The 56,922-nt window shown below is 64.8% G+C and carries 53 protein-coding genes and 1 pseudogene (1 of these 54 only partly in view); 35 read left to right on the top strand and 19 right to left on the bottom strand.

Annotated elements, in window-relative coordinates; all coding sequences use genetic code 11:
• The first annotated feature begins 37 nt into the window (after positions 1–37).
• Positions 38–2,302: an NADP-dependent malic enzyme gene (locus tag GVL61_RS11505; RefSeq protein WP_159980052.1), complete on the top strand. Its 2,265-nt coding sequence runs from the start codon at positions 38–40 to the stop codon at positions 2,300–2,302.
• A gap of 159 nt (positions 2,303–2,461) precedes the next feature.
• On the opposite strand, the gene GVL61_RS11500 is transcribed toward GVL61_RS11505, so the two are convergent.
• The gene (locus GVL61_RS11500) at positions 2,462–3,178 is read right to left on the bottom strand and encodes a tRNA (guanosine(46)-N(7))-methyltransferase TrmB (protein ID WP_159980050.1); all 717 of its coding nucleotides are present in this window, start codon (positions 3,176–3,178) and stop codon (positions 2,462–2,464) included.
• Positions 3,179–3,322: 144 nt separating this feature from the next.
• Between GVL61_RS11500 and GVL61_RS11495 the strand changes: the two genes are divergently transcribed.
• Positions 3,323–3,679, top strand: a complete 357-nt coding sequence (locus tag GVL61_RS11495; protein ID WP_159980104.1) for a CidA/LrgA family protein — start codon at positions 3,323–3,325, stop codon at positions 3,677–3,679.
• Entirely contained in the window at positions 3,676–4,374 is a 699-nt protein-coding gene (locus GVL61_RS11490; RefSeq protein WP_159980048.1) for an LrgB family protein, read from the top strand. Before GVL61_RS11495 ends, GVL61_RS11490 begins: the two co-directional genes overlap by 4 nt.
• 77 nt (positions 4,375–4,451) lie before the next feature.
• Here the strand turns inward: GVL61_RS11490 and ctrA are convergent, their stop codons facing one another.
• Both ctrA and GVL61_RS11480 read right to left on the bottom strand, forming a co-directional pair.
• On the bottom strand, positions 4,452–5,147 hold the full coding sequence (ctrA, locus tag GVL61_RS11485; RefSeq protein WP_008832472.1) for a response regulator transcription factor CtrA: 696 nt from the start codon (positions 5,145–5,147) through the stop codon (positions 4,452–4,454).
• A 254-nt stretch (positions 5,148–5,401) separates the two neighbouring features.
• A complete protein-coding gene (locus GVL61_RS11480; RefSeq protein ID WP_159980046.1) occupies positions 5,402–6,769 on the bottom strand; it encodes a putative O-glycosylation ligase, exosortase A system-associated in 1,368 nt (455 codons plus the stop codon).
• Positions 6,770–7,055: 286 nt separating this feature from the next.
• Here GVL61_RS11480 and GVL61_RS11470 point away from each other — a divergent pair, with 286 nt between their 5' ends.
• From GVL61_RS11470 to GVL61_RS11450, 5 genes are all read left to right on the top strand, one after another.
• Positions 7,056–8,309, top strand: coding sequence for a TIGR04063 family PEP-CTERM/XrtA system glycosyltransferase (locus GVL61_RS11470; protein ID WP_159980042.1), 1,254 nt, complete (start codon positions 7,056–7,058; stop codon positions 8,307–8,309).
• Between the two features lie 58 nt (positions 8,310–8,367).
• Positions 8,368–10,575 (top strand): hypothetical protein, encoded by a 2,208-nt coding sequence (locus GVL61_RS11465; protein WP_159980040.1) that lies wholly within the window; start codon positions 8,368–8,370, stop codon positions 10,573–10,575.
• A 311-nt stretch (positions 10,576–10,886) separates the two neighbouring features.
• Positions 10,887–15,524, top strand: a complete 4,638-nt coding sequence (gene gltB, locus GVL61_RS11460; protein ID WP_159980038.1) for a glutamate synthase large subunit — start codon at positions 10,887–10,889, stop codon at positions 15,522–15,524.
• 16 nt (positions 15,525–15,540) lie between these two features.
• Positions 15,541–16,974: a glutamate synthase subunit beta gene (locus GVL61_RS11455; RefSeq protein ID WP_159980036.1), complete on the top strand. Its 1,434-nt coding sequence runs from the start codon at positions 15,541–15,543 to the stop codon at positions 16,972–16,974.
• A 172-nt stretch (positions 16,975–17,146) separates the two neighbouring features.
• Positions 17,147–17,455: a putative quinol monooxygenase gene (locus tag GVL61_RS11450; RefSeq protein WP_159980034.1), complete on the top strand. Its 309-nt coding sequence runs from the start codon at positions 17,147–17,149 to the stop codon at positions 17,453–17,455.
• Between the two features lie 3 nt (positions 17,456–17,458).
• Here the strand turns inward: GVL61_RS11450 and ung are convergent, their stop codons facing one another.
• On the bottom strand, positions 17,459–18,142 hold the full coding sequence (gene ung / locus GVL61_RS11445; RefSeq protein WP_159980032.1) for a uracil-DNA glycosylase: 684 nt from the start codon (positions 18,140–18,142) through the stop codon (positions 17,459–17,461).
• Between the two features lie 96 nt (positions 18,143–18,238).
• On the opposite strand from ung, the gene GVL61_RS11440 reads away from it, so the two are divergent.
• The 5 genes from GVL61_RS11440 to GVL61_RS11420 all read left to right on the top strand — a co-directional run bounded on the left by GVL61_RS11440 (position 18,239) and on the right by GVL61_RS11420 (position 22,194).
• Positions 18,239–18,862 (top strand): ribonuclease D, encoded by a 624-nt coding sequence (locus GVL61_RS11440; protein WP_059152782.1) that lies wholly within the window; start codon positions 18,239–18,241, stop codon positions 18,860–18,862.
• Between the two features lie 28 nt (positions 18,863–18,890).
• Positions 18,891–19,538: an LPS export ABC transporter periplasmic protein LptC gene (gene lptC / locus GVL61_RS11435; RefSeq protein WP_159980030.1), complete on the top strand. Its 648-nt coding sequence runs from the start codon at positions 18,891–18,893 to the stop codon at positions 19,536–19,538.
• Positions 19,535–20,062 carry an LptA/OstA family protein gene (locus GVL61_RS11430; protein ID WP_159980028.1) on the top strand — a complete coding sequence of 176 codons (528 nt, stop codon included), beginning with the start codon at positions 19,535–19,537 and terminating at the stop codon, positions 20,060–20,062. Before lptC ends, GVL61_RS11430 begins: the two co-directional genes overlap by 4 nt.
• 103 nt (positions 20,063–20,165) lie before the next feature.
• Positions 20,166–20,597, top strand: coding sequence for a hypothetical protein (locus tag GVL61_RS11425; protein ID WP_159980026.1), 432 nt, complete (start codon positions 20,166–20,168; stop codon positions 20,595–20,597).
• Positions 20,598–20,664: 67 nt separating this feature from the next.
• Positions 20,665–22,194, top strand: coding sequence for a glycosyl hydrolase family 28-related protein (locus GVL61_RS11420; RefSeq protein WP_159980024.1), 1,530 nt, complete (start codon positions 20,665–20,667; stop codon positions 22,192–22,194).
• 37 nt (positions 22,195–22,231) lie between these two features.
• Here the strand turns inward: GVL61_RS11420 and GVL61_RS11415 are convergent, their stop codons facing one another.
• From GVL61_RS11415 to GVL61_RS11395, 5 genes are all read right to left on the bottom strand, one after another.
• Complete coding sequence (locus GVL61_RS11415; RefSeq protein ID WP_159980022.1) at positions 22,232–23,632, bottom strand: sugar transferase; 1,401 nt, start codon at positions 23,630–23,632, stop codon at positions 22,232–22,234.
• Positions 23,633–23,793: 161 nt separating this feature from the next.
• Positions 23,794–24,828 (bottom strand): DNA polymerase III subunit delta, encoded by a 1,035-nt coding sequence (gene holA, locus GVL61_RS11410; RefSeq protein ID WP_159980020.1) that lies wholly within the window; start codon positions 24,826–24,828, stop codon positions 23,794–23,796.
• Between the two features lie 6 nt (positions 24,829–24,834).
• The gene (lptE, locus tag GVL61_RS11405) at positions 24,835–25,329 is read right to left on the bottom strand and encodes an LPS assembly lipoprotein LptE (protein ID WP_235037641.1); all 495 of its coding nucleotides are present in this window, start codon (positions 25,327–25,329) and stop codon (positions 24,835–24,837) included.
• A complete protein-coding gene (gene leuS / locus GVL61_RS11400) occupies positions 25,326–27,845 on the bottom strand; it encodes a leucine--tRNA ligase (RefSeq protein WP_159980018.1) in 2,520 nt (839 codons plus the stop codon). The genes lptE and leuS overlap by 4 nt, the downstream gene beginning before the upstream one ends.
• A 153-nt stretch (positions 27,846–27,998) precedes the next feature.
• On the bottom strand, positions 27,999–28,466 hold the full coding sequence (locus tag GVL61_RS11395; RefSeq protein ID WP_200844753.1) for a DUF3576 domain-containing protein: 468 nt from the start codon (positions 28,464–28,466) through the stop codon (positions 27,999–28,001).
• Between the two features lie 362 nt (positions 28,467–28,828).
• Here GVL61_RS11395 and GVL61_RS11390 point away from each other — a divergent pair, with 362 nt between their 5' ends.
• Positions 28,829–29,548 carry a hypothetical protein gene (locus tag GVL61_RS11390; protein WP_235037640.1) on the top strand — a complete coding sequence of 240 codons (720 nt, stop codon included), beginning with the start codon at positions 28,829–28,831 and terminating at the stop codon, positions 29,546–29,548.
• Between the two features lie 140 nt (positions 29,549–29,688).
• A complete protein-coding gene (gene phbB, locus GVL61_RS11385; protein ID WP_159980014.1) occupies positions 29,689–30,411 on the top strand; it encodes an acetoacetyl-CoA reductase in 723 nt (240 codons plus the stop codon).
• A 162-nt stretch (positions 30,412–30,573) separates the two neighbouring features.
• On the opposite strand, the gene GVL61_RS11380 is transcribed toward phbB, so the two are convergent.
• Positions 30,574–31,488 (bottom strand): DMT family transporter, encoded by a 915-nt coding sequence (locus GVL61_RS11380; protein ID WP_159980012.1) that lies wholly within the window; start codon positions 31,486–31,488, stop codon positions 30,574–30,576.
• Between the two features lie 89 nt (positions 31,489–31,577).
• On the opposite strand from GVL61_RS11380, the gene GVL61_RS11375 reads away from it, so the two are divergent.
• Entirely contained in the window at positions 31,578–32,057 is a 480-nt protein-coding gene (locus GVL61_RS11375) for an Lrp/AsnC family transcriptional regulator (protein WP_159980010.1), read from the top strand.
• Between the two features lie 87 nt (positions 32,058–32,144).
• Here the strand turns inward: GVL61_RS11375 and rpsI are convergent, their stop codons facing one another.
• The 3 genes from rpsI to GVL61_RS11360 all read right to left on the bottom strand — a co-directional run bounded on the left by rpsI (position 32,145) and on the right by GVL61_RS11360 (position 34,371).
• The gene (gene rpsI / locus GVL61_RS11370) at positions 32,145–32,660 is read right to left on the bottom strand and encodes a 30S ribosomal protein S9 (RefSeq protein ID WP_043974064.1); all 516 of its coding nucleotides are present in this window, start codon (positions 32,658–32,660) and stop codon (positions 32,145–32,147) included.
• Positions 32,660–33,139 (bottom strand): 50S ribosomal protein L13, encoded by a 480-nt coding sequence (rplM, locus tag GVL61_RS11365; RefSeq protein WP_043974066.1) that lies wholly within the window; start codon positions 33,137–33,139, stop codon positions 32,660–32,662. The genes rpsI and rplM overlap by 1 nt, the downstream gene beginning before the upstream one ends.
• A 161-nt stretch (positions 33,140–33,300) precedes the next feature.
• On the bottom strand, positions 33,301–34,371 hold the full coding sequence (locus GVL61_RS11360) for a COX15/CtaA family protein (RefSeq protein ID WP_159980008.1): 1,071 nt from the start codon (positions 34,369–34,371) through the stop codon (positions 33,301–33,303).
• 192 nt (positions 34,372–34,563) lie between these two features.
• Here GVL61_RS11360 and GVL61_RS11355 point away from each other — a divergent pair, with 192 nt between their 5' ends.
• The 4 genes and pseudogenes from GVL61_RS11355 (at position 34,564) to GVL61_RS11340 (ending at position 36,704) form a co-directional block, all read left to right on the top strand.
• On the top strand, positions 34,564–34,935 hold the full coding sequence (locus GVL61_RS11355) for a MerC domain-containing protein (RefSeq protein ID WP_159980006.1): 372 nt from the start codon (positions 34,564–34,566) through the stop codon (positions 34,933–34,935).
• Between the two features lie 16 nt (positions 34,936–34,951).
• Positions 34,952–35,164 (top strand): sulfur carrier protein ThiS, encoded by a 213-nt coding sequence (thiS, locus tag GVL61_RS11350; RefSeq protein ID WP_159980004.1) that lies wholly within the window; start codon positions 34,952–34,954, stop codon positions 35,162–35,164.
• 52 nt (positions 35,165–35,216) lie between these two features.
• A complete protein-coding gene (locus GVL61_RS11345; protein ID WP_159980002.1) occupies positions 35,217–36,014 on the top strand; it encodes a thiazole synthase in 798 nt (265 codons plus the stop codon).
• Positions 36,015–36,176: 162 nt separating this feature from the next.
• A pseudogene (locus GVL61_RS11340) lies at positions 36,177–36,704 on the top strand (hypothetical protein).
• Positions 36,705–36,714: 10 nt separating this feature from the next.
• Here the strand turns inward: GVL61_RS11340 and GVL61_RS11335 are convergent.
• A complete protein-coding gene (locus GVL61_RS11335; protein WP_159980000.1) occupies positions 36,715–37,821 on the bottom strand; it encodes a putative zinc-binding metallopeptidase in 1,107 nt (368 codons plus the stop codon).
• A gap of 201 nt (positions 37,822–38,022) precedes the next feature.
• On the opposite strand from GVL61_RS11335, the gene GVL61_RS11330 reads away from it, so the two are divergent.
• Positions 38,023–39,204: a calcium:proton antiporter gene (locus GVL61_RS11330; protein WP_159979998.1), complete on the top strand. Its 1,182-nt coding sequence runs from the start codon at positions 38,023–38,025 to the stop codon at positions 39,202–39,204.
• A gap of 14 nt (positions 39,205–39,218) precedes the next feature.
• Here GVL61_RS11330 and GVL61_RS11325 read toward each other — a convergent pair whose 3' ends face one another.
• The 3 genes from GVL61_RS11325 to GVL61_RS11315 all read right to left on the bottom strand — a co-directional run bounded on the left by GVL61_RS11325 (position 39,219) and on the right by GVL61_RS11315 (position 43,915).
• Complete coding sequence (locus tag GVL61_RS11325; protein WP_159979996.1) at positions 39,219–41,033, bottom strand: long-chain fatty acid--CoA ligase; 1,815 nt, start codon at positions 41,031–41,033, stop codon at positions 39,219–39,221.
• A gap of 87 nt (positions 41,034–41,120) precedes the next feature.
• Positions 41,121–42,857: a gamma-glutamyltransferase gene (ggt, locus tag GVL61_RS11320; protein ID WP_159979994.1), complete on the bottom strand. Its 1,737-nt coding sequence runs from the start codon at positions 42,855–42,857 to the stop codon at positions 41,121–41,123.
• An 11-nt stretch (positions 42,858–42,868) separates the two neighbouring features.
• The gene (locus GVL61_RS11315; RefSeq protein ID WP_159979992.1) at positions 42,869–43,915 is read right to left on the bottom strand and encodes a quinone-dependent dihydroorotate dehydrogenase; all 1,047 of its coding nucleotides are present in this window, start codon (positions 43,913–43,915) and stop codon (positions 42,869–42,871) included.
• A gap of 438 nt (positions 43,916–44,353) precedes the next feature.
• Between GVL61_RS11315 and GVL61_RS11310 the strand changes: the two genes are divergently transcribed.
• Genes GVL61_RS11310 through GVL61_RS11270 form a run of 9 tightly spaced genes read left to right on the top strand, consistent with a single transcriptional unit; the run spans position 44,354 to position 50,907 of the window.
• Positions 44,354–44,794 carry an SUF system Fe-S cluster assembly regulator gene (locus GVL61_RS11310; RefSeq protein WP_159979990.1) on the top strand — a complete coding sequence of 147 codons (441 nt, stop codon included), beginning with the start codon at positions 44,354–44,356 and terminating at the stop codon, positions 44,792–44,794.
• A gap of 1 nt (position 44,795) precedes the next feature.
• Positions 44,796–46,301 carry a Fe-S cluster assembly protein SufB gene (gene sufB / locus GVL61_RS11305; RefSeq protein WP_159979988.1) on the top strand — a complete coding sequence of 502 codons (1,506 nt, stop codon included), beginning with the start codon at positions 44,796–44,798 and terminating at the stop codon, positions 46,299–46,301.
• A 43-nt stretch (positions 46,302–46,344) separates the two neighbouring features.
• A complete protein-coding gene (locus GVL61_RS11300; RefSeq protein WP_159979986.1) occupies positions 46,345–46,854 on the top strand; it encodes an endonuclease domain-containing protein in 510 nt (169 codons plus the stop codon).
• Positions 46,855–46,856: 2 nt separating this feature from the next.
• Positions 46,857–47,612, top strand: coding sequence for a Fe-S cluster assembly ATPase SufC (gene sufC, locus GVL61_RS11295; protein ID WP_159979984.1), 756 nt, complete (start codon positions 46,857–46,859; stop codon positions 47,610–47,612).
• On the top strand, positions 47,609–48,346 hold the full coding sequence (locus GVL61_RS11290; protein WP_159979982.1) for a SufD family Fe-S cluster assembly protein: 738 nt from the start codon (positions 47,609–47,611) through the stop codon (positions 48,344–48,346). Before sufC ends, GVL61_RS11290 begins: the two co-directional genes overlap by 4 nt.
• Positions 48,347–48,399: 53 nt before the next feature.
• A complete protein-coding gene (locus GVL61_RS11285; RefSeq protein ID WP_235037644.1) occupies positions 48,400–49,557 on the top strand; it encodes a cysteine desulfurase in 1,158 nt (385 codons plus the stop codon).
• Positions 49,554–50,042, top strand: a complete 489-nt coding sequence (locus GVL61_RS11280; protein WP_159979978.1) for an SUF system Fe-S cluster assembly protein — start codon at positions 49,554–49,556, stop codon at positions 50,040–50,042. The genes GVL61_RS11285 and GVL61_RS11280 overlap by 4 nt, the downstream gene beginning before the upstream one ends.
• Positions 50,043–50,089: 47 nt before the next feature.
• Entirely contained in the window at positions 50,090–50,554 is a 465-nt protein-coding gene (locus GVL61_RS11275) for a GNAT family N-acetyltransferase (RefSeq protein ID WP_235037639.1), read from the top strand.
• The gene (locus GVL61_RS11270; protein WP_159979976.1) at positions 50,551–50,907 is read left to right on the top strand and encodes an iron-sulfur cluster assembly accessory protein; all 357 of its coding nucleotides are present in this window, start codon (positions 50,551–50,553) and stop codon (positions 50,905–50,907) included. The genes GVL61_RS11275 and GVL61_RS11270 overlap by 4 nt, the downstream gene beginning before the upstream one ends.
• A gap of 43 nt (positions 50,908–50,950) precedes the next feature.
• Here the strand turns inward: GVL61_RS11270 and GVL61_RS11265 are convergent, their stop codons facing one another.
• Complete coding sequence (locus tag GVL61_RS11265) at positions 50,951–52,108, bottom strand: serine hydrolase (RefSeq protein ID WP_159980096.1); 1,158 nt, start codon at positions 52,106–52,108, stop codon at positions 50,951–50,953.
• Positions 52,109–52,140: 32 nt separating this feature from the next.
• Between GVL61_RS11265 and GVL61_RS11260 the strand changes: the two genes are divergently transcribed.
• Complete coding sequence (locus GVL61_RS11260; RefSeq protein WP_200844751.1) at positions 52,141–52,551, top strand: hypothetical protein; 411 nt, start codon at positions 52,141–52,143, stop codon at positions 52,549–52,551.
• Between the two features lie 35 nt (positions 52,552–52,586).
• On the opposite strand, the gene mnmA is transcribed toward GVL61_RS11260, so the two are convergent.
• Positions 52,587–53,759: a tRNA 2-thiouridine(34) synthase MnmA gene (gene mnmA, locus GVL61_RS11255; protein WP_159979974.1), complete on the bottom strand. Its 1,173-nt coding sequence runs from the start codon at positions 53,757–53,759 to the stop codon at positions 52,587–52,589.
• A gap of 144 nt (positions 53,760–53,903) precedes the next feature.
• Between mnmA and GVL61_RS11250 the strand changes: the two genes are divergently transcribed.
• From GVL61_RS11250 to GVL61_RS11235, 4 genes are all read left to right on the top strand, one after another.
• Positions 53,904–54,251 (top strand): hypothetical protein, encoded by a 348-nt coding sequence (locus GVL61_RS11250; RefSeq protein ID WP_159979973.1) that lies wholly within the window; start codon positions 53,904–53,906, stop codon positions 54,249–54,251.
• Between the two features lies 1 nt (position 54,252).
• Complete coding sequence (locus GVL61_RS11245; protein ID WP_159979971.1) at positions 54,253–54,552, top strand: DUF1153 domain-containing protein; 300 nt, start codon at positions 54,253–54,255, stop codon at positions 54,550–54,552.
• A 295-nt stretch (positions 54,553–54,847) separates the two neighbouring features.
• On the top strand, positions 54,848–56,068 hold the full coding sequence (locus tag GVL61_RS11240) for an efflux RND transporter periplasmic adaptor subunit (protein WP_159979969.1): 1,221 nt from the start codon (positions 54,848–54,850) through the stop codon (positions 56,066–56,068).
• A gap of 17 nt (positions 56,069–56,085) precedes the next feature.
• A protein-coding gene (locus GVL61_RS11235; protein ID WP_159979967.1) for an efflux RND transporter permease subunit crosses the window boundary here: on the top strand, positions 56,086–56,922 show its start. It continues 2,607 nt past the right edge of the window; the window shows 837 of its 3,444 coding nt (coding positions 1–837); it begins with the start codon at positions 56,086–56,088; the stop codon falls past the right edge of the window.

The following is a 56,922-nucleotide window of genomic DNA, read 5'->3' as shown; positions in this document are numbered from 1 at the left end:
TTCGTTAGGGCCCCAGGCGAAGCCGGGGAGATTACACTTGTCCGATAAGTCCAAGGTCCAATTCACCGAGCGCGAGGCGCTGTTCTACCACCAGACGATCCGTCCGGGTAAGATCGAGATTATCGCCTCTAAACCGATGGCGACGCAACGCGACCTCAGCCTGGCCTATTCGCCGGGCGTCGCCGTACCGGTGCAGGCCATCGCCGACGATCCCGCCACCGCCTACGACTATACCGCCAAGGGCAACCTCGTGGCCGTCATCTCGAACGGCACCGCGATTCTGGGCATGGGCAATCTGGGCGCACTGGCATCCAAGCCCGTGATGGAAGGCAAGGCCGTCCTGTTCAAGCGCTTCGCCGACGTCGATTCGATCGATATCGAGTTGGCCAGCGAAGACACCGAGGCCCTGATCGAAGCCATCGCGATGATGGAGCCGAGCTTCGGCGGCATCAATCTGGAAGACATCAAGGCGCCTGAGTGCTTCATCATCGAGCAGGCCCTGCGCGAACGCATGAAGATCCCGGTCATGCACGACGACCAGCACGGCACGGCGATCATCGCCGCCGCCGGCCTGATCAATGCCTGCCTCATCACCGGCCGCAAGCTGGATGAGGTCAAGGTCGTGGTGAACGGTGCCGGCGCTTCGGCGCTGGCGTGCACCTCGCTCATCAAGTCCATGGGTGTGAAGCACGAGAACGTCCTCGTCTGCGACACCAAGGGCGTGATCTATCCGGGCCGCGAGCGCGTCGACCAGTTCAAGTCGACCCACGCCGTCATGACCGACCGCCGCACTCTGGCCGAAGCCGTCGTCGGTGCCGACGTGATCCTTGGCCTTTCTGCCAAGGGCGCGGTCACCGCCGACATGGTCAAGTCGATGGCGCCCGAGCCGATCATCTTCGCAATGGCCAACCCGGACCCGGAAATCACTCCGCCGGAAGCCAAGGCAGTGCGCCCCGACGCCATCGTCGCCACCGGCCGGTCGGACTATCCCAACCAGGTCAACAACGTGCTTGGCTTCCCCTTCATCTTCCGCGGCGCGCTCGACGTGCGGGCCACCGCGATCAATGAAGAGATGAAAATCGCCGCCGCCACCGCCATCGCCGAACTGGCGCGCGAGCAGGTCCACGAAGACGTTGCCGCTGCCTACGGCGGCGAGACCCAGGTGTTCGGGCGCGACTACATCATCCCGGCGCCGTTCGATCCGCGCCTTATGGAAGTCGTCCCCATGGCCGTTGCCAGGGCGGCAATGGATTCGGGCGTGGCCCAGAAGCCGATCGAGGACTTCGAAGCCTATCGCCACCAGCTGAAGGCCCGCCTCAACCCTACCACCTCGGTGCTCACACGCGTCTACGAGCAGGTGAAGGCCAACCCCAAGCGGGTGATCTTCGCCGAAGCCGACAACGAAGTCGTCCTGCGCGCCGCCGTGCAGTACCGCGATTTCGGCTATGGCGAACCGGTGCTGGTCGGCCGCACCCAGACCATCCTCGACCGCATGGCCGAACTGGGCGTGCCCAACCCGGAGAGCTTCCACATCGAGAACTCGATGGTCTCCGAACATGTGACGCCGATGGTCGAGATGCTCTACGAGCGCCTCAAGCGCCGCGGCTTCCTGAAGCGCGACGTCCAGCGCATGGTCAATACCGACCGCAACATCTTCGCCTCCGGCCTGCTCAAGCTGGGCGTGGGCGATTCGATGATCACCGGCGTGACCCGTCCCTTTGCGCAGTCCATGAAGGAAGTGCGCCGCGTGCTGGACCCGGCTGAGGGCAAGCTGCCCTTCGGCATCCACATGCTGGTCGGCAAGAACCACACGGTTTTCATGGCCGATACCACCATCAACGAGCGTCCCAGCGCCGAGGAACTGGCCGTCATCGCCACCGAAACGGCAGCCGTGGCCCGCAAGCTCGGCCACGAACCGCGCGTCGCGTTCCTCAGCTACTCCACCTTCGGCAACCCCGCAGGCAAGTGGCTGGATGCAACGCGTGAGGCGATCCACATCCTCGACGAGCAGCAGCCCGACTTCGAATATGAGGGCGAACTAGCTCCCGATGCGGCGCTGAACCCGAAGGTGATGGCGCTCTATCCATTCAGCCGCCTGACGGCTCCGGCGAACGTGCTGATCATGCCGGGCCTGCAGTCGGCCAATATCTCGGCCAAGCTGCTGCGCGAAATCGGCGGTACGACCACCATCGGGCCGATGCTGCTGGGTATGGAAAAGCCAGTGCAGATCGCACCGATGACCGCCATCGCACCGGATGTGCTGACGCTGGCAGTGTTGGCGGCGGCAGGGATCGCCGGCTGACGTCCAGCCTAACGGTTGAAGGGGAGAAATGCAGGGGCCAACGCCCCTGCACCCCAACCCCGGCATTACCGCGCGCGTACTAGCGCCGGGCTATTCACGCAGAGATGCTCCTCTACGACGACATTCACGGGGTCTGGGGTAATGACCCCAGGACTTCCCCTATTTCCGCTTGTACCGGAAGTACCAGACCTCATGCCCGTAGACGGTCCGAGCCTTGTTCTCGTAGCGCGTTTCGGGCCAGCCGCTGGGCCGGACCTGGAAATCGCCGGGCTTTTCGCAGAGCCAATCGAACTGGTCGGTATGCCTCTGCATGACCATCAGCGCGTGGCGAACGTAGACCGCGTGATCGGTGCCGAACCTAAACTCCCCGCCGGGCTTGAGCTTCGCGGCAAACATGTTCACCGGGCCATCGTTCATCATCCGGCGCTTGGCGTGACGTGCCTTGGGCCAGGGGTCCGGGTGCAGCAGATAAAGGAACGACAGCGATCCGTCGGGGATACGCGCCAGCACTTCCAGCGCGTCGCCATGGTGGATGCGCACGTTGCCGATCGGCGGGTGTGCGCCGTTGTCTCCGCTGACGTGAGTGAGGGCCTGGGCCACGCCGTTGAGGAACGGTTCGGCGCCGAGGAAGCCGTGGTCGGGCAGCATGTCGGCGCGGGCAGCCATGTGTTCGCCGCCGCCAAATCCGATCTCGAAGTGGAACGGGCGGTCCGTGCCGAACAGGGCAGTCGACGTGACCGGGCCTTCTTCGGGTACGGAGATGCGCGGGAGAAGGTCGTCGACCAGGCCCTGTTGCGCGGCGCGCAGGGGCTTGCCCTTGGCGCGGCCATAGAGGCGGTTGAGCGTGGTCGGATCGCCGGATTTGTGTGCCGTCATGGCGCGCGCCACTGGCACTCATGGGCGCATCAGTCAATAAAGAGGGGCGATATGCCGCGTGAGGGCGACGAAGTTGCGCGGCGCAACTCCGTTTGACCAAATTGCCGATTGCCAGCGCAGGCGATGCCCTGCTTAACCGCAGGAATGCTGCGTGCGATCTTCCTGCTTCTTGCCTGCCAACTTGCCGGTGAAGCGATTCACAGACTGACCGGGCTTGCCCTGCCAGGGTCGGTGATCGGGATGGTGCTGCTCGTCGGCTGGCTGGCGCTCGTCCCGCTTGAACGCCCGGGACTGGTTGCCGTGGCTGGCTGGCTCACCGCACATCTTGCCGTCATGTTCGTGCCGGCGGCGGTTGGGCTGATTGATGAAGGCGCGGCGCTTTCCGCCTATGGCATCGGGCTGGTGGCAGCGACCATCGTTTCGACCGTGCTGACGCTGGTGGTCACCGCGCTGGTGTTTCGCTGGGCGCTGGCCCGTTTCGTGACCGAGGACAGTGCATGAATGACGCCGCGCTACTGGCCGCGCCCCTGTTCTGGCTGACCGTGACTTTGGGGGTGTTCGAGTTTTTCGACACCGCCTCGAAGCGCAGCGGCCGTCATCCGCTGTGCCATCCGGTGCTGTGGTCCACACCGGTGCTGATCGGCGTGCTGCTGGCAACGGGCACACCCTATACGGCGTACAAGGCCGCAACGATGCCGTTGAGCTTCCTGCTCGGTCCGGCGGTCGTTGGTCTTGCGGTGCCGATCTGGGCGGAGCGGGTGCGCATCCGACGCCTTGCCGTGCCGATTTCTCTGGCGCTTCTGGCAGGAGCAGTGACTTCGATCGTGAGCGCGGTGGGCATCCTCGCACTATTCGGGGCGCCGCGCGAAATCCTCGCCTCGATCGCTCCGCGCGCGACGACGACGCCGGTAGCCATGGCGGTTGCCGGACATCTGGGCGGTATTCCGGCCTTGGCGGCGGTGATCGTGCTGTTCGCAGGCGTGGTCGGCGCGATGATTGCAACGCCGCTGCTCAATGCGCTGGGACTGCGGGACTACCGCGCACGGGGATTCGCCATTGGCGTGGCAGCACATGGCATAGGCGCAGCGCGGGCGTTTCAGGTCGATGCTACCGCGGGGGCGCTCGCCAGCCTGGGCATGGCGCTCAACGCAGTGGTGACGGCTGCCCTGCTTTCAATCGCGGCGCTATTGCTCTGACACAAAGAGAAACGGCCCGCCCCTCGTGAGGGCAGGCCGCCGTTTCCTGCAAGGGGTGCAGGGTAGTTTCGTATCGGTCAGGCCGCTTCGGCAGCCTCGTCGGGATCACGCAGCACGTAGCCGCGGCCCCATACCGTCTCGATGTAATTGGCGCCGCCGCAGGCGTGGGCCAGCTTCTTGCGCAGCTTGCAGATGAAGACGTCGATGATCTTCAGTTCGGGTTCGTCCATGCCGCCGTAAAGGTGGTTGAGGAACATTTCCTTGGTCAGCGTGGTGCCCTTGCGCAAGCTGAGCAGTTCCAGCATCGCGTATTCCTTGCCGGTCAGGTGCACGCGGGCGCCATCGACTTCGACCGTCTTGGCGTCGAGGTTGGTGACCAGCTTGCCGGTACGGATAACCGACTGCGAGTGGCCCTTCGAACGGCGGACCACGGCGTGGATGCGGGCAATCAGTTCTTCGCGGTGGAATGGCTTGGTCACGTAGTCGTCCGCGCCGAAGCCGAACGAGCGCACCTTGCTGTCCATTTCCGAGATGCCCGACAGGATCAGGACCGGCGTCTGCACCTTGGCGACACGCAGTTTCTTGAGCACGTCATAGCCGTGCATGTCGGGCAGGTTCAGGTCGAGCAGAATGATATCGTAGTCATACAGCTTGCCCAGATCGAGACCTTCTTCGCCAAGATCGGTCGAGTAGACATTGAAACCCTCCGCCGTCAGCATGAGCTCGATAGCCCGGGCCGTGGTCGGTTCATCCTCGATCAGCAGCACTCGCATGGGTCAGTGTCCTTCTTGCCCCGATGTCCCGGCGCTCTCGCGACCTTTAAGGACATTGCCGTGTATTAACCATATGACCAATGATCATTAAAGGTTAATTTGCCGTAAACGCAGGATTGTCCCTTAAGCCTTTGTACGGAACGAAACTGCGTCATGCCGCGCGAACCGCGCCATTGCAGACGATAACGGCCGATGCTGGTTAATGTTAAGGATGGCAGGGAATAAAGCGCAAACGTTTTGAGGCGAGCCGAGTCCTATCCCGCAGCGGGAACCCGTACCTGCATCTTGCGGGCGCCCGGGCGCTGGGCACGTTCCGGCCCCGATATCCGCTTAAGGTAGCTCCACAGCCCGCACTGAAGCCCGATCAGCATCAGGATGAAAGGCTGGAAGGCGATACCCACGAACAGCGAGCCGATCAGGTAGACCACCTGGGCCAGTTGCAGCGCGACGGCGAGCGGAGCGGCCCAGGCTTCGTCCGGGTCGGTGCGGTCCTTCCAGCGGCGGCGGATCATCTCCATCTGGACGAGGCCCGATATCTGCAGCGTCAGCCACAGCGCGAGCCCGGGGAAGCCCTGTTCGCCCAGCATCTCGAAGTAGCTTGAGTGGAAGGCCCGGCCTTCCTCGACCACGCGGGTGCGCGAAATCGTCACGTTGCTGCCGCTCGTCTGGCTGGAGACGGTGTCGTATTCGACCTTGCTCGACATGTAGACTTCAAAGCCGCCGCCCAGCGGATGGTCCTTGGCGTAGCCCATGGTCCACTTCCACACGCCGATTCGCGTCCCCGCCGACTGATCGGACTGGTGATTTTCGATCGTGTTCATGCGGGCGAGGTAGGATGCGGGGAGAAACGGAACCGCCAGCATCGGCGCCAGCGTCATGCCGGCCATGATGACGAACCGATGCTTCGAGGTCCTGAGGTAAAGGACGCAAAGGATGCCCAGACAGACAAGGCCGGTACGCGCCTGCGTCCCCACCGGGATCAGCGAACAGGCGAAGATCAACGCGATGGTGAAGGTCCAGACCCGCCAGTCGGCCGGGAAGATCGTGCCGTATTTCGCCAGCCAGATCGCGATCGGGATGATGGCAATGGCCACGCAGGAGATGATCGAGCCTTCGTAAAGCCCGGTGTTGTTCTCGATGAAGATGATGAGCGAGCCATAGCCGCCGCCGCCCATCGCGGTCTTCAGCCCGCCGTCGATGATCAGCGCGCTGGCCGAGAGCACCATGGCAAGCGCCACCGCCTCGATTCGCAGGCGTGTGCGCAGGGTCAGCGGCAGGAACATCGCGAAGACCAGCGCCTTCCACACCCACGACCACTTGGTCAGCGCCTCCACCGGATAATCGGCGGTGAGGGTGCTTATGCCGCAATAGACCAGCAGCGCGGCCAGCAGGCCCTGCCGCCAGGTAAACCGCGAATCGCGTTTGTCGTCGAAGATCAGCCAGCCGAGGAATGCCGCCGCAAAAGCGATCAGCGATGTCGGCATCTGCGTGAGGAAACCCCACGAGATGAGCTGCGGCGCAACGATATCGACGTAGAGGTAACACAGCACCCACAGGAACGGCCGCTTGAAGCCGAGCAGGATCATGGCGCCGAAAAACGCGGTCAGGCCGAGGTTAAGCATCGCGGCCCCCCGATTCCCCGCCAGCCGATTCGCTATCGGCAGGCCGTCCAGTGCGCATGACCCGGGGGGCCCCGCGAATCGGAGTGCGCCCGGTCGGCTCGGGCGCCTCGCCTTGCGTTTCCCCCCGCACTTCGACATCGAGATCCGGCCGCCATACCAGCCGCCAGGCGGCAAGCAGCAGCAATCCATGAGACAGGGCAAGGGCAAGGATGTCGACCATCTGGGCGGTGCGATAGCAAACTCGAGTTGACGGCGCGTTAAGCGTTCGCAAGCTAGGAATTACGCCATGACCCGCATTCTCCATGTACTCGACCATTCGCTGCCGATCCACAGCGGCTATACCTTCCGCACCCGCGCGATCCTCAGAGCCCAGCAGGCACTGGGGCTTGAGGTGCGCAGCGTCACCGGCCCGCGCTACAACAAAGTGGAAGCCGCCGACGAAGGCGCAGTCGATGAGCATGACGGTCTCCTCTTTCACCGCACCGGCGGCAGCGCCTCTGGCCTGCCCGGCCTTCTGGAATGGCGCGAGATCGCTCTTTTCGCGCGGGCGATAGAGCGCGTCGTGAAGGAATGGCGCCCGGACGTGATCCACGCCCACTCCCCGGTCCTGTGCGGTCAGGCGGCCCTGCGCGTGGCGCGGAAATACGGAATTCCACTGGTCTACGAGATTCGCGCCTTCTGGGAAGATGCGGCGGTCGGAAACGGCACCGGCAGCGAAGGTTCGCTGAAATACCGCCTGACCCGGATGCTCGAAAGCCATGTGGTGCGCAGCGCCGATGCGGTGGTGACGATCTGCGAGGGCCTGCGCCGTGATCTCGCGCTGCGCGGCACGCCGGAAAGCAAGATCACCGTCATGCCCAACGGGGTGGACCTCGAACTGTTCGGCAGCCCCCTGCCGCGCGACCCTCAGCTTGCCCGCGAACTGGGCTTCGACGGCCCGAACGGTCCCTGCCCGGTGATTGGCTTCATTGGCAGCTTCTACGATTACGAGGGGCTCGACGACCTGATCGAGGCGATGCCCCATCTCGTCGCCCGTCAGCCCGATGCCCGGCTGCTGCTGGTCGGCGGCGGTCCGCGCGAAGAGGACCTGCGCGCGCAGGCGGCGGCGTCTCCGGCGGCGGCGGCGATTCGCTTCGTCGGCCGGGTGCCCCATCATGAGGTGGACCGCTACTATGCGCTGTGCGACGTCATGGCCTACCCACGCAAACGAAGCCGGCTGACCGACCTTGTGACCCCGCTAAAGCCGCTCGAGGCGATGGCTCAGGGCAAGTTGGTGGCGGCAAGCGACGTAGGCGGCCACCGTGAACTGGTGACCGACGGCAAGACCGGTGTACTCTTCACCCCGGACGATCCGAAAGCCTGCGCCGATTCGCTGGCGCGGCTGCTGGAAGAGCGCAGCGATTGGGACGCCTACCGCCGCGCGGGCCGAGAACATGTCGAAACCCGCCACGATTGGGCCTACAATGCCCGTCGTTATCCTCTCGTTTACCAAATGCTGGCACCACAGTCCGCTCAAAGTGGGCTCGAAGCCGCCGCCTGACGAAAGCGACGGCACTAGCGAGCGGGTCCATCGAAAAAGACATCACGAGGTAAGATCAGTGGGCGAGCAAAAACGCAGGAACGCAGGCGCAGAGCCGATCAGCCGTCACCCGCTGTTCCCGGCGATCGTGGCACTCTGGTGCGGGGCCCTGCTGGGCCTTGGCAGCATCATGGTCAGCCCCGCAGCGATAGAGGGTCTGGTGCTGGCCACCGGCATCCACAAGGTGATCCCGATGGCGGCGCCGCCACTCGGCACCACCACGCGCATCCTGCTGGCCCTCGCAGCCACCGGTCTCGGCGCTGCGATCGGCGCTGTCATCGCCCGCCGGATCGCCCGCCCCAAGGCTGCACACGAACGCACCCGCCCGGCGCAGCAGCTGGCTTCGCACGGCTCCGAAGCCGCTGAAGCCACCCCGGCAGACGCCGCCGTCGAGATGGCCGAGGCCGCCCCGGCTGAAGCCACCCCGGTCGAAACACAGCTGGCGGAAGCCGTCCGCCCGGGCCGCATCCCCGGCCGCCGCCGCGCGCTGGCGCTCAACACCGAGGACGACGTCAGCACTTACGAGGACCGCGCACCGATCCCCGGCCGCGATACCCCGATACTGGACGCGCAAATCCTGAACGTCGCCGAATTCGACCTCGACGGGTTCGATCACGACGCGTCCGCCGACCCCGCTTTCCGGGCTACTCCGCGCGCGCCGAGCCTCGAAGTCGCGGACGACGGCGCCGACCTGCCCGCCTGGCTGGATGCCGAATCGGCATGGCACGAACCCGAGCAGGACGACCGCGCCAACTTCGCGCCCTTCATCCCAGCGGACGCGCAGATCTTCCAGCAAGGGTTCCAGGCTCAGCTCAACCGCGAGGCCGACGATATCGAGGGCGCCATCGAGACGACCGACGTCGGACTGCCCAGCGGCCATCCCTTCGCACCGGTGACCAACCGCCTGTTCGAAGCCTACTCACGCGAAGTCTCCAGCATCACCGCAGATCCTGCCAGCGCCGAGCCCGGTTTCAAGCTGCTGCCGCGCCTGCATTCGGGCGCCTGGGGCAAGGAAGAGGCCCCGCTGGTCGCCCCCTTCTCCGCCGAGGCCGAAGCTGACGAGACCAGGTCTGGCGAGCCGGAAAATGTGACCGAAATCGGCACCTGGACGGAAAACGCCTTCGATGCGCCGACGATCGCGTCCGGAATCGAGGATGCGCCCGCAGCGTTCGAGGTAAACATTGCCGCGCCGCAGGCCTTCTCACCGATCTTCGCCGAAACGTCCCTCGCTGAAGAGGCCTTCGAGTCCGAAGAGACGTTCGAAGAAGCGAACCCTGCGCAGGCAGTCGCAGTTTCGCCCGAGCAGCAGGCATCCGCCCGAATCGCCGAGGCCAACCTCGACACTCTGTCGCATGTCGAACTGCTCGAGCGCCTCGCCCTCGCCATGGCCGGCCGCCGCCAGCAGATACGTCGCGCTGCCGAAATCGCCGCCGCGCCCATTGCTGTCGAATTCGCACCCTTGCGCGAAGTGCCCCCTGCCGACGCCGCTTCGGACGAGTTCACGCCGCCGGCGTTCGAAAACCTCGCCCCCGAACCGTTCGCCGATGTCGCCTCGTTCGACCCGCCGGTGATCGAGAGCGAAGCGGCTTTCGAGGAAACCATCGACACGCCAATCGCGCCGGTGCCGGATGCCCCGTCCGCCGAGGCATTCGATGCCGGGTTCGACCCGTATCAGTCGATTCCCGCCGCGCTGCGCCCCGTCACCTTCGAGGACTATGCCGAGGACTATGGCGCGGACGAAGCCCTGCCCAGCTACATCCCGCCGCGCCATATCGGTCTGACCCCTCTCGACACCCATTTCGACAACCGCTTCGAACAGGATGGCCAGCACGATGTGGAGGCCTCATTCGCCCCCGCATCCTTCCCCGCCAGCCCGTTCACGGCGGAAGAGGAAGGAGAGAGCGACGAGGAAGTCGTGCTGCAGCAGGGCTATTCCTCGCTCCTCAACCTGTCGCGCCACGCCGCCGCCCCGCGGCGCCAGTTCGCCGAAATCGAGACATTCGAGGAAGAAACCGAAGAACGCGGCACGGTCCATGACCTGCTCGGCCAGGAAGCTCGCGAAGCCGTACCCTTCTCGCGCCCCACGCTGGCCCCTGCCCCGATAAACGATGCCGCGCCCGCGGAACGCCTGTTCGACAGCCCCGGTGCCCGTCCCGACCAGGAAGCCACCGAGCAGGCCCTGCGCGCCGCCCTCGCCACGCTTCAGCGCATGAGCGGCGCGGCCTGATCCAACCTGCGGGCCCGCTCGACCGGCCCGCTCTCAACCGGCGTCATCCTACCCCAACCCCGCTCAGGCCCTTTGAAGCAGAGCCCGGGCGGGGTTGTTTGCATAATAAAATGCCGTGAATTCTGCCGATCAGGCATGCAATCCTGCGCAAGCGATGCGTTCGCAGTTGCAAAACCGTCCTTCAATCGTCATGGGGACGGTGGGGTCATGTGCCGCGTGAGACTACGTGAGGTCGTCGCACGATTCGTGCGCGACTGCGGGCAAGCGCGGTGACCCCATTTGAAAAAATGTGACAGGATGGGTTTATATCGATGGGATTTCCTAAGCCCCAGGGCCTCTATGACGCGCGTAACGAACACGATGCATGCGGTGTGGGCTTCGTCGCCCATATCAAAGGCCAGAAAAACCACGCGATCATTACCCAGGCCCTGGAGATTCTGAAAAACATCGACCACCGCGGTGCGGTGGGCGCAGACCCTCTGCTCGGTGACGGCGCCGGTATCCTGACCCAGCTTCCCGACCAGCTGTTTCGCAGCTGGGCGGCCGGCGAAGGTCTCGAACTGCCGCAGGCCGGCGACTATGCCGTCGCCATGTGCTTCCTGCCGCAGGACAAGGCCGCGCACGATTTCATCACCGCCGCCTTTGAGAAGTTCATCAAAAAGGAAGGCCAGACCCTGATCGGCTGGCGCGACGTCCCCGTCACGCTCGACGGCCTCGGCAAGACCGTGCTCGAATCGATGCCGGTGATCCGCCAGTGCTTCGTTGCACGCGGTGAAAACTGCGCCGACCAGGACGCGTTCGAGCGCAAGATCCTCGCGATCCGCAAGCAGACCCAGAACCCGCTCAAGGCGCTGGCCGTCAAGCACGACATGCCCGGCCTGACCGAGCTGTACATGCCCAGCTTCTCCAGCCGTACGATCGTCTACAAGGGCCTGCTGCTGGCGACCCAGGTCGGCTCTTTCTACGACGACCTGCGCAACCCCGAGTTCGTCTCGGCGCTGGGCCTTGTGCACCAGCGCTTCAGCACCAACACCTTCCCCAGCTGGAAGCTGGCCCACCCGTTCCGCTTCATGGCGCACAACGGCGAGATCAACACGGTTCGCGGCAACGTGAACTGGATGAACGCACGCCGCCGCACCATGGAAAGCGAGCTGCTCGGCGCCGATCTCGACAAGATGTGGCCGCTGATCCCGCACGGCCAGTCTGACACCGCCTGCCTCGACAACGCTTTCGAACTGCTGCTCGCCGGCGGCTACAGCCTTGCCCACGCGATGATGATCCTCATCCCAGAGGCATGGTCGGGCAACCCGCTGATGACCGCAGAACGCCGCGCGTTCTACGAATACCACGCCGCCCTGATGGAGCCGTGGGACGGCCCCGCCGCCGTCGCCTTCACCGACGGCCGCCAGATCGGTGCCACCCTCGACCGCAACGGCCTGCGCCCGGCGCGCTTCCTCGTCACCGACGACGATATCTGCGTAATGGCCTCCGAAAGCGGCGTTCTTCCGATCAAGGAAGACAACATCGTGCGCAAGTGGCGTCTCCAGCCCGGCCGCATGCTGCTGATCGACTTCGAGGAAGGTCGCATCATCGAGGACGAGGAGATCAAGACCAAGCTGGCCGAGGCCGAGCCTTATGAAAAGTGGCTCGACCAGGCGCAGTACAAGCTGGCCGACCTCGACGTGATCGAGCCGGAACTGGCCGAACTGCCCAAGGCCACCGGCACGCTGCTCGATCGCCAGCAGGCCTTCGGCTACACGCAGGAAGACGTCACCCGTTTCCTCGAACCGATGGCCGTCAACGCCGACGATCCGCTCGGCTCCATGGGCACCGATACGCCGATTCCGGTGCTGTCGTCGAAGTCGCGCCTGCTGTACGATTACTTCAAGCAGAACTTCGCACAGGTCACCAACCCGCCGATCGACCCGATCCGCGAGGAACTGGTGATGAGCCTTGTCACCATGATCGGCCCGCGCCCGAACCTGCTGGGTCACGATGCCGGCACGCACAAGCGTCTGGAAGCCAGCCAGCCGATCCTGACCGACCTTGGCCTTGCCAAGATCCGTTCCGTGGAGGCCGCGCTCGACGGCGCTTTCCGCACCGGCACGATCGACATGACCTGGGACGCCAAGAGCGGGGCCGCCGGCCTTGAGCAGGCGATCAAGGAAATGTGCTGGGCCGCGACCGAAGCCGTGCTGGCGGACAAGAACATCCTTGTCCTGTCCGACCGTGCGCAGGGCCCGGACCGCGTACCGATGCCGGCGCTGCTGGCGACGGCGGCGGTGCACCACCACCTCGTCCGTCAGGGCCTGCGCATGCAGACCGGTCTTGTCGTGGAAACCGGCGAAGCGCGCGAAGTGCACCACTTCTGCGCTCTGGCCGGCTACGGCGCCGAAGCGATCAACCCCTATCTCGCGCTTGAAACGATCGAATCGATCCGCGTGCGCAAGAACCTGCCGGTAACGGCCGAGCAGGCGGCGAAGAACTACGTCTATGCCGTGGGCAAGGGCATCCGCAAGGTCATGTCCAAGATGGGCATTTCGACCTACCAGTCTTACTGCGGGGCGCAGATCTTCGACGCGGTTGGCCTCTCCACCGCCTTCGTCGACAAGTACTTCAACGGCACCGCCACCACCATCGAAGGTGCCGGTCTGGCCGAGATCGCGGAAGAGACCGTGCGCCGCCACTCGGCAGCCTACGGCGACGATCCGATCTACAAGTCGATGCTCGACGTGGGCGGCATCTACGGCGCGCGCGTGCGCGGCGAGGAACACGCCTGGACGAGCGAGAACATCGGCCTGCTCCAGCACGCCGTGCGCGGCAACGTGCCCGAAAAGTACCGCCAGTTCGCGCAGACCATCAACGACCAGTCGGAGCGCATGCTCACGATCCGGGGCCTGATGGAATTCAAGGCCGGCCAGGCGATCGACATCGATGAGGTCGAACCGGCCGCCGAGATCGTCAAGCGCTTCGCCACCGGCGCGATGAGCTACGGCTCGATCAGCTGGGAAGCGCACACCACGCTGGCCGTGGCGATGAACCGCATCGGCGGCAAATCGAACACCGGCGAAGGTGGCGAAGATCCCAGCCGCTTCAAGCCGATGGCCAACGGCGACACCATGCGCTCGTCGATCAAGCAGGTTGCCTCGGGCCGCTTCGGCGTCACCACCGAGTATCTGGTCAACGCCGACGACATCCAGATCAAGATGGCCCAGGGCGCCAAGCCCGGCGAAGGCGGCCAGCTGCCGGGTGACAAGGTCAACAAGACCATCGGCGCCACCCGTCACTCGACGCCGGGCGTCGGCCTGATCTCGCCGCCGCCGCACCATGACATCTACTCGATCGAAGACATCGCGCAGCTCATTCACGATCTCAAGAACGTGAACCCGACTTCGCGCGTCTCGGTGAAGCTGGTGTCCGAAGTCGGCGTGGGCACGGTTGCGGCGGGCGTCTCCAAGGCGCGCGCCGATCACATCACGATCTCGGGTTATGAAGGCGGCACCGGCGCTTCGCCGCTGACCTCGCTGACCCACGCGGGTAGCCCCTGGGAAATCGGCCTTGCCGAAACCCAGCAGACACTGCTGCTCAACAACCTGCGCAGCCGCGTGGTCGTGCAGGCCGATGGCGGCCTGCGCACCGGCCGCGACGTTGCCGTGGCCGCGCTTCTGGGCGCGGACGAGTTCGGCTTCGCCACTGCTCCGCTGATCGCGGCGGGCTGCATCATGATGCGCAAGTGCCACCTCAACACCTGCCCGGTGGGTGTGGCGACGCAGGATCCGATCCTGCGCGGCCGCTTCACCGGCCAGCCCGAGCATGTGATCAACTACTTCTTCTTCGTCGCCGAAGAACTGCGCGCGATCATGGCCGAGCTAGGCTTCCGCACCATCCCCGAGATGGTCGGCCGCGTGGACATGCTCGACATGAAGAAGGCGGTCACGCACTGGAAGGCCAAGGGCGTCGACCTGTCGAAGCTGCTCTACCAGGCGCCGCTGGGTGACGGTCCGTCGCTCAACTGGTCGCAGACGCAGGATCACGGGCTTGAGCACGCGCTCGACAACCAGCTGATCGAAGCGGCCACCGACGCTCTGGAAAACCGCGCCGCCGTGCGCATCGAAAAGTCCATCATCAACGTCAACCGCACGGTCGGCGCGATGCTTTCGGGCGAAGTCGCCAAGCGGTACGGCCATGCCGGCCTGCCCGACAACACGATCAACGTGAAGCTCACCGGCGTCGCCGGCCAGAGCTTCGCCGCCTGGCTTTCCCACGGCGTCACGCTCGACCTGACCGGCGATGCCAACGACTATGTCGGCAAGGGCCTTTCGGGTGGCCGCGTGATCGTGCGCCAGCCCGGCCACGTCGACCGTGATCCGCTCAAGAACATCATCGTTGGCAACACCGTGCTTTACGGCGCGATTTCCGGTGAGGCGTTCTTCAACGGCGTCGGCGGTGAGCGTTTCGCGGTCCGCAACTCGGGCGCGATCACCGTGGTCGAAGGCTGCGGCGATCATGGCTGCGAGTACATGACCGGCGGCGTCGTCACCGTTCTGGGCAAGACCGGCCGCAACTTCGCGGCAGGCATGTCTGGCGGCATCGCCTACGTCTACGACGAGGATGGCCAGTTCGAACAACTGGTCAACGGCTCGATGGTCGACCTGCTTCCGATCTCGGCCGACGCCGACGAAGATGAGGGCACCGGCCGCCCGCAGCAGCGCACCGTCTCGGTCAACGACCTGGGCATGGGCGATCCGCTGCGCCACGATGCGGAGCGCCTGCGCATCCTGCTCGAACGCCACCACCTGCACACCGGCTCGAAACGCGCCCGCGCCTTGCTCGACGATTGGAGCAACGCACTGGGCAAGTTCGTCAAGGTGATGCCGCGCGACTACGCGAAGGCACTCAGGCTGCTTGAGGCTGAACGCCTCGAAGCCGCCTCGGTCGCAGCAGAATAATTGGGATACGCATACGATGGGTAAGGAAACCGGCTTTCTCGAGCTTGACCGCCACGACCGCAAGTACGGTCCGGTTGACGCACGACTGAAGAACTACAACGAGTTCGTCATCCCGCTTAAGCCGCAGGCGCTCAAGGACCAGGCGTCGCGCTGCATGAACTGCGGCGTGCCGCACTGCCATACCGGCTGCCCGGTCAACAACATCATCCCGGACTGGAACCACCTGGTCTACGAGGACGACTTCCGCAACGCGCTGGAAGTCCTCCACTCGACCAACAACTTCCCGGAATTCACCGGCCGCATCTGCCCCGCTCCGTGCGAGGCGGCCTGCACGCTCAACATCATCGACGAGCCGGTGACCATCAAGTCGATCGAATGCGCGATCGTCGACAAGGGATGGGCCGAAGGCTGGATCACGCCGCAGGTTCCGGCCAGGCGCACCGGCAAGTCGGTCGCGGTCGTGGGTTCGGGCCCGGCGGGCCTCGCCTGCGCCCAGCAATTGGCGCGCGCCGGCCACTCCGTCACGGTGTTCGAGAAGAACGACCGGGTCGGGGGGCTGATGCGCTACGGCATCCCCGACTTCAAGATGGAGAAGCACCTCATCAACCGCCGTGCGGCGCAGATGGAAGCCGAAGGCGTGGTGTTCAAGACCTCCACTGAAGTGGGCGTGACCGTGTCGGTCGCCTCGCTGAAGGAGAACTTCGACGCCGTGGTATTCGCCGGCGGCGCCGAGGAAGCCCGCCGTCTGGACATCCCCGGCGCAGAACTGCCGGGCGTGCGTCCGGCGATGGAATTCCTGACCCAGCAGAACAAGCGCAACGCCGGCGACGACGAACTGCGCGCAGCCCCGCGCGGCACCATCTCCGCCACCGGCAAGCACATCATCGTCATCGGCGGCGGTGATACCGGGTCGGACTGCGTGGGCACCTCCAATCGCCAGGGCGCGGCTTCGGTCACCCAGCTGGAAATCATGCCCAAGCCGCCGGTCATGGAAGACAAGGCAATGTCGTGGCCGTTCTGGCCGCTCAAGCTGCGGACGTCCTCCAGCCACGAAGAAGGCGCGGAGCGCGACTGGTCGATCCTGACCAAGCGCGTGGTCGGCAGCAACGACGTCACCGGCCTGGAATGCGTCCGCGTCGAGTGGGCTGGCGGCAAGATGACCGAAGTGCCCGGCAGCGAGTTCACGCTGCAGGCGGACCTGATCTTCCTCGCCATGGGCTTCACCGGCCCGCGCAAGACCGGCATGATCGACCAGTCGGGCGTCGAGCTGGACCCGCGCGGCAACGTCAAGGCCAACATGCTCAAGTACCAGACCAGCGATGAGCAGATCTTCGCCTGCGGCGACATGCGCCGCGGCCAGTCGCTGGTCGTCTGGGCGATCCGCGAGGGCCGCCAGTGCGCCCGCTCGGTCGACGAAGTGCTGATGGGCGCCAGCCTGCTGCCGCGCTGAACTTCAGCCAGATCGAACAAGAAAGGGGCGCGCCGCGAGGTGCGCCCCTTTTTGTTTGTTGAGCCACAGCCTGAACCCGTCAAATGCCCCACCCGCCGAGGCGATCACTTGGCCCCGCAACTTGACCATCCCCTTCGCCGCCGGTTCACTACCTGCGAGAGGGAGATCAGGAATGCTGCTGGAAATCGCCGAAATCGAAGTGCGCCCGGGCGCGGAAGATCAGTTCGCCGCCGCCATGCGCGAAACCGGCGTCGCCCACCTTGCCGCCTGCGACGGTGTGGTCACGGCCAGTTTCGGGCGCGGCGTCGAAAACCCCTCGAAATTCACCTTCAACGTCGTGTGGACATCGATGGAAGCCCATCAAGCCGCCCGCACGCTCGAAGCCTTCGGCAAATTCCGCGCATGCTTCGGCGACATGTCGATTGGCGGCGCGATGAGTCACTACCAGATGGACGCAGCGCTCACCGGCCCTGCGGCCTGACCGTCACCAGTCGATCGTCCCGCGTCCGTTCTTGCTGAGGAACTCGTTCGCGCGGCTGAAATGCCTGCAACCGAAAAAGCCGGTATAAGCCGAAAGCGGGCTCGGATGCGGGGCCATCAGCACGAGGTGGTGGCTTTCCGCCAGCCCAGCCATGCGCATCGCCTTCTTCTTCGCGTGGTTGCCCCATAGCATGAAGACGCAAGGCTCCGTCTTGGCGGCAACGGCAGCGACGGCCGCATCGGTGATCGCTTCCCAGCCCCGGTTCTGATGCGATCCGGCCCGCCCCTCCTCGACGGTAAGGGCATTGTTGAGCAGCAGTACGCCTTGGCGCGCCCAATGCTCCAGATTCCCGTGCCCCGGCGCAGCGACGCCGCAGTCGGTGGCCAATTCCTTGTAGATGTTCGCGAGCGAAGGCGGCACCCGCACGCCTTCTGGCACCGAAAACGAAAGCCCATGGGCCTGCCCGGCCCTGTGGTAAGGGTCCTGTCCCAGGATCACCACGCGCACTTCGTCCAGCGGCGTCAGCTCGAAAGCGCGCAGCCGATTGGCGCGCGTCGGAAAGATCTGCTTGCCGACCGCCTCTTCGGCAGCGAGCCAATCACCGAGGCCGCGCGCCTCTGGCGTGGCCAGTGCGGGACCAAGCGCCGCGGTCCAGCCGGGCGGCGCGCTCAGGTGCTGTGTTGCCATGATGCCCTCACCCTCCCGAAAAACCTGCGCACCGGCGCATGGCAGGGCTTGCGGCCATTGCGAAACACCGGCCCAGTCCCTAAGCATTTCCGGCATATGGCTGTCTATCTCCACGAAGAAGATCTCCCCGAAGGCGTGCTCGCGCCGGGGCCCGTCGCTGTCGACACCGAAACGATGGGTCTCATCACCCCTCGCGACCGGCTCTGCCTTGTGCAGATTTCGGATGGCAAGGGGGACGAACACCTCGTCCGTTTCGCTCCCGGCAGCGCTTACGATGCGCCCAACCTGAAGGCCGTTCTGGCCGATCCGGCGCGCCTCAAGCTTTATCATTTCGCGCGCTTCGATCTGGCTGCCGTGGAACACTACATGGGGGTCACCGCCGCGCCGGTGTTCTGCACCAAGATCGCCAGCAAGCTGGTGCGTACGTACACGGATCGCCACGGCCTCAAGGACCTCGTGCGCGAACTGCTCGGCAAGGAAGTGTCCAAGCAGCAGCAGTCGAGCGACTGGGGCGCCCCGGAACTGACCGACGCGCAGAAGGACTATGCCGCATCGGACGTGCGTTACCTGCACGCCATGCACACCATCCTGGTGACGCGTCTCGCCCGCGAAAACCGCACAGAGATCGCTCAGGCCTGTTTCGATTTCCTGCCCGCCCGCGCCCGGCTCGACCTGGCAGGCTGGCCCGACCACGACATCTTCAGCCACGAAGCAGCCTGATCGCTCCAAGAGAGTTGCGTAACCAGACATGTCCGTAGAAGCCGTAGAGATCCGCAACCGCCGTCGGCACTTTGCCGCGCCCGGTGGCTCGCATGATCGACTTGTCGGCTTCCTCGCCAAGGCGCTCCCCGCAGGGATCGGTCTGGTGGCAGCGGTAATGATCCTGGTGCCGCTCTCTCCGCGCGGCGAAATCAGCTTCCTGCTGGATCGCAACAAGGTGGCCATCACTAACGAGCGCCTCGTGGTGAATGACGCCGCCTATCGCGGCAAGGACGACAAGAATCGCGGCTTCGTGGTCACTGCCGGTACTGCCGTGCAGCGCGCCGCCGCCATTCCGGTGGTCCAGATGCAGAAGCTCAGGGCCCTGCTCAGCCTTAACGACGGCCCGGCTGAAATCGTCGCGCCGAAAGGCGCCTACAACTACGACACCGACAAGATCGCGGTGGCCGGCCCGGTGAACTTCGCCGCGCCTGACGGCTACAAGATGACCACCAGCAGGGTCGACATCGACGTGAAGAGCAAGGTCGCCGTCGGTTCAGGCGGGGTGGACGGGACGGTGCCCACCGGCACGTTCCGCTCCGATTCGATGAGGGCTGACCTTGAAAGCCGCACCGTGACCCTTGAAGGCAGTGCCCGGCTGCGCATGACGCCCGGCAAGCTGAGGATTCCCCAATGACCCCCGCCCGCAAAAAGCTCTTCCGCGTAGCGCTGGCCGTGCCGGTACTGGGGCTGGCTGCCCTTGGCGCATCGCCCCAAATCGACGCCCAGGTCCTTTCGGGCCATAACTCCGACGCTCCGGTGGACTATGCCGCCGACCGTATCGAGCTTCAGGACAAGCAGAACCGCGTAGTCCTGACCGGCAACGTCGACGTGAAGCAGGCCGAACTGCGCCTGCGCGCCGCGCGCACGGTGGTAAACTTTACCAACGCCGGCTCGATGCAGATCCAACGCATTACCGCATCGGGCGGCGTCGTCGTCACCCGCGCCGACGAAGTGGCGACGGGCGACGTAGGCATCTACGACTTCAACCAGAAGATCATCACGATGACCGGCAATGCCACGATCAAGCGCGGCAACGGCGACACCCTGCGCGGCGGCCGTCTGGTCGTCGACCTCAAGAGCGGCGTCTCTTCCGCCTCCGGCGGCCAGCGCGGCCGCGTTTCGGGCACTTTCAGCGTACCCAAGCAGAACGGCAACTGAAACCGGGGCACGCCCCCGATTAAAGCAAGTTAACTAAAAGGCATTTTCCTACACGCACCGACGTGCGTATCTGGATTCGGGTCTCACCCAATGAGGAGCCCCCATGTCCAACAACCCTATTTCCTTGCCCGGCGGATATGCTCCGGCGTTTGCAATTGGGTTCGCCGATGCTCAAAGCGGTATGCTGTCCCTCGTCGATGGTGCGCGGCCGCTTCCCGTTCAAACCGTCACGCCAGCTGTGGCCCAGAGCCTTGAAGGAACCGCTTCCGTCAACGGCTCTGTAGGCCCGTTCGTACCGGCACCAGGAAGGCCGGTCTACATCACTTTGGCGGGTAACTGGCAAGGCACCGTCACCGTCCAGCGTTCAACCGACGTAGGTGCCACTCGCTATCCCCTGACGGTAGGCGGCCAAGCCTGGGGAATCTACCAAGCCAACGCCTGCGAGCCGATCTGGGAAGAGTACGAGAACGGCGCCGCGCTCTACCTCTCCATCGTCATGACCGCAGGCTCGCTGCGTTATCGGTTCGCGCAGTAGCAAGCACGCTGCTCCTGCCCTGCTGGCAGGCCGCGTTCATTCTCTCTCCACATTTTTGGAGGCAATCATGGCCAACGATTTCACCGCACGCGGCATGACTATGACTCAGCGACGCGATCTCGCCTCTGCAAGCACCGGCAAGGGTGCCGCGCTTGTCGGTGTGGAGGGGGGCGGGACGATTGCTGATACACTCCCCCCCGCCCAGAAACACACCCCGACCGCGACCGGCTCCGTATCGATCTTCGTGAAGGACATTCTGGAAAAATACCTTTTTCCAGAACAATTCGGCGCTACCGGGAATGGCATAAGTGACGACACCGCTGCCTGGCAGGATGCGATCAATGCCGCATCAATGCTCAAAAAGCCGATCATGTTTCCTTCGGGCACCTGCGTGGCGGATGGCCTTGCGCTCGCCAACCGAGTTCAGATCAGGGGGATGGGTCGCGCGCAATCGCTTTTCAAGGCAAAAGCGGGTTCGGCAAACCCGATGTTTAAACTTCCCATGGGCCAGGTACAGGGCTTCGCTCTTCGCGACGTCGACTTTCAGGGTCTTGGCGCGCAGAATGCAGGGCAGCCGTGCTGGTCCTTCACTTCACAAATGGACGCTGGCGGAAATGGCGGAATGTGGACCTGCAATTTCGAAAATATTGAAATTCGCGGATTTGACGGCGATTCGATAGCATTTCGCGGCGGTCATGATAATTTCATCCGCCCACACCAATGGGTAACGCTAAGCAAGATCCAGGTCGAACGTCCGCGCAAGGAAAGTGGGTACGCGCTCTATATGTCCGGACAGTGCGAAGCATTCACCTTCAATACATGCCGGTTCGACGGTAACGGCAGCGGAACATATGTGGCAGGGGCGAGCGATCAAGGTATCAACGTCTACCTTGGACGCGAGTTTGGCGGCACTTCTGCCGCACTTGGCGACAACGCCCCCGACATGATAAAATTTATCAACGGTGTGTGCCAACAGGCAACCGTAGGGATGGTGATCGACCGCTGTGAAAACATCGACATCGACACTTGCCGCTTCGAAGACCTCGGCAATGCCATCCGGGTCGGCAGCAGCGCGATCGCCCGCATTCACGGATGCAGATTCGGCGATGCTGCAAATGTAGTGAGCAGCGGAACGGCACTTTCAGTAACCGGTGATGCGCGGGTCGTCTTCGGCCCTGGCAATCGTTTTCTGGGGGTCACGACTAAGTCGGTGACCACTGACGGGGCCGGGTCTGTCTACATGTCTGGACCGACATGGGGCGGGTTGGGCGCAGAAGCGAACGTCATCCCCACTCGAACCGTCAGTGCGGGCAGCACTCAGCTACTAATGAGGTCGGCGCGCGGAGTGTACCTGTCCGCGAATGCCGAGGGGATCATCCTGAACAACCTTGCCTCGGACCTGTCTCCGGGCGAGGATTTCTTCATCCAGATGAATCCTGGATCGAACACCGTGACCCTTAGCAATAGTGGCGGCAGCTACCCCAATACCATCAATCTCGGCGCTGGAATCCAAAGCTTACCGATGTTGGGCGGCGAAACGCATTATTTCCAGCGATCCAACGTGACACGCGGCTGGAATTACAAGGGAAAGACCTGACGATCAAAGAGTTCTATCGGCGCATTGCCGAGAACGATCAAAACGCTCGGTCGTGGACCAGCACGCGCATGGTTAGCAGGATGATCTGGATGTCGCGCATGATTGTCCAACCCTCCAGGTACTCGAGGTCGGCCTGGAGGCGGTTGACGAGATCCGATTCGTGGTCGGTAGCGCCGCGGAAACCGCGGACCTGGGCCAGCCCGGAAAGCCCCGGCTTGAGCGAGTGACGCTGCCAGTAGCGAAGGTCGATTTCCCAGAACAGCTTGTCGCCCGCAAGCGAGCCCGTCGCGTGCGGGCGCGGGCCGACCAGGCTCATGTCGCCGAGCAGCACGTTGAACAACTGCGGCAGCTCGTCGATGCTGGTCTTGCGGATGAAGCGACCGACGCGGGTTATGCGCTTGTCGTCTTTCGAGGCCGAGACGCTGCCGGTCGCATCGCCCAGCGACTGGGTCATCGAGCGGAACTTGTACATGTTGAAGAAGCGGTTGCCCCGGCCCATGCGGCGCTGGGTGAAGAACACCGGACCGCCATCCTGCAGCTTCACCGCCAGAGCCACCGCGATCAGCAGCGGCGACAGGGCCAGGACAGCGCCGCCTGCGAAGGCGACGTCGAACATGCGCTTGATCGCGCGCTCGCGCAGGCCAAGCGGACCAGCCGAAACCAGCAGTAAGCCATGCTTGCCGACCACACGGGCGCCCTGCGCACCGAGGCGGGCGACTTCGTCGTCAAGCACTTCGCCGTCGACATTGGCGCCCTTGAGCATCATCGCCCACTCGACGCGGCGCCCCGAAGGGCAGCTAACGACGACACGGTCGATGTTGCGCAGGATAAGGCCGATACGGTCCAGCGCGTGCGGATCGTTGAGGTTGGGACGCAGGCCCATCGCGGCGGCCGATACGCGAATCGCACCGCGCAGGTTCACCTGCGGACCGCCATCGTCGATGATCAACTCGTTCATCACGCTTTCGCCGCAGCGCCAGCGCACGAAACTACGCAGTTGCAGACGTCCCCAGGAAATCACCAGCATCGCGCAGATCGCGCCGCCGTTGAAGCCTATACGGGAAACGTCGGAGTCCGGGCGGATCAGGAACTGCACGAAGACAACCACCACGACGGCGATCATGATCGCCACCATCGCCCGAAAAATTCCGGTCCAGCCTTCCTGCAACGTGGTCGTGGAATAGGAGCCGTTGTAGAGCGCGAGAGTAAGGTAGATCGGCAGGATCAGCTGTGCGTGAACAAGGCCTTCGCCAAGCCCTAACCCGCCGGCAAGCAGATAGCCGGTCGCAGCAAAGCCAAGGAATATTGCGAAGACATCTGCAACCACTAATGCGAGATAACACTGCAACCGCCGTCGCTCACGCGAGGGCGCGACCAGCAGGTCATCAAAGTGCGACTGCTCCTTTAGGAGCGGTTCCGCGGCAAATGGCGCATTCATCGGCCCAGCCCTCCTGCTCGCGAACTCACGCCGATTTTTCCTCACACAAACTCATCGGCACTCGCGACATGGAGCCATGCTGCGGCGCAATACGTATAAGCCCGTAGGAACATTGCAGGCAACTGGAAAAGAGAAATACGTCAGACCGTTATAATTGTCCGCTATCTGGTATTCGGACGGGCCGAACGGGCAATTGTCAATAAACCGTCAGCCAACAGAATTTCCGCATTGTGACTATTTGCAAGAAGAGCCTGGTGCAATGCGATGAGTCGCGCAACCAACCGCTCCAGCCTTTGACCGCGCCAAAGTTGCAATTGCACCGTCAGAGCAGGCTGGTCTTTCCAGAAGACGCGCCGTGCGCCGGCTTCGACCTTCAGGAACCCGGCAACGTCCCGCCCATCGCCCAGCCGCGCGTTCAGCCCGGCGAGTTGCGCCGCGCGCCGCTCGAACGCCAGCAGCAGACCAACCGGGTTCATTTCCTGCTCGCGCATGCGCCGCAGTTCCGGTCCGACCGCGTCGCGGCGTCCGCCCAGAACAGCGTCGACGAGCGTGGCGAAACCATCGTCCTCCGTCGAGGCGCCAACCGCGTCGAGATCCGCCATCGTCACAGGGCGCGGCGTTTCCGGCGATGCATCGATATAGAGCGCCAGCTTGGTCACTTCCGAGCGGGCGATGCGCGTATCAAGGCCTGCCCCGCGCGCGATCCGCTCCGCGATCTCGCTACCCAGCTTAAGCCCGGCGGCATTGGCCATGGTGCGCACCGATGCCGTCACCGAACCGAGGTCCGGCGGATAGAACATCGCGACCAGACCGTCAGGGCGGGTCGCAAGGAGCTTGGCGGTGCGCGACTTGTCGGTAGCCCCGGTCGCGACGATCAGAACCGGGCAGCCCTCCACGTCGTTTTCCAGCAGGGTCTGGACGGCATCATGCGCCTCGTCGCCGGCAGCACGTACCCAGATGTGGCGGTTGCCGCCGAAAAGGGAGGTCGACCGCGCCTCATCCCCCAACCGGACTGGATCACGGCGCAAGTCCGCGCCTGCCATCTCAACCCGCTCGCCAGGATCATCCAGCAGCGAGACAATGCGGGTGGCGGCGTCGAACGCGCTCGATTCGTCAGGGCCGCAGAAGAAGAACACGCGGGCCTCGCGGGCGGCACGGGCAGCTAACCCTGCAAACTCCTTCTGGCTGGCCTTCACGGGTCCTTACTGATTCGTATCGCCGCGCAGGCGCAGCGCGACATTGGTGACGATGCGGTTCGCAACGTCCTTGGCCATGTTTTCAAGCGCGGTCTGTTCGGCCGCGATCGTCGCATAGTCGGACGAAACCACGTCGATACCCGCATCCGAACCGGCAGTGGCGTCGAGAACGATTTCGCCGCTGGCCACGTCGACCAGCTGGTACCGTGCGCGCAAGGTCCGGCGTTCACGGCCAACGGTATCGTCCGAGAGCAGCGCGAAGCTTTCCAGCTTGTCGTCGAGGCGGATGTCCAGACGGTACTTGGGCGCGGCCTTGCCAGCCATGCCCAGTTCGTCGACCAGGGCATTGCGGACCAGCCAGCCGGCCCGCCCCTCGATCGCCGAGACCTGCACACCGGCAAGCCCCTGCGCGACGGCGGCATTGCCGCCGCCCGCATACATCGGCTGCAGCCCGCACCCGGCAAGCAGCATGGCGCCAGCAAGAACCGCGAGAACCCTCACGCGACGATATTGACCAGGCGGTCGGGCACGACGATTACCTTGCGCACTTCAGCTCCATCGAGGGCACGCTGCACCTTCTCGCTGGCGAGGGCAAGCGCCTCCAGCTCTTCCTTGGGCATACCCTTGGGAACGGTCACGGTATCGCGCAGCTTGCCCTTCACCTGAATGGCGACGGTCACTTCGTCGTCGACCAGCAGGGCCGGGTCGACTTCGGGCCAAAGTGCGTCGGCGATCAGGCCCTCTCCGATACCGGCCCAAGCCTCTTCGGCAAGGTGCGGCATCATCGGTGCGACCAGCAGCAGCAGCGTGCGGATCGCGGTCGAACGGCTTGCTGAAGGCGGCGCCTTTTCGATCGCGCCGGTCAGTTCGTAAATACGGGCCACGGTCTTGTTGAAGCCCAGCGATTCGATGTCGCGCGCGGCGGCATCGACGGTCTGGTGGGCCTTGCGATCGAGCGCCTTGTCCTCACCCGTCGCCGCAGCGTCGAACTGGCCGAACAGGCGCCACAGACGCTGTACGAAGCGGCCGCAGCCCTCGATGCCGGCTTCGGACCACGGCAGATCGCGCTCTGGCGGGCTGTCGGAAAGCATGAACCAGCGGATCGCGTCGGCACCGTAAGTCGCGACGATCTCGTCGGGATCGACCACGTTCTTCTTCGACTTCGACATCTTGATCACGCGGCCTACTTCGATCGGAGCGCCGTCTGCCTTGAGCGACGCGCCATCGGACCTGCGCTCGACCTCGCCGGGCGTGAAGTACACCGGCTGGCCGTTGGCGTCGTTGATGCGGAAGTACGTTTCGTGCGTGACCATCCCTTGCGTGAACAAGCTGCCGAACGGCTCCTTCACCTCGATCTTGCCGATCCGGGCTAGCGCGCGGGTCCAGAAGCGGGCGTAGAGCAAGTGCAGGATCGCATGCTCGATGCCGCCGATGTACTGTTCCACCGGCAGCCACTCGGCGATCTTGACCGGGTCGAACGGACGGTCGCCGGGCTGGCTGGCGAAGCGCAGGAAGTACCACGAACTGTCGACGAAAGTGTCGAGCGTATCGGTTTCACGCCGCGCGGGCGCGCCGCACTGCGGGCAGTCGACATGCTTCCAGGTCGGATGGCGTACCAGCGGGTTGCCGGGCGTCTGGAAATCGACGTCATCGGGCAGAGTTACGGGCAGGTGCTTCTTAGGCACCGGCACCACACCGCAGACCTCGCAGTGGATGAAGGGGATCGGTGTGCCCCAGTAGCGCTGGCGCGAAACGCCCCAGTCGCGCAGGCGCCATACGGTCTTGCCCTCGCCCCAGCTTTCGCTTTCGGCGCGGGCGATCACGGCGGCCTTGGCATCGGCTACGCTCATGCCGTCAAGGAAGCCCGAGTTTACCAGAATGCCGTCTCCGGCCTCCGACTCGCCGTCGAACGGCTTGTCGGCGTCGGCGGCGCTGGCGGCGACCACGCGCAGGATCGGCAGGTCGTACTTGGTGGCGAATTCGAAGTCGCGCTGGTCGTGCCCGGGAACGGCCATGACCGCGCCGGTGCCGTAATCCATCAGCACGAAGTTGGCGATGTAGACCGGCAGATCAGCGCCCGTGAACGGGTGCTTCGCGGTGATCCCGGTGTCGAAGCCCAGCTTCTCCGCCGTTTCCAGCTCGGCAGCGGTGGTGCCGCCCTGCTTGCACAGGGCGATGAAGTCATCGACCTCGGGGCGGCCAATGGCGGCGGCCTGCGCGATCGGGTGGTCGGCGGCGACGGCCACGAAGCTGGCACCGAAGATCGTGTCGGGGCGGGTCGAGTAGACTTCCACGCTGCCGCCGGTCGACAGCGCGAAGCTGAATTGCAGGCCCTGCGATTTGCCGATCCAGTTTTCCTGCATCGTGCGGACCTTCTCGGGCCACTTGTCGAGGCTGGAGAGACCTTCGAGCAGTTCGTCGGCGAAGTCGGTGATCTTGAGGAACCACTGGGAGAGCTTGCGCTTCTCGACCAGCGCGCCGGAACGCCAGCCGCGTCCGTCGATAACCTGCTCGTTAGCAAGCACGGTATGGTCGACCGGATCCCAGTTGACCGCCGATTCCTTGCGGTAGACCAGATCGTGGGCGTAAAGGTCGAGGAACAGCGCCTGTTCGTGGCCGTAGTATTCCGGCTCGCAGGTCGCCAGTTCGCGGCTCCAGTCGAGCGCGAAGCCCAGCCGCTTGAGCTGGGCCTTCATGTTCGCGATGTTCTCGCGCGTCCAGCCGCCGGGGTGCACGCCCTTTTCCATGGCGGCGTTCTCAGCCGGCATACCGAAGGCGTCCCAGCCCATCGGGTGGAGAACCTCGAAGCCGCGCATCCGCTTGTAGCGGGCCAGCACGTCACCCATCGTGTAATTGCGAACGTGGCCGATGTGGATGCGCCCCGAGGGATAGGGGAACATCTCAAGCACGTAGCTGCGCGGCTTGGAGGACGTGTCGTCGGCGCGGAAGCTTTGCGCTTCGTCCCACGCAGCCTGCCAGCGCGTGTCGGCCTGAGCCGGATCGAACCGCTCGGTCATCTTAGTATCTTCTCCTGCGGACCTATGGTCCTAGGGTTGAAAATCCGCCGCCGACGGATTTTGCGGCACCGGCCCGCTCCTCCACCCGGCCTTCCACAGTTTATCGTGATGGAAGGCCGGGTGGGCGAGCGGACCGGTGCTGCGTAAAACTACTTACCCGCCGATCGAATCGCGACGAAGGTCGCGGGCGCGGGTGAGAATGATGTCTTCCAGCTTCTGCACGGTGGCCGCCTGTACCGGGGCCGGGGCCCAGCCGCCGCCCTGCGACACTTCACGCACGGCCGTTACCTTGAGCGCGTCGGCCCGCAGGTTCTGGTCGAGGATCATGATCGAGACCTTGACCCGCTCGGTCGGGGTCTTGGGGTTCACGTACCAGTCGGTGATGATGACGCCGCCGTTGCTGTCCGACTGGAGCAGCGGCATGAACGACACCGAATCGAGGCTGGCGCGCCACAGGTAGCTGTTTACGCCGATCGTGGTCACCTGCGAGGGCGCAAGCGAGGTCTTCGCCTTTTCACGCCCACCGCCGCAACCGGCCAGCGCAAGCGCCGCCACGGCGCAGAAGCCTGCGGTTGCGACATTACGCAGGGTAAGAAGGCCGGTATCCGTGCTGCCTGTCATTGTAATTCCCAGTTTCGTGCCAGGTTCGTCGGAGCGGTCCCACAAAAAATGGACGCGCGGGCGAACCCATCGTCAAAAGCCTCTATAACCGCCGCAGTGCGGGCGGCAAGTGCGCCCGAAGCCTTTGCGCCAGCCATGGATGTTCCTAAGCGAAACCACGCTGAGCGCTTGCTGAACGATTGCGCGGCGGCAAGGCGGCGCAGCGAGGCCCTTCCCTATGGCGCTCAGGACGTGTTAATCTCATGCCGCTCTATGTGAAGCCGTCCCGAGATGATCGTGATCAGGACGGTTTGCAGAAGATTTGCGAGAGGCGACAAGGCGTTATCATGGTTACCGAGCAGGTTTCCGCATCAAGGAGCAGCATGACGGGCAGTCTGCTGCTAGCCGGCTGCGTCGGCCTGCTTGCCCTGCCCAGCGCGGTCCTGGCGTTCTCCACCAACTTCAAGTCGCATTCCGGCGCGCCCGGTCAGATCGATTCGCTCGATCCGGAGACAAACCCCGAAAACCTCTCCCGCGCGATTGCCATGCGGTCGCTCGCCAAGGGACAGCAGTTTCCGTTCACCCCGGCCGGCACGCCCAACCGGCAGGACCGTGCGGTGACCGTGGCCGTGCGGGTCGATCCCGAGGCGGCGCAGGCGATCATCGTTCACGGTCGCTCGCCAATGGCGCAGGCAGCCCAGGACGCCGCTCCCATGCGGATCGTATCCACGGCATTCAACCTGGGCGTATCGCGCGGGTACCAGAATTTCGCGCAGAACCTCGTCCCTCAGGCTCCGGCCCGGCCGATCGCGGAATTGCCCGACCTCAAGAAGTTCAGCCTGACGCCAGGCACGGCGGCGAAGGACCCCTCGCGCTTTTCACCGCGCATCTCGATTGACGAGAAGCGCACGCCCGGACGCGCGCCGCGCACGTTCTCGGGAGAGGCCGGCGAAGTCGAACTGGGCGGCGCTTACCGGGTGACCGATAACCTCGATGTCACGGCCGGCGTGCGCTATTCTCAGGACCGTGAGCGACTGGTTCCCCTCACCGATGGCAAGCTCGATGGGCAGGCCGTTTACGTAGGAACACAGTTCAAGTTCTGAAACGAGCAACCACGGTTGCGTTTTCCGCACTTAAAATCGTCGATTACAACCGCGTTTAGGTCAATACTCAGCCTTGCGGCCGTCATATTCATTTCATAGCACTGTACACGGTGGATGTACTGAAATGGGAAAGGCTTGATATGGCGCGCATTGCAATTGTTACCGGCGGCACCCGGGGAATCGGCAAGGCAGTATCACTGGCGCTTCAGGAGCGCGGTCACACAGTTATTGCAAATTATGCAGGCAATGAGGAAAAGGCCCTCGCCTTCACCGCAGAAACCGGCATTCCCGCCTATCGGTGGGATGTCGGCGATCACGAAGCGACGCAGGAAAGCTGCGCGCGTATCGCTGCGGAAATCGGCCCGATCGATATCGTCATCAACAACGCAGGCATCACCCGTGACGGCGTGCTGCAGCGGATGAGCTTCGACGACTGGAACGACGTCATGCGCATCAACCTGGGCGGCTGCTTCAACACCGCCAAGGCCACTTTCGCCGGCATGCGCGAGCGTGGCTGGGGCCGCATCGTCAACATCGGTTCGATCAACGGCCAGGCCGGCCAGTACGGCCAGGTGAACTACGCGGCGGCCAAGTCCGGCATCCACGGCTTCACCAAGGCGCTGGCGCAGGAAGGCGCCAAGTACGGCGTCACCGTCAACGCCATCGCGCCGGGCTACATCGACACCGACATGGTCGCGGCCGTGCCGGCGCCGGTGCTGGAAAAGATCGTCGCCAAGATCCCCGTCGGCCGCCTCGGCAGCGCTTACGAGATCGCGCGTGGCTGTGCGTTCCTGTGCTCGGAGAATGCCGCGTTCGTCACCGGGTCCACGCTCAGCATCAACGGCGGGCAGCATATGTACTGACGGTCCGAGCGGAGTAGCGACACCGTTCGTCAGAACGGCAAGCTAGTCCGCGGCACCGCAAGGCGCGGACCGACACGGCCGGCGGGGCGGCGGACCTTCAAGTCCGCCGAACCCGTTCGACGTCATGGCGGCGGCTCTGCCGTCGCCATTTTACGGCACACTCTAAGGCGCGATCATCGCCTCGACCGGCGCAGGCTCGGCTTCCGGCCCGCGCGTCAGCACCGCGCCGATCGCAGCGCAGACCACGCATGACAGCGCGACCATCTGCCTGCCGGTCAGCACTTCACCCAGCAGCACATAGCCCGCCAGCGCGCCGATCGCCGGATCGATGCTGAGCACCACGCCGTAGGTCCGCTCCGGGATATGCCTGAGCGAAATCATCTCCAGCGAATAGGGTATGGCGCTGGATAGCACCGCAACGATCAGGCCAAGCACCACGGCATGGATGTTGAGCAGGCCCGCGCCCATCGCCGCGATGCCGAAAGGCGCGACCGCCAAGGTGGCGAACACCATGCCCATCGCCACCGTCTGTCCGGGATGGAGGTGCGCCACCTTCTTGCCGCAGACGATATAAAGCCCCCAGCACACCGCCGCGCAGAGCGCGAAACCGATGCCGACCGGGTCAAGGCCGCTCTTCACGTCCCCCATCGGCAGCAGCAGCGCCAGTCCTGCCAGCGCCAGGGCGATCCAGACGAAGTGGAGCAACCGCCGCGAATTGAACAGCGCCACACTTAGCGGGCCAAGCAGTTCGATCGCGATCGCCAATCCTAGCGGGATCGTCCGCAGCGCCAGATAGAAGCTCAGATTCATCATGCCCAGCACGGCGCCGTAGCGGATCAGCAGCAGCAGTTCGCCCCGCGTCCAGCGCCGCCGCCAGGGGCGCCACATCGGCATCAGCAGCAAAGCTGCGAAGCCCACGCGGTACAGCGTCGTGCCCGCCGCGCCGACCATCGGGAAAAGCTGTTTCGCCGCCGAACTTCCGGTCGCGAAAGCCACCATGGCTGCGAGCAGCGCTGCGTAAGGCAGCAAGGCGGAAAGTTCGCTACGCGGAGCGGAAAGGGATGTCGGGGTCTGCATGGCGCGGAGAGATAATACAAAGGCGATTGCGGGTGCCGCCGAAATTAGGCACATGAGTGACGGAATTCGCCATAATGGTGCCTCGAACGATGAAATCCGCCACTCTCGATTCTTTTGACCGCAAGCTGCTTGAATGCGTGCGGCGCCACAATCTCGAACCGGCGCGCAGTCTGGCTGAAAAAGTGGGATTGTCCGAATCGTCCGTGCTGCGGCGGCTCAGGCGGATGCGGGCGGAAGGGGTCATCATCGGCGACATCGCGCTGGTCGATCCCGCGCTCACCGGCGGGGCGATCACGATGCATGTGCTGGTGCAGCTCTACAACGACGGCCACATCCGCACCGATGCCTTCGCCCGCAACATCGCCCGGCGCGAAGAAGTGGTCGCTGCGTGGAACGTGGCCGGTGACGACGATTTCGTCCTCATCGTGCAAGTTCCCTCAATGGAGGCCTACGACGCCTTCACGCGCGAGGAACTGAGCGAGCAGTCCCACGTCCGCGACTTCAAGACCTTGATCTCGATCCGCCCGGTTGTCGACAACATGATTTCGCGCCGCCCGCTCAAGGTCTGAAGCTCGGCGCATTTTCTAAATGCCGGAACGAAAAAAGGGCCGCGGTTTCCCGCGACCCTTTTTTGTAAGCCGAAGCTCTGGAAGCGATTAACGCTTCGAGAACTGGAAGCTACGACGTGCCTTCGCACGGCCGTACTTCTTACGCTCGACCACGCGGCTGTCGCGGGTAAGGAAACCGGCTGCCTTGACGGCTGCGCGCAGCGCAGGCTCGTACTTCGACAGCGCCTGAGCGATACCGTGCTTCACAGCGCCGGCCTGACCCGAGAGACCGCCGCCCTTGACGGTAGCGATCACGTCGTACTGGCCTTCACGACCAGCGACCTGGAAGGTCTGGTTGATAACCAGACGCAGGGTCGGACGTGCGAAGTAAACTTCCTGGTCACGGCCGTTGACGATGATCTTGCCCGAACCGGGCTTGACCCAGACGCGGGCAACCGCGTCCTTACGACGACCGGTCGCGTAAGCGCGGCCCTGGGCGTCGATCTGCTGCTCGCGCAGCGGAGCGTTCGAAACGGGGGCCGCAACGAAGTTGTCGTCAGCGGTGACTTCGCCCGTGATGTCCTTGAGGTCGGACAGGCTCTGAACGGTTTCGGTCTCGGACATTATGCGCCCACCTTGTTCTTGCGGTTCATGGAAGCGACGTCGAGCGCTTCGGGCTGAGTGCCACCGTGCGGATGCTCGGTACCTGCATAGAGGTGCAGGGCACGCATCTGATCGCGGCCAAGCGGACCACGGGGAACCATGCGCTCGACAGCCTTCTCGAGCACGCGCTCGGGGAAGCGGCCCGCGAGGACCTTGTCAGCGGTGACTTCCTTGATGCCGCCGGCGTAACCGGTGTGCTTGTAGTAGGTCTTCTGCTTCAGCTTGTTGCCGGTGAAGCGCACCTTCTCAGCGTTGATGACAACGACATGGTCGCCGCAATCAACGTGGGGGGTGTAGCTCGGCTTGTGCTTGCCGCGCAGCAGGTCGGCGATGATGACGGCGAGACGCCCAGCCACCAGACCGTCAGCATCAATAAGATGCCACTTCTTTTCCACCTCGGCCGGCTTGATCGACCGGGTGACCTTCGTGAGAGCCTTCATGGCTGGTCTATCCCTATGTGTTCGTTCGTGCCGTGCCGGATGGTCGCCCTTGCGAATCCCCGGATGCACGAGAAGGCGGGCAAATCGTCGAAACCACCCGGCAAGTCAAGCTTGGCGCGGGATTCCAGAGAGGTAAAATAATACCTCTCCATCATTTCGCTTCAGGTGCGACGCCCCAGAGCGTGCGCGCCCCAGACTGTTGCGGCGACAAGTAGCGCTCCGCACAGCTGGTGCGCCACCGCCAGCCACAGCGTCACGCCGGACCAAACGGTGAAGATGCCCAGCAGCACCTGCGTGCCGAATGCGGCGTGTACTGCGACGGAGACCAGCCGCTCGCGCTTAGCCTTCAGCTTGCGGCCCATGACGACCAACACCGCCACGATGGCCCAGGCCCACCACCGATGGACGAAATGCGTGAGATAGGGATCGTTCACCAAGGCATGGAGCGTGCCTTTCGCCCACTCGACACCTTCGGGGAAGAAGCTGCCCTGCATCAACGGCCAGGCGTCCCAGCTCCACCAGCCGGCACCGGCGACGACGCCGGCGCGCAGGCCCGCCACCATCGCGCCCATGAACAGCTGGATCGTCAGCATGCCCAGCGCCAGCAGGCCAAAGCCGGTCAGGCGCGCGCGCGGTTCGCCCCGCTCCATCGCCTTGAGATCCAGCGCGGTCCATACCAGCCCCCCCAGCGTGAACAGCGCGACCAGCAGGTGCGCGGCGAGGCGGAAGTGGCTCACCCGGTCGAGCGCCTCGGCGCTGAGGCCCGAGGAGACCATCCACCAGCCAACCACGCCCTGAAGCCCGCCCAGCGCCAGCAGCGCCAGCAGGCGCGGCTTGTAGCCGCCGGGGATCGTGCGCTTGAACCAGAACCACGCCAGCGGAATCGCGAAGATCAGCCCGATCACGCGGGCGAGCAGGCGATGGACCCATTCCCAGAAGTAGATGAACTTGTACTGCGCCAGCGTCATACCCGCCGGGCCGTTGACGTCGAGATACTGCGGAATGTGCTTGTAGCCCGTGAATTCGGCCTGCCACTGCGCATCCGTGATCGGCGGGATGAACCCGGTCAGCGGCTTCCACTGGGTGATCGACAGGCCCGATTCGGTCAGGCGGGTAATCCCGCCGACGGCCACGATCAGCACTACCATCACAGCCACGCTGAGCAGCCAGCGCACCATCGGGGCGATATCGTCGCTGGTCCCGATAATCGGGCGACCGTCGTTCACTCTCATGCTTCTGCTTCTTTCGTCATGTCGGCGGTCACTGCGGTCTGATCGAAGTTAACGCAAGAGCAACATCGGAGCGTCGCGGTGCCGGGCACCGTACGGGCGGCGCCCCGGACGCCCCGCGAGACGAGACGAGACGAGACGAGTTGAGCCCGACAGGGGTTGCAAGATGTTACAACGTTACATAAATGGCCGGTCATGCGTAGCGCCATCATCGCGATTCGAAGCCGTCTGGACCGTGCCGGGATCATCCTGAGCGGGCTATGTGCGGTGCATTGCGTGCTGGGCGTCGTTCTGGTCGGGTTTCTCGGACTGGGCGGAGAAGTGCTGCTGTCGCCGGAAATCCACCGCATCGGGCTTGGCCTGGCACTGGTCGTCGGGCTTGTTTCGCTCGGCTTCGGTGTCGCGCGCCATGGCCGCATCGCGCCGCTCGTCATCGGCGGTATCGGCCTGTCCCTGATGGGCGCGGCGATCCTCGTCGGCCACGGCTTGCCCGAGGCGGTGCTGACGATCCTGGGCGTGAGCCTCGTCGCCTTCGCGCACATTCGGAACTTGCACGGCGCCTGCTGAACGCTATCTGCGCTGCATGGCCGACGAATACCTCCTCACCGTCAACGGGGAACCGCGCCGCATTGCGCCGGGCTCCAGCATCGCCGATCTCGTGGCGAGCCTCGGGCTCGATCCCGGAAAGGTCGCTGTCGAGCGCAACGCCGAGATCGCTCCGCGGTCCACGCTGGCCGACGTGATCCTGACCGACGGCGACGTGCTGGAGATCGTTCACTTCGTGGGCGGCGGCTGAACACCGCACCGTCCGCTCCCTTCCGTTTACCGCTCCCGAAAGGACGCGCTTCGTGACCGATTCTGCTGCTGACACCCTGGCCCCCGACACCTGGACGGTTGCCGGCCGTACTTTTACCTCGCGCCTGATCGTGGGCACCGGCAAGTACAAGGACTTCGAGCAGAACGCGGCCGCCGTCGCGGCATCGGGCGCGGAGATCGTCACTGTGGCAGTGCGCCGCGTCAATGTGTCGGACCGAAACGCGCCGATGCTGACCGACTTCATCGATCCGAAAAAGATCACGTACCTGCCCAACACCGCCGGCTGCTTCACCGCAGACGACGCCATTCGCACCTTGCGTCTGGCGCGCGAGGCTGGCGGCTGGGACCTGGTCAAGCTGGAAGTGCTGGGCGAGGCCCGCACCCTCTACCCCGACATGCGCGAAACGCTGAAGGCCACCGAAATCCTCGCCAAGGAGGGCTTCCTGCCGATGGTCTACTGTGTCGACGATCCGATCGCCGCCAAGCAGCTGGAAGAGTGCGGCGCCGTTGCGGTGATGCCGCTGGGCGCGCCGATCGGCTCTGGCCTTGGCATCCAGAACAAGGTCACCATCCGTCTCATCGTCGAAGGCGCCACGGTGCCCGTGCTGGTCGATGCAGGCGTCGGCACAGCCTCGGAAGCGGCCGTCGCGATGGAGCTGGGCTGCGACGGCGTGCTGATGAACACCGCCATCGCCGAAGCGCGCGATCCCATCCGCATGGCCCGCGCGATGAAGCTGGCGGTACAGGGCGGGCGCGATGCCTACCTCGCCGGACGCATGAAAACGCGCCGCTACGCCGACCCGTCCAGCCCCCTCGCCGGCTTGATCTGACCCCGCTGTCCTCCCCATCCCGGGGAGGATATTCACCGCTCGCCGTCCCACCAAGGGAAACTACACAAATAATCGATTGCATAGTAAACGAGCTGGTAACCGCTATCGTGGTTTACTTCGAATCGCGGAGGGAGCACCCTTTGCGAAACAGGAACCACGACAATGGCCTATTCGGGAACGGCTACTCTGACGATCGGCGAACTCCGGGAGTTTGCCAGCTTCACTTCGTGCGAACAGCGCTACATCCGCCGCAGCCTGGATATCGGACTTGGCCGGCAGGATGCTTTCAAGATCTAGGCGCGCGACGCGGATGAAATGGCCTCGATCCGAAAGCAGTACGCCGCCTATCAGGACCTGAAGCGCCTGCGCACCATGCGCCCCGACGACATCGCCTTCGAAGATATCGAAGTGTTCATGGGCAAGCTGGTTCGCATAGCCGCCTTCGACCTCGCACAGGACAAGATCGAGAGCTTCTCGGCCTTCCGCTTTCTTTACGAGCGCCTGCTGGGTGCGTGGGCGCGGCCGTGGCTTCCGGGCGCCTTCTGCGGTGCGGCCGCACTGCCGCAGATCCGCCCGGACAAGCGCAAGACGCTGCTCCATTCGATCAGCGAAGCCGCTGCCACGGCACCGGGCTGGTCCGACCGCGAACCCAGTTTCTATCCCGAGTTCATCGAGAAGGAAGCCGCCTGAACCTGAGCGCTCAGGCCGCGACCGAAGTGCCCGCCTTCACACTCTGGCGCGCCTTGTCGACGAGGGTATGGACGTAATCCAGCTTGGCGACGATCGCGTCTGACAGGTGGAACGGGTAAAGGTCGGGCAGGCCCATCGAGCGATTGATCGCGTTGACCGCGAAAGACAGCGGCCCCATCGCATCGACCAGCGCCCGCGTGTCGGCGGTATAAGGGTTGAAATCCAGTTCGACTTCCAACCCGTCCGCCTCGCCGGGCAAGGCCGCCAGCGACAGGTCGAAACCGCCCGCTGCCGCCAGCACATCGACGATGTGCAGGTAGTGCGCGAAGGTCTCGGCAAAGTCCTCCCACGGGTGGGAAGTCGCGTAGAAGCTGACGTAAGCGTCGGTCCAGACCTTCGACCCATCGTCGGCATAGTGGGCCTGCAGGCTCTGCTGGTAGTCCACCCGCTCATCGCCGAAGACCTTGCGGAACGCCTCGCATTCGGCAGCATCCGGTGCAACAAGCCGCGACCAGTAGTGATGCCCCACCTCGTGACGGAAATGGCCCAGAAGGGTGCGGTACGGCTCACCCATGGCGTGGCGCATGCGTTCGCGCTCGACATCGTCCGCCTCGATCAGGTTCAGCGTGATGAGGCCGCCGTCATGGCCAGTGGTTATCCGGGGCGTACCGGCCTTCTCGGCCGCAGCATCGTAGAGGAAATCGAAAGCAAGGCCCTGCGCGCCCGGCCCTGCTTCGGCCCTGGTCTCCAGCGGCAGGCCCAGCTTCAGCAGCGAGTGAAACAGGCGCCGCTTGGCCGCCTCGATCTTGGCCCAGCGCGGCGGCACCGAAGGCTCGGACAAGTCAGGGATCGTGCGGTTGTGGCGACAGGCCCGGCACATCGGCGTGGCATCACCCGTCTCCACCAGCCAGTTGCAGATCCGGTACGCATTGTTGTTGGCGCAGACCACGACATTGGCCGTCCCGCCCTTGCTATCGCGCCAGACGGTGGCCTTGTCGGCAAGGAACCGGAAAGCGTCGATAGACGGGTCGTAGCCGAGCGTCGCCTTGCAGCCGGGGCAGACCCGGACCTCGAAATGGTTGAGACGGCGGCAGTTGGGACAGGAAAAAGCGCGCATTTTTGGGGATTTTCCATATCAGTATTCGAGTGAGGTTGCGGCAGACAACGCCGAAACCCCCGCAAGCGTTTCGTAGTGGTGAATGAAAAAGTGTATCCCGGTGAAGATGAGCGCCTGGCCGGTGAAGATCAGTGATTACGGCCGAAGGGTTTCCACTCCGTGTCGATGGGTTGCCCTGCATGCACAAAGTCGCAATCGGACATGCGCAAGACTGGTCCTGCGGCGGATCGCACCTATAGTCAATCGATGACCCAGCCCACCGAGACCGTCGATCGGCCCCAACCGACTCCCACACCGGCACAGGCCGCGCGCTTCCCGACCTTCGGCCTCGCGCCCTGGTCGATAGCCGTACCGCTGCTGGCACTGGCCGCGCTGGCGCTGGGAAAACCGGCGGGGGTCAGCCTTGTTGTGGTCCTGGCGCTGGTCCTGTGCGCGGCGATCATCTCGGCGGTCTACCATGCCGAAGTCCTCGCCCATTACCTCGGCGAGCCGTTCGGCACCCTGCTGCTGGCTTTCGCGGTAACCGTGATCGAAACCTCGCTGATCGTCTCGATCATGATGAGCGAGGGCAGCGGCGCACAGGCGCTGGCGCGCGACACCCTGATCGCCGCGATCATGATCACGATCAACGGCATCGTCGGCATCTGCCTGCTGGCGGGCGGCGGGCGACACCACGAACAGAGCTATACCCAGAGCGGGGTCACCCACGGGCTATCGATGCTGGCGACGCTCTCGGTCGCGACGCTGGTGCTGCCCAACTTCACCATTACCCAGAGCGGTGCGTTCTACTCCAGCTTGCAGCTGGGCTTCGTCGCGGTGATCTCGCTTATCATCTACGGCACTTTCGTGGTTGCCCAGACGGTGCGCCACAAGGACCATTTCCTCCATCCTGAGGAAGCCGACCATGCCCACGAAGCGCCCGTGCCCAAGGCGCGCGCGGCGGCGTCGGCGGTGCTGCTGGGTTTTGCTCTCGTTGCGGTGGTGCTGCTGGCCAAGATGCTGTCCCCCTCGATCGAGGCGGGCGTCGCGGCAGTGGGCGCGCCCCAGGCGATGGTCGGCATCATCATCGCCGCGCTGGTCCTTGCGCCCGAGGGCTTCGCGGCACTGCGTGCGGCGCGGGGCAACCGGGTACAGACCAGCCTCAACCTTGCCATCGGCTCGGCACTGGCGACGATCGGCCTGACCATCCCGGCGGTCGCCGTCACTTCACTGATGATGGGGCTGGACCTCGAACTGGGCCTGTCGATGCGCGGCATCGTGCTGCTGGCGCTGACACTGCTGGTCGCCTCGATGACGCTGGGGACCGGCCGGACCACGGTGGTTCAGGGCACGATCCACCTCGTCATCTTCGCAACCTATCTGTTCACGACGCTGGTGCCGTGAACAGATAGGCTCTCCTATTTGTAGAGCCCGTCCAGCCGCGTGCCGTAGCGTTCCTTTACCTTGTGGCGGCGGATTTTGAGGCTGGGGGTCATCTCCTCGTTCTCGATCGAGAACGGCTCGTCCGCGAAAGCGAACTGGCGCACCTTTTCGATTACCGAGAGGTCGGCGTTCACCCGGTCTATCGCGGTGCGGATCGCCGCGCGGAACGAGGGCATGGTCTGCAACCTGCGGAAATCGAAAGCCTCGCCGTTGCTTCGCGCCCATTCCAGCGCCCAGTCGGCATCGGGCACGATCAGCCCGACGATATACGGCCGCCGGTCGCCCGAAACCATCGCCTGTGCAATCTCGGGCTGAAGGGTGAGCATCGATTCGACCTTCTGGGGCGAAACGTTGTCGCCCTTATCGTTGACGATCATGTCCTTCTTGCGGTCGGTGATGGCGATGCGGCCCTTGTCGTCGAAGTGGCCGATGTCGCCGGTGTGCAGCCAGCCATCCTTGAGCACGTTGACGCTCGCCGCCTCGTTTTGCCAGTAGCCGGCCATGACCACCTCGCCGCGCACGAGAATCTCGCCGTCTGCAGCGATGCGCACCTCGACGCCGCGCAGGGGCGGGCCGACAGTGTCGAACTTGACGCCCGCGGCCGGGCGGTTGCAGCTGATGATCGGTCCTGACTCGGTCTGCCCATACCCCTGCAGCAGGGTAAGCCCCATCGCATCGAAGAATACGCCGATCTCCGGGTTCAGCGGCGCGCCGCCCGAAACCAGCGCCTTCATCCGCCCGCCGAAGCGCGCGCGGACCTTGGGGCGAAGGGTGCGCTCGATCAGCATGTCTAGCGGATAGTCGGTAAATCGGCGCTTGCCGGACTGGCGGCGCTGCGCCCCTGCGACCGCCCATTCCATGAGCCGGTTCGCGGTCCCGCCCTGCTTTTCGATCTGGCGCATGATGCGCGTGCGCAGGACCTCGAACAGGCGCGGCACGACGACCATCACGGTCGGGCGCACTTCCTCGATATTGGCGGCCAGCTTGTCGAGGCCTTCGGAATAGTAGATCTCGCCGCCCAGGCCGATCGGCAGGAGCTGTCCGCCGGTATGCTCGTAGGCATGGCTGAGCGGCAGGAAGGAGAGGAATATCTCCCGCTTCTCGGGCCCTTGGTCCCAGCCGAAGTCCTGATCGATGATCTGCGCCGCGCCCGCCACGTTGGACAGCAGCATTCCGTGGTGCTGGCGCACCCCGCGCGGAGCGCCGCCGGTGCCGCTGGTGTAGATGATGCAGGCCAGATCACCGCGCCCGACATCCGCCATGCGCGCATCGACTTCGGCACGGGCGGCGGCAGCGTCGCCTTGCAGCAATTCGTCCCACAGCTGCGTCTCGTAGGCCCCGCCCTGCATCGGCACCAGCGGCTCCATGCCGATGACGTGGCGGCACATGTCGGTCTGCACGATCGCCGGCAGCAGGGTCCGGCCCAGCTTGGCGGTAGAAACGATCGCCGCGCGGGCGCCCGAATTCTCCAGGATGTGGATGTGATCGCGCGTGGTGTTGGTGGTGTACGTCGGCACCGTCACGCAGCCCGCCGCCATGATCGCGAGGTCTGCGATGCACCACTCCGGCCGGTTTTCGGACACGATCACCACGCGCTCGCCCGGCCTGAGGCCAAGCTGGCGCAGCGATGCCGCCAGCAGGCACACGCGCCGCGCGGCCTCGGCCCAGCTGATCGCGGTCCACTGACCGCTCTGCTTGGCCCGCAGCATCGGCGCATCGCCGAGCGCATCGGCGCGGGACAGGAAGAGCGACACGATATTCGCGCTCCTGTCGAAGTCGGCAATTTCCATGGCTGCCCCTAAATCCTCTCAGCGTTCCGAGTTTGTGCAACGTCTAGGGGGCTGCGCAGGTTGCGACAACCGCCTTGCCGGCGCCCTCTATTGAGAGACCGCGACACCTTCGCTACGCGGATCTCCCGCCCCGACGAGACGGCCATTGACCACCGCGACCGCATTGGTCTTGAGCGGCATCTCCAGCGCCCGGACCGAACCATGGCCAAGCGCGGTTAGCTGCGGGATCATCGCCTCGAGTTTCGATCCCTTCTCGACGTTGATGGTGTCGGTCGGAGCAAAGAGGACCGGCAGCGCCAGCGCTTTGTCGACGGGCAGCTTCCAGTCGAGCACACCGATCAGGGCGCGGATCACCTGCACCGGGATCGTCGCCCCGCCCGCCGCACCGACGACCAGCAGCAGCTTGCCGTCCGGCCCGTAGACCAGCGTGGGCGCCATCGAGCTGCGCGGCCGCTTGCCGCCCTCGACCCGGTTGGCAACCTTTGCGCCGTCCTTTTCGGGCACGAAGCTGAAATCGGTCAGCTCGTTGTTGAGGTAGAAGCCGCCGACCATGATGCCGGAACCGAAGGCGCTTTCCACCGTCGAGGTCCAGGAAGCGGCATTGCCCTGCCGGTCGATGACGACGAAGTGCGAGGTGCCATGCTCCTCATAGCCCTTGCCCAGCGCCAGATGCGGCGCAGGCAGGCCTGCCGTGACCTTCGCCATCGTCCTGTCCGCCGCGATCAGCGCGCCGCGCCGATGGAGGTAGGCGGGATCGAGCAGCGCCTTGACCGGCACCGGGACAAAGTCCGGGTCGGCAAGGAACAGCTCGCGGTCGGCATAGGCAAGGCGCTGCGATTCGGCGATCAGGTGCCAGGCGACCGGCGAATCGGGGCCGAGCGCGCCGATATCAAAGCCTTCCAGCTGCACCAGCGTCGCCAGCACCGTGGTCGCGCCGGAGGACGGCGGACCCATGCTGCAGATCTTGTAGACACGGTACTTCGCGCAGACGCCAGGGCGCTGCTTCGCGGTGAAGGCGGCTATGTCGTCCGCAGTCATCTTGCCGTCGGACGGTGTTTCGGCGGCGACCTTGGCGGCGATCTCGCGGGCGAGTTCGCCCTTGTAGAAACCCTCGGGCCCCTTGGCGGCGAGCATCTCCAGCGTAGCGGCGAGCGCGGGGTTGCGGATCGTGGTGCCCTGCGGCAGCGGCTTGCCGTCTGCGCCGTAGAAAATCGCGCGGGCCTGCGGATCGTGCGCACCGCTGTCAGCCGAACGGGCAAGCGAGTTATAGCCGCGCGGCGACAGCATGAAGCCGTCGCGGGCAAGGCGGATGGCGGGCTGGAACAGCTGCGCCCAGGGAAGCCTGCCATGTCCGGCATGGGCCTTTGCAGCCATGGCGATATTGCCGGGAACGCCGACGCTGCGGCCGCCGATCACCGCGTTACGGAACGGCAGCGGCTGGCCCGAGGCATCGAGGAAGCGCGAAGGAGTCGCGGCTTTGGGTGCGGTTTCGCGGCCATCCCACGATTCGACGTGGCCCTGCTCATCGGCCAGCAGCAGGAAACCGCCGCCGCCGATGCCCGAGCTTTGCGGCTCGACCACATTCAGCGCCAGCATCGTCGCGATCGCCGCGTCGGTGGCGGTGCCGCCCTGCCGCAGGATCTCGGCCCCGGCATCGGCGGCGCGCGGGTCTGCCGCGCTGACCATGCCCGCGTCGAAAACCGCGGGCTCTTTTGCTGTCGAAACAGAGGCAGGTACGCTGGCCGTAGTAGCGGCGCAGCCACCCAAAGTCAGCGCGATCGGGGCGAGAGGAGCAAGCAGCCCCAGGGTCAGACTTCTGGACATCGCGGGAATGACTATTCGCTTCCTACCGCCTCTGCAATCGACGAGAAGCCGTCGCGCTTCATCAACGTGATCAGACCCTTGCAGATTTTGCGGGCGATCATCGGCCCTTCATAGACCATCGCGCTGTAGAGCTGGACCAGGCTCGCCCCGGCCCGGATGCGGGCCCAGGCGTCCTCGGCATTGGCAATGCCGCCCACGCCGACAAGCGGCACCGCGCCGCCGGTCGCCTTGCGGAAATCACGCAGACGCTGCTGGGCCAAATCGCGCAGCGGGGCCCCGGACAGTCCGCCGGATTCGCCCTTGTGGACCGAAGCCAGGGCGGGGCGCGAAATCGTCGTATTGGATACAATCAGCGCGCCAAGACGCTTGTCGATGGCGATGCGGGCAATCGCGTCGATGTCGGCGGGTTCCAGATCGGGCGCCACTTTGAGGAACACCGGCGGGCGTTTGCCTTCGGGGCAGGCCGCGTCGCGCGCCTCGATCACCGCGTCGAGCAGGCCGGTCAGCGCCGATTCGTCCTGCAGCGCGCGCAGGCCCGGCGTGTTCGGGCTGGAGATGTTGACCGCAAGATAGCCCGCGATCGGCGCCATCAGCTTCGCCATGATCGCGTAGTCGGCCACGCGGTCGGTCGAATCCTTGTTCGCGCCGATGTTGATGCCCAGCACGCCCGGCTTGCCCACGCGCGCTTCGAGGCGGTCTACCGCGACTTGCGCGCCGCCATTGTTGAAGCCCATTCGGTTGATGACCGCGCGGTCCTCTACCAGCCGGAACAGGCGCGGGCGGGGGTTTCCGGCCTGCGGTAGCGGGGTGATGGAGCCGACCTCGGCAGAGCCGAAGCCCATCCGCAGCAGCGCGTCGGGCACTTCCCCATCCTTGTCGAACCCGGCGGCCATGCCCACCGGGTTGGGGAAGACGATTCCCGCCACCTCGCTCGCCAGCGACGGCGGGTAAGTCGGCGCGCGCGCAGGTGCAGCAAGCCTGAGCGCGGAGAGCGCTAGGCCGTGAGCCTTCTCGGCATCGATTCGGAAAAGGGCGGGTCTGAGCAGTGAGTAAAGCACGCTGTCGCATAACGGGACGCGAGGTGTTGCTCAAACGCTTCTTCTTGCTGCGGTCGCAAGATGAAAAAGATCGTTAGCCTTTCGCAGGAGCGAACAGTGTCGCGTTTATACAATAAATCCCCCGAGCCGGGGCATACACGATCCCTGCGACCCGAAGGGCTCGTAGCGGGATGCGCTCGAGTTCTTTATTACCTTGATGGCGGTTTTCGGCTTCGGTCGGGAACCGCCTTTTTTCTGCGATTCGCACAGACCCGGCGGCGGTCCGAATTTCGCGTGGATAGATTTTCCATGGTTTGCGAGTCGGTCGAGGCACGCTAAGGGGCGGCCCGAATCCCGCAATTCCTGTGCGAAACGCCCATTGAAACTGGAGCCGTGCTGCACTAGGTGAAATCGGAACAATTTGATCCGATTTAGTCACAGGTTCGGAAAAATACCGTTATGCGCCTGTCCAGCATGGCCGACTACGCGGTCGTCATCATGTCCGCCGCAGCGCGGCATTGCGGCACCTGCTCGTTGATAGAGCAGGCCGGTGGGAAACGCGCGCGCATATCGGCCGCCCAGTTGGCGGAGGAAACCGGCCTGCCGGTACCGACCGTGCAGAAGCTGGTCAGCAAGCTGACCGCAGCCGGCCTTATGCGCTCGTCGCGGGGCGTCGGCGGCGGGCTCAAGCTGGCCCGCCCACCGGCAGCGATTTCGCTTGCCGACATTGTCGAGGCGGTAGAAGGGCCCATCGCGCTCACCTCCTGCCTCGACCGCGTCAAGAGCGACTGCACGCTGGAAGAAGGTTGTAACGTGAAGGGCCACTGGCCGCAGGTAAATGCCGCCGTTCGCGGCGCGCTTGCCCAGGTCGTGCTGACCCAGCTCGTCGAGGAAGTTTGAGATGACCGAGGAAAACATCCGCATGGCCGAGCGTGAGGCCCCCCTTCGTGACCAGGCTGCGCACGATGCCGCCGCCCGCGCGGCCGAGTACGAACACGGCTGGTCTTCCGATATCGAGCAGGAATACGGCCCCAAGGGCCTGTCCGAAGATACCATCCGCTACATCTCGGCCAAGAAGGACGAGCCGCAGTGGATGCTCGACTGGCGGCTGAAGGCCTATGCCCGCTGGCTGGAGATGACCCCGCCGGACTGGGCGAAGCTCAACGTGCCTCCGATCGACTACCAGGAATCCTACTACTGGGCCGCGCCCAAGAAGAAGGACACGCTGGCCAGCCTCGACGAAGTCGATCCCGAAATCCTGCGTGTCTATGAAAAGCTGGGCATTCCGCTGGAGGAGCAGAAAGTGCTCGCCGGCGTCGAGGGCGCGCGCAAGGTCGCCGTGGACGCCGTGTTCGATTCGGTTTCGGTCGCTACTACCTTCCGCAAGGAGCTGGAGCAGGCGGGCGTCATCTTCCGCTCGATCTCTGAAGCGATTCGCGAATTCCCCGAGCTGGTGAAGAAGTGGCTGGGCAAGATCGTGCCCATGAACGACAACTACTTCGCCACGCTGAACTGCGCGGTCTTCTCGGACGGCACGTTCGTCTACATTCCCGAAGGCGTGCGATGCCCGATGGAATTGAGCACCTACTTCCGTATAAATGCGGAGAACACGGGCCAGTTCGAGCGGACTCTCATCATCGCCGAGAAGGGCTCCTACGTTTCCTACTTGGAGGGCTGCACCGCCCCGATGCGGGACGAGAACCAGCTCCACGCTGCCGTGGTGGAACTGGTCGCGATGGAAGATGCCGAGATCAAGTACTCCACCGTCCAGAACTGGTATCCCGGCAATGCCGAGGGCAAGGGCGGCATCTACAACTTCGTCACCAAGCGCGGCCTGTGCCAGGGCGCACGCAGCAAGATCAGCTGGACCCAGGTGGAAACCGGCTCCGCGATCACCTGGAAGTATCCCAGCTGCGTCCTCAACGGCGAGGACTCCGTGGGTGAGTTCTACTCGGTCGCAGTGACGAACAACTACCAGCAGGCCGATACCGGCACCAAGATGATCCACAACGGCAAAGGCAGCCGCTCGACGATCATCTCGAAGGGCATTTCGGCCGGCAAGTCGAACAACACCTATCGCGGCCTCGTGCGCGTAGCCGCGAATGCCGAAGGCGTCCGCAACTTCACCCAGTGCGATTCGCTGCTGCTGGGCAAGGAATGCGGCGCTCACACCGTGCCCTACATCGAGGTGCGCAATCCCAGCGCCCAGATCGAGCACGAGGCGACCACCAGCAAGATCAGCGACGACCAGTTGTTCTACGCCATGCAGCGCGGCCTCGACACCGAGAGCGCAGTGGCGCTGATCGTCAACGGATTCGCCAAGGAAGTGCTGCAGCAGTTGCCGATGGAGTTCGCCGTCGAGGCGCAGAAGCTGCTGGGTATCAGTCTCGAGGGCAGCGTAGGGTGATAACACCCGCGCTCCCCTTCACCCGTATCGAAGGACAAAATCCATGACCGCCGCCCGCAAGACCCTGGGCATCAGCCGCAACGAGAGCGGCCCCAAGGCCGACGTAAAGGCCAATTTCGCCGTGACCGGCGCTCGCCTCGAAACGCTCAAGGAGCGTGCAAGGGATCAGCGCCGCAACCCCACCGACGCGCAGAAGGCGCTGTGGGCAGAGCTGTCCGGCTCGAAGCAGGCCGGTGTGAAGTTCATCCGCCAGTCGATCGTCGGCTCGGCGATCGTCGACTTCGCCTGCCCCTCGCGCTGGATCGTGATCCAGCTGAGCGCCGAGGACGCCAATCCCGACGTCAACGAACTGCAGGACCGCAAGCTGATCGAAGTCGGCATCCGCGTGCTGCGCTTCTCGGAAGAGGAAGTGTTGGGCAACGTCGCCAGCGTCCTGCGCGAAATCACCACCGAACTGGCCGTGCCGTTCGACAAGCGCAACGCCCGCAAGAAAGTCGCCTCGCGCGCGCCCAGTTCATACGGGGCCAACACGTTCATGAGCGACGAGGTATAATCATGCTCGAAATCACAAATCTGCAGGCAACCGTCGCCGACAAGCCGATCCTCAAGGGCCTCTCGCTCACCATCAATCCGGGCGAGATCCACGCGATCATGGGCCCCAACGGCGCGGGCAAGTCGACGCTGGGCTACACCCTCGGCGGCCGTCCGGGCTATGAAGTGACCGGCGGCAGCGCTACCTTCAACGATCAGGACCTGTTCGAGCTGGAGCCGCACGAGCGCGCTGCCGCCGGCCTGTTTCTGGGCTTCCAGTACCCGGTCGAGATTCCCGGCGTGTCTTTCGTCCAGTTCCTGCGCGAGGCGGCGAACGCCCAGCGCAAGGGCCGCGGCGAGGAACCGCTTTCGGGCGGCGAATTCCTGAAGCTGGCGCGCGAAAAGGCCGGCCTGCTGCGCATGGACATGGACATGCTCAAGCGCCCGGTGAACGTCGGTTTCTCCGGCGGCGAGAAGAAGCGCGCCGAGATGGTCCAGATGGGCATCCTCGACCCGAAGCTGGCGATCCTGGACGAGACCGACTCCGGCCTCGACATCGACGCCCTGCGCGTCTGCGGTGAAGGCATCAACGCCATCATGCGCAAGAGCGACAAGGCAGTGCTGCTCATCACCCACTACCAGCGCCTGCTGGACTATGTGAAGCCAGACTTCGTCCACGTCTTGGCGGCGGGCCGCATCGTCAAGTCGGGCGGCCCCGAGCTTGCCCTGCGTCTTGAGGAAGAGGGCTACGAGGCGGTGGTTCAAGAGACCGCCGCATGAACGTGGAACTGACCCTTCCCAGCCGCAAGGACGAAGACTTCCGCTACTCGGACATCGAGGCGCTCAGCACCGTCTGGCCGATCGTGACCGAGGAGATCGAGGTCGCGGCCGGCGCTGAAGGCACGCTGGAGATCGTCGAGACCGGCGCTGGTGCAGTGGCGCGCCATGTAGCGATCACGCTGGGCAAGGGCGCCAAGTTCGACCTGCGCGTGCTCACTGCGGGGCCGATCTATGGCCGTATCGCGGTCGACGTAAAGCTGGGCGAAGGTGCCGACTTCACGCTGGGCGCCGCGCAGCTGGCGACGGGAAGCGAAACGCTGGAAGTCGTCACCCAAGTCACCCACGCCGGGCTGAACGCCACGTCCGCGCAGATCATTCGCACCGTCCTGGCGGGCGCGTCGGTCGGCACGTACCTGGGCCGCATCGCGGTGGAGCGCGGAGCCGATGGCACCGACGCCGAACAGTCGGTGCGCGCCATGCTGCTGGAACGCACGGCCACCGCCAATGCCCGGCCGGAGCTGGAAATCTACGCCGACGACGTCAAGGCCGCGCATGGCTGCGCGGTGGGCGAACTCGATGCGCAGGGCCTGTTCTACCTGATGTCGCGCGGGCTCACCCCGCCGCAGGCCAAGCGCCTGATGCTTCAGGCCTTCATCGCGGAAGCCTTCACCGGCGCGCCGGGCGAAGAGGCGCTGAGCGAGGCGGCACTGGCCCGGCTGGAGGCCATCCTGTGACCACCGATACCGACACCACTGGCACCCTCGTCATCAAGGACCAGTTCCCGGGATTGGCCGGCAACTGGCACTATCTCGACACCGCCGCCACCGCGCAAAAACCCCTCGCCGTGATCGAGGCCACCGTGCGCGCGATGGGCGATGACTATGCGACAGTGCACCGCGGCGTCTACGCACGCTCCGCCGACATGACGCTGGCGTTCGAGGCGGCCCGCCGCCGCGTCGCCGCCTTCATGAACGCGCACGAGGACGAGATCGTCTACACGCGCGGCGCTACCGAATCGATCAACCTCGTGGCCCAGACCTGGGGCGCGGCAAACCTCAAGGCCGGCGACCGGATCCTGCTTTCGGTGCTGGAGCATCACTCCAACATCGTGCCCTGGCAGATGCTGCGTGACAAAACCGGCGTCGAGATCGACGTCTGCCCGCTGACCGCAGACGGCCAGATCGACCTCGAAGCCGCCGAACGCATCCTGACCCCGGCCCACAAGCTGGTCGCCTTCGCGCATGTCTCCAACGTGCTCGGCTCGGTGCTCCACGTGGAACATGCGGCCAGGCTGGCTCATGCGGTCGGCGCCAAGCTGCTGATCGACGGCTGCCAGGCCGCCCCGCGCCTCGCGCTCGACATGGCGGCGTTCGGCTGCGACTTCTACGCCTTCTCGGCGCACAAGCTCTATGGTCCCACCGGGATCGGCGTACTGTGGGCGCGCAAGGAAATCCTTGACGACATGCAGCCGTGGCAGGGCGGCGGCGCGATGATCGACCGCGTGACCTTCGAGAAGACCACTTTCGCCCCTGCCCCGCAGCGCTTCGAAGCGGGCACACCCAACATCATCGAAGCGCTGGGCATGGCCACGGCGATGGACTGGCTTTCGGATATCGGCCTGGCCCGCGCCGAACGCCATGAGCGCGACCTTGCCGCCCTGCTGCGCACCGAACTGCGCAAGCGCAACGACGTGACCCTGTTCGGGCCGGAAGATGGCCTTGGCATCGTCAGTTTTGCGCTCGACGGGGTGCATCCGCACGACCTCGGCACCATATTGGACGAGGAAGGCGTGGCGATCCGCGCCGGACACCACTGCGCACAGCCGCTGATGGAGCATCTGGGCGTGCCAGCAACGGCACGGGCCAGCTTTGGCCTCTACAGCGACGAAGGCGATATCGAGGCGCTCCTGAAGGGAATCGAGCGCACACGGAGAATTTTCGGATGAGTGACGACACCCCCTCTTTCCGCGTCGAGGAAATCGATGCCGCGCCGCCCCCGCCGCGCGCCCGCGTCGAGGACATCGAGGTCCCCGCTGAAAGCACCGGCGAAAAGCTGGAGCGCAAGCGCGACTACCTCGACGGTTTCCTGGCCGAAAAGCCGCTGGCGGCAGACCCTGCCGGTCCCGGCGGCGCGATCTACGAAGGCGTGATCTTCGCCCTCAAGGAGATTTTCGACCCGGAAATCCCGGTCAACATCTACGATCTGGGCCTGATCTACGGCGTCGACGTTTCGCCCGAGGCTTCGGTCGCGGTCACGATGACGCTGACCACGCCGCATTGCCCGGTCGCGGAATCGATGCCCGGCGAAGTGGAAATGCGCGTGGCGGCAGTGCCCGGTGTGCGCGACTGCGAAGTGAGCCTCGTCTGGGATCCGCCTTGGGACATGGCCAAGATGACCGACGAGGCCAAGCTGGAACTGGGAATGCTGTGACAGGCCTGCTCGCCCCTATCGCCGCCGTACGACCTGTATCTGTACGATTGGCAGACTACGCCGATGCGGCCGATGCCGCGCGCGTGGTCGCGCTGCTCGACAGCTACGCGCGCGATCCGATGGGCGGCGGGCAGGGGCTTGCCGACGATGTGCGCGCGAGGCTGGTTTCCGGTCTTGCCGCGCATCCCGGAGCCTTCTCGCTCCTCGCCTTTGCAGGTGAGGAAGCGGTGGGGCTGGCCAACTGCATCACCGGCTTCTCGACTTTTGCGACCCGCCCGCTCGTGAACATCCACGACATGGCGGTACTGCCCGGCCAGCGCGGCCAAGGCATCGGCCGGGCGCTGATGCTGGCGGTCGAGGCCGAGGCGAAGACGCGCGGCGCCTGCAAGATCACGCTCGAAGTGCTGAGCGGCAATGATGCCGCAAAGGGGCTTTACGCCGCCCTCGGCTATGGAGACTATGCGCTGGACCCGCAGGCCGGGACCGCGCTGTTCTGGGAAAAGAAGCTATGACCACGACCACTGCACGTGTTCGCCCGGCCGCCGTGATCCTGACGGCCAATGCCGAGGCCCGCATCGCCAAGCTCATGGGCGAGGCGCCCGAGGGTTCGATCGGCGTCAAGCTCTCCACCCCGCGCCGGGGCTGTTCGGGCCTTGCCTACTCGGTCGACTATGTCTCCGAGGAAGCCAAGTTCGACGAGAAGATCGTGACGCCGGGCGGCACCTTCTACATCGACAGCGCCTCGGTCCTGTACCTGATCGGCAGCGTGATGGACTGGAAGGAAGATGACTTCACCGCCGGCTTCGTCTTTGACAACCCCAACGCCAAGGGTGCCTGCGGCTGCGGCGAAAGCTTCACGGTTTGATATCCACCTCGTTTCGGACTTGATCCGGGACGAGGTAATACTGCTAGCTCTTGCCGCCGGGAAACAGCGCCAGCAGCGATCCCAGACGATCGTGGACTTCACGCTCCTGCGCGGCATCGCTGTGGCCGATGCGCACGATGGTCAGCAACTGGTCGGGCGAGCCGATTACGTACTGTCCATATTCGCCCACGCAGCCGAACACGTTTTTCGGCGCCGTGCCGGGATAGAGCCTGGCCCCCTCTCCAGCCGCCGCTCGGTTGAGCCACACGCCCGCGCCGTAGCCCGGCTCACGCGGGGACGGCTCCAGCATGAACTGTATCCAGCGACGCGGCAGGATCTGCGCGCCCCCCACCGAGCCGGTATGGCGCAGGAATTCGCCCAGCTTCGCCCAGTCGCGCGCGGAAGAAGCGATCATGCCGGAGCCGATCATCGTCCCCGCCCGGTCATAGCCCACGATGGTCGAGCCCATGCCGATCGGCAGGAGCACGCGGTTCTTGAGGTAATCGCTTACCGCCTGACGCCGCCGCCCGGGATCGTGATCGGGCGAGAGTACCCGCGCCGCGAGGTCGGCAAGAATCACCGCGCTGGCCGAGGAATGTTCGAACACCCTGCCGGCCGGGGCCTCCAGCGGCTGTGCCTCGGCATAGGAGGCCATGTCGTCACGCCCGTCGAGGAACAGCATTCGCATGCGGTCCGATTCGCGTTCGAGCATGCCGGTGCCGGCAGCCGCTGATTCGTCATGGCGCAGGCCCGAGCGCATCTGAAGCAGCTGCTTTAGCGTAACCGCGCCGCGCGGGTCGCCCGGGCGCTGCCATTCGGGCACGGGGGCCGATTCGTTCAGCCGCAGGCGGCCGTCGCTGACCAACTGGCCGATCATCAGCGCCGTGACGCACTGGCCCACGCCCCAACCGGGCAGGCGGGTTTCTGGCTTGATGTCTTCGCCGTAGCGTTCGGCGATCACGGTGCCGCGCTTCATGACGACCAGTGCGTCGGTGCGGCCTACCGTCTCGTCGTCGAAAAGCGTGTCGATCGCGCGGCCAAGAGCCTCGCGCGGGGCGCCGCCATCATCGCTGATCGCGGCCTGCGCTTTGGCGCTCGGCGGTGGTGGGCCTTCGGGTGCAGACTGTCCACAGCCTGCCAGCAGGACGAGGGCTGGCAGCGCGCGGAGGGCGAGGATATGGGAGAGGCGGCGCACCGGCATGACGCGCGGTGTGATGTGCGAGGCGCTGAAGAATGGCAACAGGCGGGAAATCCGCAGCGGGGGACAAGGTCGGCACCCCTGACCCTTGGGCCTCCCATCCGATCAGGCAGCCCTCGCGCTGGCGCCGCAACCTGATCGTGCTGGTGGTACTGGTTCTGGCCGGCTGGCTGACCTGGGCGTGGCAAGGCCTGCGCGAAGAAGCGCTGGTCGGCGCGGCTTACGGTGCGCGAGTGGGCTGTGTGTGCCGTTACGTCTCGAAGCGCCCGCTTGCCGCCTGCGAGGGGGACCTCAAGGTGGCGGGTCTGGGCGGCATCGCGCGCCGGGTTTCGCTTTCGGAAGATCCCGAAAAGCAGGCGATCACCGGTTCGGTGCCGCTGCTCGCCAGCCAGAGCGCCGATTTCCACGAGGCTCGCGGCTGCCAGTTGGAGCCGTGGCAGGACTGAGCGCTGCCCCCAACTCCCTCGTTACAAGTTCAGGGTCAGGCGGCCTCGGATGCGGACGCTGCGCTTTCGGTAGAATCGATCCAGCCGCCGCCGACCACGCGGTCACCAGCGTAGATCACTGCGGCCTGTCCGGGCGCGACGCCGTATTCCGGGTTCTCGAAACGGATCGTGACCTCGGCGCCCTCTCCTATCGGACCTTCCAGCGTGACCGGCACCGGCTTTGCCAGCGAGCGGACCTTGGCGGTCAGGGGTCCGTGGGGAAGCGGCCCGATTCGGTTAGTCTCCACCACCCGCGCCGAAGCGGTGGCGAGCAACCGGCGCGGGCCGACGCGCACACGGCGCGTCTCGGCCTCGATGCCGGTAACGTAGAGCGGCTCGGGCTGGCCGCCGATTTCCAGACCCCGGCGCTGGCCGACGGTGTAGTGGATCACGCCGCGATGGCTGCCCAGCACGGCGCCGGTCTCGGCATGGACGATCTCGCCCGGTGCCTCGCCTTCGGGGCGCACGGCGCGCACGATTTTGGCGTAGTCGCCGTCGGGCACGAAGCAGATATCCTGGCTGTCGGGCTTGGCGGCGTTCCTGAGGCCTGCCGCCTCGGCTATCCGGCGTGTTTCGCTCTTGGGCAGGCCGCCCAGCGGAAAGCGCAGGAAATCGAGCTGCGCCTCGGTGGTGCCGTAGAGGAAATAACTCTGGTCACGCGCGGGATCGAAGGCGCGGTGCAACTCGGCACCGGCCGGACCCATCTCACGCCGGACATAGTGCCCGGTGGCAAGGCAGTCCGCGCCCAGTTCGCGCGCCATCGCCAGCAGATCGGTGAATTTCGGCCCCATGTTGCAGCGGATGCACGGGATCGGGGTGCGGCCATTGAGATAATCATCAGCGAAACGCTCGACCACTTCCTCGCGAAAGGCGCTTTCGTGGTCGAAAACATAGTGGGCGATGCCGAGGCGATCGGCCACGGCCCGCGCGTCGCGGATATCGTCGCCAGCGCAGCACGCGCCCTTGCGGCCCGTCGCCGCGCCGTAGTCGTAAAGCTGGAGCGTGACGCCGATAACTTCGGCCCCGCTGGCAGCGGCAAGCGCGGCGACCACCGAACTGTCGACCCCGCCTGACATGGCGACGACGACCTTGCGCTGGGCAAGCGGGCCGGAAAGCTGGAACAGTTCAGCGGCATCAAGGCCGGAAAGAAGGTCAGGAAGCACAGTCATTGCCCGCGCCCCATACAGGCAAATGCCCCGATTTCCTACCTGCGCCGTGACGGTCCCGGATTCCCGCCCGCTCGGGCAATGGTGAACAGAGGGTAAAAGGCGCCTTTACGATCCCTTGACCAACCGTGGTCTATAGCAGGCGCCATGAACATCGCACGTAACCACTTAACCCCGAATACAGGGGATGCGCCGGGTCGCGCTGGTGACGAGTTCGTCGATCTCCAGTTTCCCGCCGATCTCAGCCATATAGACTGGCAGGCACTGCGTTCGCGCCTCTTCGCCTCGCGCGATACGCTTGCCGTGATGGCTGCAGATTCCGCCGCCTCAAGGCTTCATCTGCGAGGCAGCTTCGACGACTATGCCGCCACCAGACTGACCACTTACCAGGCATCGTTAAAGCCGGTTAACCTTGATGGTTCAAGCAATGGCAAGCCGGTAGATGGCACTAATAGCACTGTCGCCGACGTGAACGGTAACGGCGAGCGAGGGTGATATGATCGAGAACCAGAAAATCCGTCCGGCCCAGGTAATCGGCCCCCTCGGCGAACCGCTGACCATCGATTCCCTTCCGCCTGCCAACACCACGCGCTGGGTCGTGCGCCGCAAGGCGGAAGTCGTCGCGGCCGTCAACGGCGGCCTGTTGTCGATCGACGACGTGTGCGAACGCTATCAGCTCACGCTGGAAGAATTCGCTTCGTGGCAGCGCGCGGTTGATCGCTCGGGCATGCAGGGCCTCCGTGTGACCCGAATTCAACACTACCGCGATCTTTACGAGCGCCAGCAGAAGTACTGAACGCGCCTGATTAGTCCGGCAACAATCAAAAGACGACCGCGAACAGCGCTTCGCGGTCGTCTTTTTGCGTTATAGCGCAATAATATAACACCTTTCACCACACGCACCGCCATGAAGTCGTTCGTCGATGCAGGTCGACAGCGAATCGACTGAAGATTGCCTCGCTGTTTGCGCAGGTATATGAAACAAGCGGATTTGAGCCACGTCGGCAGCCTGCCCCTCAAGGGCGGGAAAGCCGTGTGGCGGGGGGAAAGCACGCCGCCCAGTACGCGCGTGTGGTGCTTGCGGTGATCAGATGAACTACGACAGCAAGATTGAGCCCGGCCGGATGACCACCGGGGAAGATGAAGCCTATGATGCGGGCCACAATCCGCTGACCGGCGACGCCGAACAGGATCGCCGCTCGCGCCGCTGGATCTGGCTCGGGGCGATCCTTGTGGTCGCGCTTGTCGTGGGCATCTGGTTCGTTGTCCATAACGGCGAAAAGGGCGCGGACGAAGCCGGCAAGGACGCCGCGCAGATTCCCGTGGTCACGGTCGTCGTTCCCGGCCGCTCGACCGTCGCCGGAGAGATCAGCGCCACCGGCTCGCTTGCCGCACGCCGGACCATGCCGGTCGGCTCGGTCGGCGAAGGCGGCGAAGTGCGCGAAATCCGCGTCGAAGCGGGCGATTGGGTCAAGCAGGGCCAGGTCCTCGCGGTGATCGATAGCTCGGTGCAGTCGCAGGCGGCAGCCAGCCAGTCCGCCCAGATTCAGGTCGCCGCAGCGGATGCGCGCATCGCCCAGTCCAACCTCGATCGCGGCCTCAAGCTCGTCGACCGCGGATTCATTTCCAAGGCGGACATCGACCAGCTGACCGCCACGCGCGATGCCGCCGCGGCGCGGGTCGGCGTTGCACGCGCCACGCTCGGCCAGCTGCGCGCCCAAAACGCGCGCCTCGACATCGTCGCTCCCGCCGCCGGCCTCGTCCTCGAACGTAATGTCGAGCTGGGGCAGGTTGTCGGTGGCGGCACCGGCGTGCTGTTCCGCCTCGCCAAGGGCGGCGAGATGGAACTGCTCGCCAACCTTTCCGAAGGCGACCTCTCTTCCCTGTCGGTAGGCGTTGCGGCCAAGGTGACGCCGGTAGGATCGGGTGAGACCTTCACCGGCCAGGTCTGGCAGCTGTCCCCGGTGATCGACACCACCACCCGCCAGGGCACCGCGCGCATTGCCCTTCCCTACGATGCCGCGCTGCGGCCCGGCGGCTTTGCCAGCGCCGTGATCGCAAGCGGCGCGGTAGTGGCGCCGATGCTGCCCGAATCCGCGATCCAGAGCGATGCCAAGGGTTCGTTCGTCTACGTCGTCGACGATGCCGGCAAAGTCCATCGCCGCCCGGTCAAGACCGGACTGGTCACCGCCAACGGCATCACCGTCCCGTCCGGGCTGACCGGCACCGAAAAGATCGTGCTGCGCGCCGGCGGGTTCCTCAACGACGGGGACAAGGTCAAGACCCGGCTCGTTTCCGCCACCGGCAAGTAACGGACGGAAACTCAGCCATGCGTAACATGTCGGCCTGGTCGATCCGCAATCCGATCATTCCCATCGTCTTCTTCATCGGCTTGATGATCGCGGGCATCGTCTCGTTCAATCGGATGGACGTGAACAACATGCCGGACATCGAGTTCCCCGGCGTTCACGTCGGGGTCTCGCAGCCGGGCGCCGCCCCGACCGAGATCGAGACTCAGATCACCCAGATCGTCGAGGGCGCGGTTCGCTCCATCCCCGGCGTCGAGGAAATCCAGTCGACCGCGTCCGAAGGGCGCTCGACCACCATCGTGTTCTTCTCGGTCGGCACCAATGCCGACGTCGCGACCCAACAGGTCAAGAACGCAGTCGATCAGGTCCGCGGCGAACTGCCCGACGGCATCCTTGAACCGCAGGTCTCGAAGATCGAGGCCGGCGGCGGCGGCAGTCTCGCCTACTTCGCGGTCGCGGCCGACGACATGACGATCGAGCAGCTCAGCTGGTTCGTCGACGACACCATCTCCAAGTCGCTGCTCTCGGTCCCGGGCATGGCCACGGTAAGCCGTGACGGCGGGGTCAACCGCGAGATCCGCGTCGTGGTCGACCCGGCCCGGATGATCTCGCTGGGCGTGAGCGCGAACGACCTCAACAACGTGCTGCGCCAGGTCAACGTCGACGCAGCGGGCGGCCAGGCGGAAATCGCCGGATCGCGCCAGTCGGTCCGCGTGCTCGGCAACGCGCAGGATGCCTATGCCCTCTCGCAGACCCGCATCAACCTGGGCGGCGGCCGCCAGATCAAGCTGGCCGACATCGCCAGCGTCTCGGACGGCTATTCCGACCGTACCGACGTCGCCCGCGTTGGCGGCCGC

The organism is Novosphingobium sp. 18050 (genome assembly GCF_902706195.1).
Taxonomy (GTDB): domain Bacteria; phylum Pseudomonadota; class Alphaproteobacteria; order Sphingomonadales; family Sphingomonadaceae; genus Novosphingobium.
Note: the sequence above shows the minus strand (reverse complement) of the source record. Positions and strands in the feature narration are given on the sequence as shown.

Coding starts and splice junctions, on each gene's coding strand:
- GVL61_RS11390 (WP_235037640.1), top strand. CDS start 28,829: ATGACGGGCAGTCTGCTGCTAGCCGGCTGCGTCGGCCTGCTTGCCCTG.
- thiS (WP_159980004.1), top strand. CDS start 34,952: ATGGCCGACGAATACCTCCTCACCGTCAACGGGGAACCGCGCCGCATT.
- sufC (WP_159979984.1), top strand. CDS start 46,857: ATGCTCGAAATCACAAATCTGCAGGCAACCGTCGCCGACAAGCCGATC.
- GVL61_RS11335 (WP_159980000.1), bottom strand. CDS start 37,821: ATGCGCGCTTTTTCCTGTCCCAACTGCCGCCGTCTCAACCATTTCGAG.
- rpsI (WP_043974064.1), bottom strand. CDS start 32,660: ATGTCCGAGACCGAAACCGTTCAGAGCCTGTCCGACCTCAAGGACATC.
- mnmA (WP_159979974.1), bottom strand. CDS start 53,759: ATGACTGTGCTTCCTGACCTTCTTTCCGGCCTTGATGCCGCTGAACTG.
- phbB (WP_159980014.1), top strand. CDS start 29,689: ATGGCGCGCATTGCAATTGTTACCGGCGGCACCCGGGGAATCGGCAAG.
- GVL61_RS11270 (WP_159979976.1), top strand. CDS start 50,551: ATGACCACGACCACTGCACGTGTTCGCCCGGCCGCCGTGATCCTGACG.
- GVL61_RS11300 (WP_159979986.1), top strand. CDS start 46,345: ATGACCGCCGCCCGCAAGACCCTGGGCATCAGCCGCAACGAGAGCGGC.
- GVL61_RS11240 (WP_159979969.1), top strand. CDS start 54,848: ATGAACTACGACAGCAAGATTGAGCCCGGCCGGATGACCACCGGGGAA.
- GVL61_RS11280 (WP_159979978.1), top strand. CDS start 49,554: ATGAGTGACGACACCCCCTCTTTCCGCGTCGAGGAAATCGATGCCGCG.
- GVL61_RS11470 (WP_159980042.1), top strand. CDS start 7,056: ATGACCCGCATTCTCCATGTACTCGACCATTCGCTGCCGATCCACAGC.
- lptC (WP_159980030.1), top strand. CDS start 18,891: ATGTCCGTAGAAGCCGTAGAGATCCGCAACCGCCGTCGGCACTTTGCC.
- sufB (WP_159979988.1), top strand. CDS start 44,796: ATGACCGAGGAAAACATCCGCATGGCCGAGCGTGAGGCCCCCCTTCGT.
- ung (WP_159980032.1), bottom strand. CDS start 18,142: ATGGCAACACAGCACCTGAGCGCGCCGCCCGGCTGGACCGCGGCGCTT.
- GVL61_RS11260 (WP_200844751.1), top strand. CDS start 52,141: ATGGCAACAGGCGGGAAATCCGCAGCGGGGGACAAGGTCGGCACCCCT.
- gltB (WP_159980038.1), top strand. CDS start 10,887: ATGGGATTTCCTAAGCCCCAGGGCCTCTATGACGCGCGTAACGAACAC.
- GVL61_RS11430 (WP_159980028.1), top strand. CDS start 19,535: ATGACCCCCGCCCGCAAAAAGCTCTTCCGCGTAGCGCTGGCCGTGCCG.
- GVL61_RS11495 (WP_159980104.1), top strand. CDS start 3,323: ATGCTGCGTGCGATCTTCCTGCTTCTTGCCTGCCAACTTGCCGGTGAA.
- GVL61_RS11290 (WP_159979982.1), top strand. CDS start 47,609: ATGAACGTGGAACTGACCCTTCCCAGCCGCAAGGACGAAGACTTCCGC.
- GVL61_RS11455 (WP_159980036.1), top strand. CDS start 15,541: ATGGGTAAGGAAACCGGCTTTCTCGAGCTTGACCGCCACGACCGCAAG.
- GVL61_RS11420 (WP_159980024.1), top strand. CDS start 20,665: ATGGCCAACGATTTCACCGCACGCGGCATGACTATGACTCAGCGACGC.
- GVL61_RS11500 (WP_159980050.1), bottom strand. CDS start 3,178: ATGACGGCACACAAATCCGGCGATCCGACCACGCTCAACCGCCTCTAT.
- GVL61_RS11490 (WP_159980048.1), top strand. CDS start 3,676: ATGAATGACGCCGCGCTACTGGCCGCGCCCCTGTTCTGGCTGACCGTG.
- GVL61_RS11450 (WP_159980034.1), top strand. CDS start 17,147: ATGCTGCTGGAAATCGCCGAAATCGAAGTGCGCCCGGGCGCGGAAGAT.
- leuS (WP_159980018.1), bottom strand. CDS start 27,845: ATGACCGAGCGGTTCGATCCGGCTCAGGCCGACACGCGCTGGCAGGCT.
- GVL61_RS11380 (WP_159980012.1), bottom strand. CDS start 31,488: ATGCAGACCCCGACATCCCTTTCCGCTCCGCGTAGCGAACTTTCCGCC.
- GVL61_RS11360 (WP_159980008.1), bottom strand. CDS start 34,371: ATGAGAGTGAACGACGGTCGCCCGATTATCGGGACCAGCGACGATATC.
- GVL61_RS11245 (WP_159979971.1), top strand. CDS start 54,253: ATGATCGAGAACCAGAAAATCCGTCCGGCCCAGGTAATCGGCCCCCTC.
- GVL61_RS11310 (WP_159979990.1), top strand. CDS start 44,354: ATGCGCCTGTCCAGCATGGCCGACTACGCGGTCGTCATCATGTCCGCC.
- GVL61_RS11415 (WP_159980022.1), bottom strand. CDS start 23,632: ATGAATGCGCCATTTGCCGCGGAACCGCTCCTAAAGGAGCAGTCGCAC.
- ctrA (WP_008832472.1), bottom strand. CDS start 5,147: ATGCGAGTGCTGCTGATCGAGGATGAACCGACCACGGCCCGGGCTATC.
- GVL61_RS11395 (WP_200844753.1), bottom strand. CDS start 28,466: ATGACAGGCAGCACGGATACCGGCCTTCTTACCCTGCGTAATGTCGCA.
- GVL61_RS11330 (WP_159979998.1), top strand. CDS start 38,023: ATGCGCAAGACTGGTCCTGCGGCGGATCGCACCTATAGTCAATCGATG.
- GVL61_RS11355 (WP_159980006.1), top strand. CDS start 34,564: ATGCGTAGCGCCATCATCGCGATTCGAAGCCGTCTGGACCGTGCCGGG.
- ggt (WP_159979994.1), bottom strand. CDS start 42,857: ATGTCCAGAAGTCTGACCCTGGGGCTGCTTGCTCCTCTCGCCCCGATC.
- GVL61_RS11425 (WP_159980026.1), top strand. CDS start 20,166: ATGTCCAACAACCCTATTTCCTTGCCCGGCGGATATGCTCCGGCGTTT.
- GVL61_RS11325 (WP_159979996.1), bottom strand. CDS start 41,033: ATGGAAATTGCCGACTTCGACAGGAGCGCGAATATCGTGTCGCTCTTC.
- GVL61_RS11250 (WP_159979973.1), top strand. CDS start 53,904: ATGAACATCGCACGTAACCACTTAACCCCGAATACAGGGGATGCGCCG.
- GVL61_RS11265 (WP_159980096.1), bottom strand. CDS start 52,108: ATGCCGGTGCGCCGCCTCTCCCATATCCTCGCCCTCCGCGCGCTGCCA.
- GVL61_RS11440 (WP_059152782.1), top strand. CDS start 18,239: ATGGCTGTCTATCTCCACGAAGAAGATCTCCCCGAAGGCGTGCTCGCG.
- rplM (WP_043974066.1), bottom strand. CDS start 33,139: ATGAAGGCTCTCACGAAGGTCACCCGGTCGATCAAGCCGGCCGAGGTG.
- GVL61_RS11375 (WP_159980010.1), top strand. CDS start 31,578: ATGAAATCCGCCACTCTCGATTCTTTTGACCGCAAGCTGCTTGAATGC.
- GVL61_RS11480 (WP_159980046.1), bottom strand. CDS start 6,769: ATGCTTAACCTCGGCCTGACCGCGTTTTTCGGCGCCATGATCCTGCTC.